50 protein-coding genes and 1 pseudogene (2 of these 51 cut by a window edge) are annotated in these 57509 nt (G+C 70.8%); 28 read left to right on the forward strand and 23 right to left on the reverse strand.

What is annotated here, in order from left to right; all coding sequences use genetic code 11:
• Positions 1-1499, forward strand: partial view of a COR domain-containing protein gene (locus M1L60_RS00250; protein WP_253235158.1) — the 3' portion only. It extends 1531 nt beyond the left edge of the window; the window shows 1499 of its 3030 coding nt (coding positions 1532-3030); its start codon lies off the left edge, out of view; it ends in the stop codon at positions 1497-1499.
• Positions 1500-1539: 40 nt separating this feature from the next.
• On the opposite strand, the gene M1L60_RS00255 is transcribed toward M1L60_RS00250, so the two are convergent.
• On the reverse strand, positions 1540-3240 hold the full coding sequence (locus M1L60_RS00255) for an alpha/beta hydrolase (protein ID WP_253235159.1): 1701 nt from the start codon (positions 3238-3240) through the stop codon (positions 1540-1542).
• Between the two features lie 153 nt (positions 3241-3393).
• On the opposite strand from M1L60_RS00255, the gene M1L60_RS00260 reads away from it, so the two are divergent.
• The 5 genes from M1L60_RS00260 (at position 3394) to M1L60_RS00280 (ending at position 9370) form a co-directional block, all read left to right on the forward strand.
• The gene (locus M1L60_RS00260) at positions 3394-5100 is read left to right on the forward strand and encodes a hypothetical protein (RefSeq protein WP_253235160.1); all 1707 of its coding nucleotides are present in this window, start codon (positions 3394-3396) and stop codon (positions 5098-5100) included.
• A gap of 73 nt (positions 5101-5173) precedes the next feature.
• The gene (locus M1L60_RS00265) at positions 5174-7252 is read left to right on the forward strand and encodes a galactose oxidase-like domain-containing protein (RefSeq protein WP_253235161.1); all 2079 of its coding nucleotides are present in this window, start codon (positions 5174-5176) and stop codon (positions 7250-7252) included.
• A 65-nt stretch (positions 7253-7317) separates the two neighbouring features.
• On the forward strand, positions 7318-7572 hold the full coding sequence (locus tag M1L60_RS00270; protein WP_253235162.1) for a hypothetical protein: 255 nt from the start codon (positions 7318-7320) through the stop codon (positions 7570-7572).
• Positions 7572-8717 carry a sensor histidine kinase gene (locus M1L60_RS47515; protein WP_274622858.1) on the forward strand — a complete coding sequence of 382 codons (1146 nt, stop codon included), beginning with the start codon at positions 7572-7574 and terminating at the stop codon, positions 8715-8717. Before M1L60_RS00270 ends, M1L60_RS47515 begins: the two co-directional genes overlap by 1 nt.
• Positions 8714-9370: a response regulator transcription factor gene (locus tag M1L60_RS00280; protein ID WP_253235163.1), complete on the forward strand. Its 657-nt coding sequence runs from the start codon at positions 8714-8716 to the stop codon at positions 9368-9370. The genes M1L60_RS47515 and M1L60_RS00280 overlap by 4 nt, the downstream gene beginning before the upstream one ends.
• Here M1L60_RS00280 and M1L60_RS00285 read toward each other — a convergent pair.
• From M1L60_RS00285 to M1L60_RS00330, 10 genes are all read right to left on the reverse strand, one after another.
• Positions 9367-10200 (reverse strand): helix-turn-helix transcriptional regulator, encoded by an 834-nt coding sequence (locus M1L60_RS00285; protein ID WP_253235164.1) that lies wholly within the window; start codon positions 10198-10200, stop codon positions 9367-9369. The genes M1L60_RS00280 and M1L60_RS00285 overlap by 4 nt on opposite strands.
• 54 nt (positions 10201-10254) lie before the next feature.
• Complete coding sequence (locus M1L60_RS00290) at positions 10255-11625, reverse strand: AMP-binding protein (RefSeq protein ID WP_308208402.1); 1371 nt, start codon at positions 11623-11625, stop codon at positions 10255-10257.
• A gap of 133 nt (positions 11626-11758) precedes the next feature.
• Positions 11759-13381, reverse strand: coding sequence for a DUF2334 domain-containing protein (locus M1L60_RS00295; RefSeq protein ID WP_253235166.1), 1623 nt, complete (start codon positions 13379-13381; stop codon positions 11759-11761).
• The gene (wecB, locus tag M1L60_RS00300) at positions 13381-14541 is read right to left on the reverse strand and encodes a non-hydrolyzing UDP-N-acetylglucosamine 2-epimerase (protein ID WP_253235167.1); all 1161 of its coding nucleotides are present in this window, start codon (positions 14539-14541) and stop codon (positions 13381-13383) included. Before wecB ends, M1L60_RS00295 begins: the two co-directional genes overlap by 1 nt.
• Positions 14542-14561: 20 nt before the next feature.
• Complete coding sequence (locus M1L60_RS00305; RefSeq protein WP_253235168.1) at positions 14562-15869, reverse strand: glycosyltransferase; 1308 nt, start codon at positions 15867-15869, stop codon at positions 14562-14564.
• A 359-nt stretch (positions 15870-16228) separates the two neighbouring features.
• Positions 16229-16498 (reverse strand): hypothetical protein, encoded by a 270-nt coding sequence (locus tag M1L60_RS00310; protein WP_253235169.1) that lies wholly within the window; start codon positions 16496-16498, stop codon positions 16229-16231.
• A gap of 60 nt (positions 16499-16558) precedes the next feature.
• Positions 16559-17347: a class I SAM-dependent methyltransferase gene (locus tag M1L60_RS00315; RefSeq protein ID WP_253235170.1), complete on the reverse strand. Its 789-nt coding sequence runs from the start codon at positions 17345-17347 to the stop codon at positions 16559-16561.
• Between the two features lie 5 nt (positions 17348-17352).
• The gene (locus tag M1L60_RS00320) at positions 17353-17736 is read right to left on the reverse strand and encodes a nuclear transport factor 2 family protein (RefSeq protein ID WP_253235171.1); all 384 of its coding nucleotides are present in this window, start codon (positions 17734-17736) and stop codon (positions 17353-17355) included.
• A 10-nt stretch (positions 17737-17746) separates the two neighbouring features.
• Positions 17747-18151 (reverse strand): DUF2255 family protein, encoded by a 405-nt coding sequence (locus M1L60_RS00325; protein WP_253235172.1) that lies wholly within the window; start codon positions 18149-18151, stop codon positions 17747-17749.
• Between the two features lie 7 nt (positions 18152-18158).
• Entirely contained in the window at positions 18159-18560 is a 402-nt protein-coding gene (locus M1L60_RS00330) for a VOC family protein (protein WP_253235173.1), read from the reverse strand.
• 45 nt (positions 18561-18605) lie between these two features.
• On the opposite strand from M1L60_RS00330, the gene M1L60_RS00335 reads away from it, so the two are divergent.
• Positions 18606-19142, forward strand: a complete 537-nt coding sequence (locus M1L60_RS00335; RefSeq protein WP_253235174.1) for a hypothetical protein — start codon at positions 18606-18608, stop codon at positions 19140-19142.
• A gap of 5 nt (positions 19143-19147) precedes the next feature.
• Positions 19148-19687 (forward strand): DUF6985 domain-containing protein, encoded by a 540-nt coding sequence (locus tag M1L60_RS00340; protein ID WP_253235175.1) that lies wholly within the window; start codon positions 19148-19150, stop codon positions 19685-19687.
• A 493-nt stretch (positions 19688-20180) separates the two neighbouring features.
• On the opposite strand, the gene M1L60_RS00345 is transcribed toward M1L60_RS00340, so the two are convergent.
• Both M1L60_RS00345 and M1L60_RS00350 read right to left on the reverse strand, forming a co-directional pair.
• Positions 20181-21323 carry an AAA family ATPase gene (locus M1L60_RS00345; protein WP_253235176.1) on the reverse strand — a complete coding sequence of 381 codons (1143 nt, stop codon included), beginning with the start codon at positions 21321-21323 and terminating at the stop codon, positions 20181-20183.
• Positions 21313-22095 carry an RNA ligase family protein gene (locus tag M1L60_RS00350; protein WP_253235177.1) on the reverse strand — a complete coding sequence of 261 codons (783 nt, stop codon included), beginning with the start codon at positions 22093-22095 and terminating at the stop codon, positions 21313-21315. Before M1L60_RS00350 ends, M1L60_RS00345 begins: the two co-directional genes overlap by 11 nt.
• Before the next feature lie 64 nt (positions 22096-22159).
• Here M1L60_RS00350 and M1L60_RS00355 point away from each other — a divergent pair, with 64 nt between their 5' ends.
• The 3 genes from M1L60_RS00355 to M1L60_RS00365 are packed head-to-tail and all read left to right on the forward strand — an operon-like array spanning position 22160 to position 26555.
• Complete coding sequence (locus tag M1L60_RS00355) at positions 22160-24469, forward strand: DUF6493 family protein (protein WP_253235178.1); 2310 nt, start codon at positions 22160-22162, stop codon at positions 24467-24469.
• On the forward strand, positions 24466-25629 hold the full coding sequence (locus M1L60_RS00360) for an SWIM zinc finger family protein (RefSeq protein ID WP_253235179.1): 1164 nt from the start codon (positions 24466-24468) through the stop codon (positions 25627-25629). Before M1L60_RS00355 ends, M1L60_RS00360 begins: the two co-directional genes overlap by 4 nt.
• Complete coding sequence (locus M1L60_RS00365) at positions 25626-26555, forward strand: hypothetical protein (protein ID WP_253235180.1); 930 nt, start codon at positions 25626-25628, stop codon at positions 26553-26555. Before M1L60_RS00360 ends, M1L60_RS00365 begins: the two co-directional genes overlap by 4 nt.
• Here the strand turns inward: M1L60_RS00365 and M1L60_RS48205 are convergent.
• Complete coding sequence (locus M1L60_RS48205; protein WP_369077200.1) at positions 26479-27192, reverse strand: GNAT family N-acetyltransferase; 714 nt, start codon at positions 27190-27192, stop codon at positions 26479-26481. The genes M1L60_RS00365 and M1L60_RS48205 overlap by 77 nt on opposite strands.
• A 16-nt stretch (positions 27193-27208) precedes the next feature.
• Between M1L60_RS48205 and M1L60_RS00370 the strand changes: the two genes are divergently transcribed.
• The gene (locus M1L60_RS00370) at positions 27209-27937 is read left to right on the forward strand and encodes a YdcF family protein (RefSeq protein ID WP_253235181.1); all 729 of its coding nucleotides are present in this window, start codon (positions 27209-27211) and stop codon (positions 27935-27937) included.
• Here M1L60_RS00370 and M1L60_RS00375 read toward each other — a convergent pair.
• Positions 27862-29097 (reverse strand): fatty acid desaturase family protein, encoded by a 1236-nt coding sequence (locus M1L60_RS00375; RefSeq protein WP_253235182.1) that lies wholly within the window; start codon positions 29095-29097, stop codon positions 27862-27864. The genes M1L60_RS00370 and M1L60_RS00375 overlap by 76 nt on opposite strands.
• 12 nt (positions 29098-29109) lie before the next feature.
• Positions 29110-30180, reverse strand: coding sequence for a ferredoxin reductase (locus M1L60_RS00380; protein WP_253235183.1), 1071 nt, complete (start codon positions 30178-30180; stop codon positions 29110-29112).
• 111 nt (positions 30181-30291) lie between these two features.
• Between M1L60_RS00380 and M1L60_RS00385 the strand changes: the two genes are divergently transcribed.
• The 12 genes from M1L60_RS00385 to M1L60_RS00440 all read left to right on the forward strand — a co-directional run bounded on the left by M1L60_RS00385 (position 30292) and on the right by M1L60_RS00440 (position 44947).
• Positions 30292-31488 carry a PucR family transcriptional regulator gene (locus tag M1L60_RS00385; protein WP_253235184.1) on the forward strand — a complete coding sequence of 399 codons (1197 nt, stop codon included), beginning with the start codon at positions 30292-30294 and terminating at the stop codon, positions 31486-31488.
• Between the two features lie 93 nt (positions 31489-31581).
• A complete protein-coding gene (locus M1L60_RS00390; protein ID WP_253235185.1) occupies positions 31582-32490 on the forward strand; it encodes an ABC transporter ATP-binding protein in 909 nt (302 codons plus the stop codon).
• Positions 32487-33287 carry an ABC-2 transporter permease family protein gene (locus tag M1L60_RS00395; protein ID WP_253235186.1) on the forward strand — a complete coding sequence of 267 codons (801 nt, stop codon included), beginning with the start codon at positions 32487-32489 and terminating at the stop codon, positions 33285-33287. Before M1L60_RS00390 ends, M1L60_RS00395 begins: the two co-directional genes overlap by 4 nt.
• 368 nt (positions 33288-33655) lie before the next feature.
• Positions 33656-35092, forward strand: coding sequence for a hypothetical protein (locus M1L60_RS00400; protein WP_253235187.1), 1437 nt, complete (start codon positions 33656-33658; stop codon positions 35090-35092).
• Positions 35076-35780 carry a response regulator transcription factor gene (locus M1L60_RS00405; protein ID WP_253235188.1) on the forward strand — a complete coding sequence of 235 codons (705 nt, stop codon included), beginning with the start codon at positions 35076-35078 and terminating at the stop codon, positions 35778-35780. Before M1L60_RS00400 ends, M1L60_RS00405 begins: the two co-directional genes overlap by 17 nt.
• A complete protein-coding gene (locus M1L60_RS00410) occupies positions 35777-37210 on the forward strand; it encodes a sensor histidine kinase (protein WP_253235189.1) in 1434 nt (477 codons plus the stop codon). The genes M1L60_RS00405 and M1L60_RS00410 overlap by 4 nt, the downstream gene beginning before the upstream one ends.
• Before the next feature lie 197 nt (positions 37211-37407).
• The gene (locus tag M1L60_RS00415) at positions 37408-38397 is read left to right on the forward strand and encodes a hypothetical protein (protein WP_253235190.1); all 990 of its coding nucleotides are present in this window, start codon (positions 37408-37410) and stop codon (positions 38395-38397) included.
• Positions 38398-38458: 61 nt separating this feature from the next.
• Complete coding sequence (locus M1L60_RS00420) at positions 38459-39730, forward strand: hypothetical protein (RefSeq protein ID WP_253235191.1); 1272 nt, start codon at positions 38459-38461, stop codon at positions 39728-39730.
• A gap of 385 nt (positions 39731-40115) precedes the next feature.
• Positions 40116-40481, forward strand: a complete 366-nt coding sequence (locus tag M1L60_RS00425; RefSeq protein WP_253235192.1) for a histidine kinase — start codon at positions 40116-40118, stop codon at positions 40479-40481.
• A gap of 339 nt (positions 40482-40820) precedes the next feature.
• Entirely contained in the window at positions 40821-41567 is a 747-nt protein-coding gene (locus M1L60_RS00430) for an alpha/beta fold hydrolase (protein ID WP_253235193.1), read from the forward strand.
• Between the two features lie 72 nt (positions 41568-41639).
• Positions 41640-41858 carry a DivIVA domain-containing protein gene (locus tag M1L60_RS00435; protein ID WP_253235194.1) on the forward strand — a complete coding sequence of 73 codons (219 nt, stop codon included), beginning with the start codon at positions 41640-41642 and terminating at the stop codon, positions 41856-41858.
• Positions 41859-41986: 128 nt separating this feature from the next.
• Positions 41987-44947, forward strand: coding sequence for a tetratricopeptide repeat protein (locus tag M1L60_RS00440; protein ID WP_253235195.1), 2961 nt, complete (start codon positions 41987-41989; stop codon positions 44945-44947).
• 8 nt (positions 44948-44955) lie between these two features.
• On the opposite strand, the gene M1L60_RS00445 is transcribed toward M1L60_RS00440, so the two are convergent.
• Positions 44956-45465, reverse strand: coding sequence for a winged helix-turn-helix transcriptional regulator (locus M1L60_RS00445; protein WP_253235196.1), 510 nt, complete (start codon positions 45463-45465; stop codon positions 44956-44958).
• A gap of 100 nt (positions 45466-45565) precedes the next feature.
• On the opposite strand from M1L60_RS00445, the gene M1L60_RS00450 reads away from it, so the two are divergent.
• Positions 45566-46162 carry a dihydrofolate reductase family protein gene (locus tag M1L60_RS00450; protein WP_253235197.1) on the forward strand — a complete coding sequence of 199 codons (597 nt, stop codon included), beginning with the start codon at positions 45566-45568 and terminating at the stop codon, positions 46160-46162.
• A 2-nt stretch (positions 46163-46164) separates the two neighbouring features.
• Complete coding sequence (locus M1L60_RS00455) at positions 46165-46899, forward strand: Type 1 glutamine amidotransferase-like domain-containing protein (RefSeq protein WP_253235198.1); 735 nt, start codon at positions 46165-46167, stop codon at positions 46897-46899.
• Between the two features lie 654 nt (positions 46900-47553).
• Here M1L60_RS00455 and M1L60_RS00460 read toward each other — a convergent pair.
• The 3 genes from M1L60_RS00460 to M1L60_RS00470 form a co-directional block, all read right to left on the reverse strand.
• A complete protein-coding gene (locus tag M1L60_RS00460) occupies positions 47554-47814 on the reverse strand; it encodes a hypothetical protein (protein ID WP_253235199.1) in 261 nt (86 codons plus the stop codon).
• 242 nt (positions 47815-48056) lie between these two features.
• On the reverse strand, positions 48057-50354 hold the full coding sequence (locus M1L60_RS00465) for a glycoside hydrolase family 9 protein (protein ID WP_253235200.1): 2298 nt from the start codon (positions 50352-50354) through the stop codon (positions 48057-48059).
• Between the two features lie 27 nt (positions 50355-50381).
• Positions 50382-52946: a tetratricopeptide repeat protein gene (locus M1L60_RS00470; protein WP_253235201.1), complete on the reverse strand. Its 2565-nt coding sequence runs from the start codon at positions 52944-52946 to the stop codon at positions 50382-50384.
• A gap of 444 nt (positions 52947-53390) precedes the next feature.
• Here M1L60_RS00470 and M1L60_RS00475 point away from each other — a divergent pair, with 444 nt between their 5' ends.
• On the forward strand, positions 53391-53939 hold the full coding sequence (locus M1L60_RS00475) for an NfeD C-terminal domain-containing protein (RefSeq protein ID WP_253235202.1): 549 nt from the start codon (positions 53391-53393) through the stop codon (positions 53937-53939).
• Positions 53940-55445 (forward strand): flotillin family protein, encoded by a 1506-nt coding sequence (locus M1L60_RS00480; protein ID WP_253235203.1) that lies wholly within the window; start codon positions 53940-53942, stop codon positions 55443-55445.
• A 7-nt stretch (positions 55446-55452) separates the two neighbouring features.
• Here M1L60_RS00480 and M1L60_RS00485 read toward each other — a convergent pair whose 3' ends face one another.
• The 3 genes and pseudogenes from M1L60_RS00485 to M1L60_RS00495 form a co-directional block, all read right to left on the reverse strand.
• Positions 55453-56418, reverse strand: a complete 966-nt coding sequence (locus M1L60_RS00485; protein ID WP_253235204.1) for a D-2-hydroxyacid dehydrogenase family protein — start codon at positions 56416-56418, stop codon at positions 55453-55455.
• A gap of 4 nt (positions 56419-56422) precedes the next feature.
• Complete coding sequence (locus M1L60_RS00490; RefSeq protein WP_253235484.1) at positions 56423-57274, reverse strand: sulfurtransferase; 852 nt, start codon at positions 57272-57274, stop codon at positions 56423-56425.
• A pseudogene (locus M1L60_RS00495) lies at positions 57272-57509 on the reverse strand (aldose epimerase family protein) (its annotated part continues 779 nt past the right edge of the window); the annotation flags it as partial. The pseudogene M1L60_RS00495 and the gene M1L60_RS00490, both read right to left, overlap by 3 nt.

A 57509-nucleotide genomic window follows, 5' to 3' on the forward strand; every position in this document is an offset into this window, starting at 1 on the left:
TCGGCACCGCCCTGCCCAAGACCTGGCAGGACGTGCGGCTGGCGTTGGAGGGTGACACCCGCGAATACATCAGCTCCACCGAGTTCTTCCGCATCTGTGAAGAACACGGCTTCGCCCGCGAAGCCGACATGAAACAGCTCGGCGGCTTCCTGCATGACCTCGGCATCTGCCTGTACTTCCAGGAAGACCCGCTGCTGAGCCGCACGGTCGTACTCAAGCCGGAGTGGGGCACGGCGGCGGTCTACCGCGTGCTGGACGATCCGCAGATCGTGGCCAACCAGGGTGTCTTCGGCCCGGAAGACCTCGAGCGGGTGTGGCACGAGCCGATCTACGAGCCGGTACGCGACGAACTGGTGCGCCTCATGGCCAAGTTCTCCCTCTGCTTCCAGGTGCCCACCTCCGACCGGTTCGTGGCGCCGCAGCTGCTCTCCCAGGTCCGCCCGGCCTACCCCTGGGATGACCGGGGAGGATTGACCCTCCGCTACGAGTACGACGTCATGCCGAAGGGGGTCGTGCGCCGGCTCATCGTCGACCTGCACGACCTGATCGAGGACAAAGCGGTCTGGCGCAACGGGGTGGTGCTCCGCTACGAGTCGGGACGAGCCGAGGTGATCGAGGATTACCGGCGCCGCCGGCTCCAGATCCGCCTCGGCGCCCGCAATACCCGGGTCATGATCTCGATCGTGGATCGGGCCCTCAATCTCATTCACCGGTCTTATCCGGACCTGCGCTTCGAGCGACTGCGTCCGTGCAACTGTGACGTGTGCCGGGTGGCCGAGGAGCCGACCATGTTCAGCGTGCGCGAGCTCGAAGATTTCGCCCGGGCCGGCGATCCGATTCAGTGCCGGTCCAGTCACCGGCTCGTCGACGCGGCGGTCCTGCTCAGTGAGTTGTGGCAGCCGGAGGACGCCGGCGGCCCGCGCCGCAAGGCCGGACCGGGCGAGGTCTTCGTCTCGTACAAGTGGGGCGGTGATGCCGACGAGTTGGTGGACGAGATGCAGGGCAAGCTCGCCGCACGCGGCTTGGTGGTCACCCGTGACCGCAACGAGATGCGCTATCGCGATCCGATCCAGCAGTTCATGCGGCGGCTCGGGGCCGGTCAGGCTGTGGTCGTCGTACTCGACGACGCCTACCTGCGCTCGAAGAACTGCATGTTCGAGCTGACCGAGGTGGCCGACCGCGAGAACTTCGTACAGTCGGTGTTCCCGATCCTCATGCCCGACGCGAACATCTTCGATCCGATGGGCCGGCTCGAGTACGTGCGCTACTGGGAAGAGAAGAGGGCCGGACTCGACGAGGCGATGCGCCTGGTCGGCCAGGAAAACCTGCAGGGCATCCGGGAGGAGCTCGACCTCTACGAGACAATTCGCAACGCGATCGCCCGGATCACCGACGTCCTCGCCGACATGAACGTCTTCACCGCGGCCAGGCATGCCGGCAGTGGCTTCGCCGAGCTGTACGAGGCCTTGGAGACCAAGGTCGGGGAACGTCCGGAATAGGCGGCATGCCTCCGCAGTGAGCGGAGGCATGCGCGCGAGGTCACGGCCAGACGTACGGGGACTTGGTGGGCTTGGGCTCCTTCGGCTGGCGGTACGGATGGGCCCGGAACTGCTCCGCGTGCAGGCCGAACGAACGGTCCAGCTTCGGCATCCAGTAGGCGTCGTCATGGCGGCCCGGGCCGAGTTGGTAGTCGTGCTTGACGCCCTTCGAGGCCAGCAGCGTGCTCATCTGCTGGGCCGCCACGCCGAAGCGGTAGTCGTCGGAGTCGCCGCCGTCGAAGTAGTAGCGGTGGCGGTTCAGGTCGGCCACGCTGGTGGCCGCGACCAGGGTCAGCGGGCGCAGGCCGGCGTTGGCGGCCTGTTCGGCCGGGGTGCCGACCAGCGGGCCGAAGCTGAGCGCACCCATGTGGCTGGCGATCGAGCTGAACACGTCCGGGTTCTTCAGGGCCAGCGTGAACGCGCCCTGCCCGCCCATCGACACGCCGCTGATGCCGCGGTGCTCACGGTCGGCGATCGTGCGGTAGTTGCGGTCGACCAGGGGCACGATCTCGTCGACGATCATCGAGCGGAAGTTGCCGGCCGACGTGTCGACGTACCAGCCGCTGTCGCCGTCCGGGAAGACCACGATGCTCTCTTCGAAGGGCAGGCGGTCGAGCACAGCGTCGATCTTGCGCGATTCCCATTCGATGTTGCTGCCGTTGAAACCGTTCAGCATGTAGACCACGGGGAAGCGCTTGGCCTGCGTCCGCGTGTAGCTCTTGGGCAGATAGACGTTGAACTGCACGCGCCGCTTCATCGCCGCCGAGTCGTATTCGTCCCGGAAGAACCGCGCGTGGTCGCCCAGCTCGACCCCCTTCCGCGGGTCGATGTAGAGCAGCTCACGGGCCGGCGCGAGCGTGCCCCACTGCCGGATCGTGTCGACCACCAGCCGGCCCTGGCTGTCCACGAAGACCTCGGCCTGAGTGTCGGTGAGCGGCGCCTTCAGCTCAGCCAGCCGCCGGGCCGCGGTGTCGCCCTGGTGGAAGAAGCCGTCGGCCAGCGTCTTGGCGTACCCGCGCCGGTCACCGGCGGCAACAGCCCGGTGCTGTTTGTTCAGCACGGCACAGACCAGAGCCAATTGCGTACGGTTGGCCGCCGTCCCGGTGATGCCGGCCAACGCGCGCAACCGCGCCTTCGAGAACAGCCCGACCGGTCCCTGATGGAACCCGCCGCCGCCCGTCCCGTCGTACGCCCGCACCGCGATCACATTCGTGCCGCCCCAGCGCAGCAGTCCGTCGGCCGGGTAGTACTCCCGCGGCACCTCCCACGTCGAGTCGAAGGTGGGCGGGAACCCGCCGGTCCGCCCGATCTCGGTGCCGTTGAGGAACGTCTGGTCGGCGTCGTCGATCTTGCCGAGGGCCGCCACCACGGCCGAGTCGGTGACGCCGGCCGGTCGTACCGGAAGGGTGAAGGTCTTGCGATACCAGGCGTAACCGTCGTACGAGGCGAGGTCCTCGACCGCACCCCAGTTGTCGGGCACGCTCCAGTCGCGCCAGCCCGTGTCCACGAACGACGGGTCGGACCAGGCCGGGTCGTCGCCGGTGGTGAACTTCCACCCGCCGCCGGCCAGGTCGACTCCGAAGTCGACCGACCCGGTGGTGGCGCAGTTCCCGGTGGCCGCGGCCGGGGCGGCGGGGGCGACCGCCGAGGCGAGCAGAACTATGACGGCGGCGAACAGCGCCCGCCGAGCCTTCATCGACATGACCGCTCCTGTTTCAGTCTGATGTCCACGCAGTGACGGGTCGATTCTGTGCACGTGCACACCGCAGGTCAACAGCCTGATCCATTTCGGTCGGTCGCAGGTCTCCACTGTCGATGGTGATCACATCGACGCAGGTGACATAATCCGCGCTCGATGACCACGCAGATTCACGTTCTTGATCACGCAGCCCCGCGTACGGGGTCCGGTCCGAGCCGCTCCCGTCTGCGGCCGGTCGGCTGGATCGCCGCCGCTCTGGCCGCGGTCGCCGCCATCGGCATGAGCCTGTGGTCCGCGCTCAACAACGACGTCACCTACGCGTTGGGCGGCATCGCCACCGCCGGCCGGGGCGGGGTGAGCGTGTGGGACGTGTTCATCGCCCGCCCGGTCGCCTACCGCCTGCTCATGGCCTTCCTCGACGCGCTGGTGCCCGACGGCGCCTCGCTGTCCACGGCCCACCTGATCACCCACCTCGGCGCCGATCTGCTGGTCGCCGGGGTCGCGGTCGTCGTGTTCCTCGGCCTGCGGCGCAGCCTCAACGCCCGGGCCGGGGCCCTGGTCGCCGCGGCCACCGGCCTGGCCCTGATCGTCTCGCCGCCCTGGCACTTCCTCGAGCCGGACTGGGTCGCCGCCCTGGTCGCCGCGCTCGCCGTCGGGGCCGCCCTGGCCCCGCGCCGGCTCTGGCTCGGGGCGCTGCTCGGCGGTTTCGCCGCGTTCCTGGCCATCGCCGTCAAGCTGGCTACCTTCCCGCTCTCCGCGCTGGCCCTGCTGCTGGTGTTCGCGCTCGACCGCCGCCGGGCGGCCTGGGCCGCGGGCACGATGCTCGGCCTGACCGTGATCTGGTACTTCGCGACCCGGCACTTCCTGCCCTGGGAGACGCTGTGGCTGGCCGACCAGGCCAACCTGGTCGCGAACTCGCCCATCCACCACGGCATCCGCTGGCACGACATCCACCGTCTGCTGGTCGGCCTGGGTGACGTCACCGTGCTGAGCCCGGTCGTGGCCGTGGCCCCGGCCGCCGCCGCGGCGCTGGTCCGGCGGGTCGAGCCGGGTCGTCCACGGTGGATCGCCACGGCGATCGCGGTGGCCGCGGCCGGCCCGGCCCTGGCCTCCGCGTACGGCCAGGGCGAGTTCTTCATGTACCACTTCGCCGCCGTGCCGGTGCTCGCGGCCGGCGTGTGGGCCACCGCGTTCGCGCTCTGTCCGGCGGCCCGGATGCCCCTGCTGGTGAGCACAGCGGTAGTCGCGGTGGCCAGCTTCGTGTTGCTCCGCCGCCCGCCGGAGTGGCGGCACGACAACGTCACGGCGGTGACCCTCGCCTTCGCGGCGGCGGCCGTCCTCGCGGCCGTCGTGACATGGCGCAACCACGGGCGGGCGGCCCGCCCGGCCCCGACCGCCGCGGGCGTGTTCGCGCTGATCGCAGCGACCGTGCTGGCCACGCTGCCCAACGCCCCGCTGGCCTTCAGCGGTTACAACTACGCGTTGGGTGTCGAGCGTCCGAACGGCACCGGTTACGCCGCGCTCCGCGAGCGGATCGGCCCCGACACGCCGGTGATCTACCTTTCGTTCGGCTCGATCAACTATCTGCTGGGCAATCCGACGCAGTGCCGCTACCCGTCGCCGCAATGGCTGCAGCGCGGCACCTATGTGCGGCCGGTGCGCTCGACCCGGAGTTACGCCGACAACTTCCGCTGCCTGACCGACGACCGGCAGGCGCGCTATCTCGTATGGCAGCCCAGCTGGTTCTCACAGACGAAGTCGAGCGCCGAAGTGCGAACTGTCCTTTATAACCGGTTCGATTGCTCCCTGCCGGCCCGCATCCCGGCCCCGAAAGGGTTAGTGGTCTGCCCCGCTCGCACATAGCCATTGAGGAACGTCTTAGTAAAGAGTTAGTTTCTTGCCAACGTCTTATCGATGTCGGTGAGAGGGCTGTGGTATGCGCAGACGTCGTTCGCTCAGCGCGGCCGGGCTTCTCTGCGCGCTGCTGGTGCTGACCACAACGACGACGACCCCGGCCGCCGCCGAGCACGTTCATGCCGATGCCCATGCCCATGCCCATGCTCATGACCACGAGCACATGGCCCAGGATCTGGCCGGCACGCCGATGCGGGTCATCGAGGAGCGGACGGCCGCGAGCGCGGCCCGGATCGAGCGAACTACCGGCGTACGCCCGGGAACGGCGACCACGAAGCGGGCCGCCGCCGATCCGGGGCAGGCCGGATCGTGGAGCGCGGTGGTCGACACCCCCGTCGTCCCGGTCTTCGCGGCGGTGCTGCCCAACGGCAAGGTGCTCATGTGGGACTCGGTCGGCGACGAGCCGACCGAGAACTACCCCGACCACAGCTTCACCCGGGCCATGGTCTGGAACCCGGCCGACGACACGTACCGGCGGGTCGATCTGCAGGGTTCCAACATCTTCTGCGCCGGGTTCGCCCACCTGGGCAACGGCAACATCCTGATCGCCGGCGGGAACGCCAACGCGGAGCTGGACGGCACGGTCCACACGTACGTCTTCGATTGGCGCAACGAGACGTGGACCCGCGGCCAGGACATGGCGGCCGCCCGCTGGTACCCGTCGGTGGCCGAGACCGCCAACGGCGAGGGCGTCATCGTCGGCGGTGGCCCGGCGACGGCCGAGGTCTACGGGACGAACGGCGCCATCCGGCCCCTGACCGGCTTCACCAAGTACGACGCCCGGCTCTACCCCTTCCTGGCCTCGCGCCCGGACACCCAGGTCGGCCTGTTCGGCCCGTACGGCACCGGCTACACGATCACCACCTCGGGCAACGGCGTCATCACCGCGACCGGCACGCGCGACGGCATCACCCGCGACTACGGCAGCTTCGCGACGTACGACATCGGCAAGTCCGTCGTCGTCGGGGGTGGCAGCCTCACCGAGTACGGCGTCCCGAAGGTCCCGACCCGCACCGCCGTCGTGCTGAACAGCAACAACAGCCTGTTCCCGGTCATCACGCCGACCGGCTCGATGGCCACCGGCCGGCGCCAGCACAACGCGACCCTGCTGGCCGACGGTTCGGTGCTGACCACCGGCGGCATGACCAGCACCGCCACCTCGGCCCTGGTCGACCTGGACAACGCGGCCACGGCGGCCGAACTGTGGGAGCCGGCGACCGGTCAGTGGAGGGTCCTGAGCAACGCGAGCCGCATCCGGCAGTACCACTCCATGGCCGCCCTGCTGCCCGACGGCCGGGTCATGACCGGTGGCGGCGGCATCTGCCTGGCCTGCCTGGACGTCGGTTATCTGGAGAAGAACGTCGAGTACTTCACCCCGCCCTACCTCTACAAGAAGGACGGCAGCGGCGACCTCGCACCCCGCCCGGCCATCACCACCGCTCCCGCCGGCGTGGGCGTCGGCGCGACGTTCACGGTCTCGTCGCCCCAGGCGGCCGGTATTCGCAAGGTCGCGCTGGTCGGCCTGGCCGATGTCACGCACAGCGTCGACCAGGGCCAGCGCTACATCCCGCTCAAGTTCACGACCTCGGGCACCACGCTCACCGTCGCCGGCCCCCCGAACGGTGGCGTGGCTCCCCCCGGGTACTACATGCTCTTCGTCGTGGACGCCGACGGTGTTCCCTCGATCGCCAAAATGGTTCAGGTGGCCAAGGGCCCCAACCCGGTCATGAGCCAGGTCAAGAACAACACCGGCCGCTGCCTCGACGTGCCCACCTCGTCGCTGCTGCCCAAGACCTACCTGCAGACCTTCACCTGCAACAGCTCGAAGGCGCAGGCCCTGAGCCGGCTGCCCGACGACAAGACGCTGCGGGTGCTCGGCAACTGCGTCGACGTGCCCTGGAGCCGGTTCAACCCGGCCCAGAAGGTCTGGGTCTACAGCTGCAGCCGCTCGGCCGCCCAGACCTGGCAGTTCGGCGCCGACGGCACGATCCGCCCGACGTCCAACACCAAGGTCTGCCTGGCCGCGGCGTCCGCGGCCGAGCGGGCGGCCGTCGCCCTGGCCACGTGCAGCGGCGCCGCCCTGCAGAAGTGGACCTGGTAGCTCCACCCCGATCTCCACCCTCCGACGGTGCCGGTCCACCCGGGGTCGTTCGTAGCGTTCAGGGCATGAACGAGCGCAACTCTCGAACCAGGGATGTCGTCGAAACCACCAGTTACCTGCTGAGCGGCAACCGGCGCAGCAAAGCCGGTCGGGTCGCGGGCGCGGTGCTGGGAAAGGTGATCGAGCAGGAGGGTGGAAAGGTGACCGGACGCGTAGTTGTGGCGATTCTTGTCGTGCTCGCGGTGGTGGGAGTGGCCTTCGTGGCTTACCGTCTGCTCGTGCTCGATCTGATCTTGACCGTGATCCGGGAACAGAACTGATGCTGCGCCGGCTGGGTCGTCAGGGTCTTCGGCTGATCCGGGCCGACGATCCCGAGACGGGCTGGCTGGTGCGCGTCGTGCTGACCGGGCTGCTGATCTGGTCGCTGGTCTTCTATCCGGGGGTCGAGAACACCTTCGTACGCCCGGCGTTGCTGGTCAGCTTCGCCTGCTGGGTCTTCTGGATGGTGGCCGACCAGCGCTTCCCGGTGCCGGCCCGGGCGGCGCTGGCGGCGGCCGCGCTGGTGCCGGCCACGGTGACCGCGCTGCCCCACAACGGCGCCGCGCACCTGTTCCTCTATGGCTCGCTGTTCACCTTTGTGCTGCTGCCCCGCATGCCGCTGTGGGCGATCCTGGGACTGACCGGCGGGCTCGTCGTCGTGCTGCTGGCCGGTCTGGCCCTGGCCGGGCACGGGCCGACCGCGCTGTTCACCCAGCCGGCCCTGATCCTGCTGGTGGTGCTGTTCAGCCTGCACCGCCGCGAGCACCGGTTGCGGGCCGAGCAGACCGTCGAACTGCTCGAACAGACTTCCCGTACGCAGCAGGCCCAGGCCCGGGCGGCCGCGCTCGACGAACGGGCCCGCATCGCGCGCGAGCTGCACGACGTGCTGGCCCACTCGCTGGGCGCTCTGGGCGTGCAGCTCGAAGTGGCCGAGGCCCAGCTCACCGAGCGCGGCGACGTGACCGCGGCCGCGGAACGGGTGCGGCGGGCCCGGCGCCTGGCCGCCGACGGGCTGACCGAGGCCCGGTCGGCCGTGGCCGCGCTGCGGGCCGACGTGCCACCGCTGGCCCGGGCCCTGGCCGACCTGATCGCCGTGCACCGCGAGAACTTCGCGGCCGAGGTAACGCTGACGATCGACGGCACCCCGCGCACCCTGCCGCCCGGGGCCGAGGTGTCCCTGGTGCGGACGACCCGGGAGGCCCTCACCAACGCGGCCCGGCACGCTCCCGGCGCGCCGGTGTCGATCACGCTCCGATTCCGCCCCGACGCGGCTCAGCTGGTCGTGACCAACCCGGCCGCGTCCGCCCCCGGCGGGAACGGGTACGGCCTGATCGGCGCCCGGGAGCGGCTGGCGCTGGTCGATGGCACGCTGGAGGCGGGCGTCACCGACGGCGTCTGGCGAGTCACCGCGGAGGTGCCCGGATGAACGACGGCCCGTTGCGGGTGCTCGTCGTGGACGACCAGCAGCTGGTTCGCGAGGGTCTGACCGCCCTGCTCGAGCTGACCGACGGGGTCGAGGTGGTCGGGTCGGCCGGTGACGGCGCCCGGGCCCTCGAACTGATCGCCGGCGACCAGCCCGACGTCGTGCTGATGGACCTGCGGATGCCGGTACTGGACGGGGTGACCGCGACCGCGCAGATCCGCGACCGGTTCCCCGGCGTGGCCGTCGTCGTGCTGACCACGTACGCCGACGACGAGTCGATCGCCGGCGCGCTGGCCGCGGGCGCCCGCGGTTATCTGACCAAGGACGCGGGCCGGGCCGAGATCGGCCTGGCCCTGCGCGCGGCGGCCGGCGGGCAGTCGTTGTTCGACCCGGCCGTGGCGGCCCGGCTGGCCGAGGCCATGACCCGCCCGGCCCCGCCGCCGCGCCGCGACGAGCTGCCCGACGGCCTGACCCAGCGCGAGGCCGAGGTGCTCGGCCAGATCGCCGCCGGACGCACCAACGGCGAGATCGCCGCGGCCCTCTTCGTGGCCGAGGCCACGGTCAAGACGCACATCAACAACGCGTTCGCCAAGATCGGCGCCCGCAACCGCACCGAGGCGGCCGGTTATGCCGTGAAGCACGGGCTGACCGGCTAACGCGCGACGCTGACGACCGGGAGCAGCTGGAGTTTCTCGTAGCTCTCGGTCCCCGGCACGGCCGTGTAGACCAGCAGCGAGTGCCCCTGCTCGGGGTCGACCAGGGCCTGACAGGTCAACTCGAGATCGCCCAGCTCGGGGTGCACGAGACGTTTGACGTCCTGGTAGCGGACGCCGACCTCGTGCTCGTTCCAGACGGCCCGGAACTCCTCGTTGCTGTCGAGCAGCAACTGCTTGAGGTGGGCCGCGTACGACTTCGGCCCGCGCAGCGTCGCTATCTTGCGCAGCCCGGAGGCGAAGACGCGGGAGTGCAACAGCGCGTCGTCGGGGTGATAGCGGGCGCGGGTGGCCGGGTCGGTGAACCACCGGTAGCCGATGCTGCGGGCCGGCCCGGTGTAGCGGGTGAGGTCACCGGTGAGGGCCAGGCCGAGCTCGTTCTGCCGCAGCGTCTCGCCGAGCTCGGTGACGATCTCGGCCGGGGTGTCGGTCAGCCGGTCGAAGATGCGCAGCAGGCCCGGACTGATGTGTTCGCTGGTCCCGCCCCGGGCCGGCGGACGGTGCCCGGCCAGGCCGAACAGGTGGTCGCGCTCGTCGAGCGAGAGGTGCAGCCCCTGGGCCAGCGAGGCGATCATCTGTTCCGAGGGGTGCGGGCCGCGTTCCCGTTCGAGCCGGCTGTAATAGTCGGCCGAGATGTGGCAGATCGTGGCCACCTCTTCGCGGCGCAGGCCGGCCGTGCGGCGTCGCTGCCCGCGCGGCAGGCCGACATCTTCGGGCTGCAGCGATTCGCGACGGCGGCGCAGGAACTCGGCCAGCCCGGCTCGATCGATCACCTCACCGTTCTACCAAGCAGCGCGCGGGCTCAGCCACGGATCGCCGATCCCAGGCTACGGTCCGGGGGTCAGGCGCGAGCGCAGGTCGGCCTTCAGGATCTTGCCGACCTTGGACCGCGGCAGGTCGTCCCAGATCTCGATCTGCTTCGGCGTCTTCACGCTGCCGATGCGTTCCTTGACGAACTCCGCCATCTCGGCCTTGTCGACCGTGGCCCCGACGCGCAGCTGGATGACCGCCGTGACCCGCTCGCCCCATTTGTCGTCGGGAAGGCCGATCACCGCGCAGTCCTGAACCGCCGGATGCTGCATGAGGGCCTGCTCGACCTCGGTCGAATACACGTTGAAGCCTCCGGTGATGACCATGTCCTTGGCCCGGTCCACGATGTAGAGATAGTTGTCGTCGTCGAGGTAGCCGATGTCCCCGGTGTGATGCCAGCCGTGGGCCGAGGCGGCTGCCGTCGCCTGCGGATCGCGGTGGTACCCACGCATCACCAGCGAGCCCCGGACCACGATCTCGCCGGTGCCGCCGCGGGTCAGCAGCTCACCGTCCGGGCCCATGACGGCCACGGTGACCAGCGGCGACGGCCGGCCGGCGGAGGCCAGCCGGGACAACGCGATGGCGCCACCGGGCAGGTAGTGGTCGGCCGGGGCCATTGTCGAGATCATCATCGGCGCCTCGGTCTGCCCGAACAGTTGCGCCATCACCGGTCCGATCCGGCGCAGCGCTTCCTCCAGCCGGGTCGCGGACATCGGGGCCGCGCCGTACCAGAAGCACCGCAGCGAGGACAGGTCCCGCTCGTCGAGCCTGGGGTGGGCCAGCACCATGTAGATCAGCGTCGGCGGCAGGAAGGTGTGGGTCACCCGGTGCTGCTCGATGAGCGTGAGGAAAGCCGCCACATCGGGCTGGCGCATGATGACGATCTCGCCCCCCTTGGCCAGCACCGGGAAGCACAGCACCCCGGCGGCGTGGGTGAGCGGGGCCAGCGCGAGATAGACCGGCCGGTCCGGCCACGCGTAGCTCATCAGCGTGATCGCGGTCATCGCCTCGAGGTTGGCCCCGGTCAGCTCGACGCCCTTGGGCCGCCCGGTGGTGCCGCCGGTGCCGACGATCATGGCCAGGTCGTCGGCCGCCGGCCGATCGACGACCTCGGCGGCGCCGCCGAGGAACTCGGCCCACTCCGTCTCCAGGCAGATCGTCGTACGCAGGGAAGGAAGTTGATCTCTGATCTTGGCCACGAGCGGCGCGAAGACCTCCTGGTAGATCAGCGTCGTGCAGCCGAACAGGTCGAGCAGCTCCCGGTTCTCCGACGCCTCGTTGCGCGGGTTGATCGGGCACCACACCGCACCGGCCCGGCTGATCCCGAACACGCAGGTGAACGCCGTCGGGGGGGTGGGGGGGGGGCCCCCCCCCCCCCCCACCCCCACCCCCCCCCCCCCCCCGCGCCCCCCCCGGGGGGGGGGGCCGGGGGGGGCCCCCCCCCCCCCCCCCCCCCCCCCCCCCCCCCCCCCCCCCCGGGCCGCGGGCCCCCCCCCCGCCCCCGCTTCGTGGGGGTGAGGGTCAGTTGGTGAGCATCGAGTTCGCCGAGACGAAGGTGTAGCCCTGGGCCTTGATGCCGGTGACGACCTGCTTGAGGTAGTCGGTGCCGAGGTACGGGTGGTAGAAGAAGCTGGCCACGCCGTCGCGGACGACCAGGTTGCGCTTGGCTGCTCCGAGCAGGTCGGACGGCAGGCGGGCCGGGTGGTTGTTGAAGGCGTCGGGCTCCACGTTGCCGATGTTCTCGGGGACGATGGCCGAGCCGTAGACGTCCCTCACCGCGTACGGGAAGAACTGGCCGAACTGGCGGGAGTAGTCGAACTTGGCGCCGGTGAGGACGCCGGGGAAGTAGAGGCCGCGGTCGTAGCGCTTGCCGAACAGCGTGTTGGCCACCTGGTAGTCGACGGCGCTGGCGGCGTAGTGCGGGAACTCGAAAATCGTCGGGGTGCCGAGGCCGGCCGCGGTGAAGACGAGGCCCGAGGCGACCATGCGGCTGGTGGCCCAGGCGGCCGAGTCGCCGGGGACGGGGCCGTCGTAGATGACGCTGTCGTTGGCGTCGACGTGGGCCGCGTAGAACTCGAAGTCGTTGGCGCTGACGCCGTCGTACGGGTTGGCGATGGTGCCGTACTGGTGGGTGTAGCCGTGCATGAGCAACGTGCCGCCCTTGCCCTGCATGTACTTGAGCGCGGCCACCACCTTCGGCTTGCTCAGCAGCGTGTAGTCCTGGGCCTTGCCGCCGTTGTTGACGCCCTTGGGGTCGCGGTAGCGCGGGTAGACGGCCACCGTGAACGGCACCTTCTCCGACGACAGGTAGTCGGCGACGGCCTTCAGCTCGGCCGGGTCGCTGTCGGGGCCGACGTCCTCGATGCGAACCAGACCGCGGTGCCGATCCACATTGGTGAAGCCGAGCGAGTCGAACAGCAGGTCGGCGAACGCCAGGTAGCGGTCGTCGTGGGTGACGTACGCGAACGGGATCTCGCCGACGTAGGTGAAGTTGCCCGACCGTACGGCCCACGGGAACGTCGTGCCGTCGGGGCGCTTGGCCGTGGCCAGCGTGGTCACCTTGGCCGGGTCGCTGATCGACAGGTTCATGATGCCGGACTTGTTGACCGTGTCGCGGGTCAGCGTCTGGCCCTTGTAGCTGACCTCGGCCACGTCGGCCAGGTCGAACGTGCCGCTGGTGAAGCCGTGCTCGGCCGCGAAGTTGCCAGAAGCGGTGAGCTGCCAGATGTTGTCGTACAGCCAGGTGACCGGCTTGGCCGTGGCGGTGACGTCGGTCAGGAACGCGGCCGGCAGCGGCTCGTCGTAGGTCGACCCGACGTAGATGACCGCGGTGTAGGCGTTGAGGTCGCCCGCCTTGTAGGAGCCGACCGGCGCCGCCGTCCAGGAGCCGAAGTGCGAGCTGAGGTTGGCCGTCTGGGTCGCGTAGACCTCGCCCATCCAGCCGTAGGCGCCCGTGGTGTCGTACAGAACCAGGGTCTTCGCCGTGCCCCCGCCGGGGGCGGCCTTGCCGGACTTGGCGGCGGGCAGCGCGCTCACGGCGGCGGCCGGTTTGATCGCGGCTTCGGCCTGGACCGAGCTCAGGGCGAACGCGCCCAGGGTGACGGCGGCAGCGGCGACGGAGATCAGGGGCTTCGAGAATCGCATCAGCGGGACACTCCAACCATGGCTTCGGGAGAGGTGGTGAGACCGAGGAGAGCAGCGGTGGCCTGGGCGGTGCGGTGGGCGGCGCGGCCGTCGCCGTAGGGGTTGCCGTTGACCGTCATGGCGTCGCGGCGGGCGGGGTCGTCGAGCAGGGCGGACGCCTCGTCGACGATGAGCTGGGTGTCCGAGCCGACCAGCTTGGCGCAGCCGGCGTCGATCGACTCGACCCGCTCGGTGACGTCGCGCAGCACCAGCGCGGGGACGCCGAACGAGGGCGCCTCCTCCTGGATGCCGCCGGAGTCGGTGAGCACGAGGTACGCCTCGGAGAGCAGGCGGGACAGGTCCGCGTAGGGGACGGGGTCGGTGACGGTGACCCGCTCGAGCCCGGCCAGACCGGCTTCCACCTGGGCCCGTACGGCGGGGTTGGGGTGGCTCGGAAGGATGACGTCGATGTCGGGGTACTTGGCGACGAGCGTGCGCACCGCGGCCAGGATGCGGTCGAGCGGGTGACCCCACGACTCGCGGCGGTGGGCGGTGACGAGCACGAGCCGGTTCTTCGACCCCTGCCGGGCCGCGGCGATTTTCGGGTCCGAGAAAGGCAGCTTGCGCCCGGCCACGGCCAGGGTGGCGTCGACGACGGTGTTACCGGTGACCATGACGTCCGTCGCCGGCACGTTCTCGTCGAGCAGGTTCATCGCCGCGAGGGGGGTCGGCGCCAGGTGCAGCGACGCGACCTGGGCCACCAGCTTGCGGTTGGCCTCCTCCGGGAACGGCGAGTCCAGGTCGCCCGAGCGAAGACCCGCTTCCAGGTGTACGACCGGAATCCGGCGCCAGAAGGCGGCCAGGGCGCCCGCCAGACTGGTCGTGGTGTCGCCCTGCACGATGACGGCGGCCGGCGGGCGGACGTCCCACAGCGCGTCGAGCTGCCGCACCATCTCGGTCATCAGCTCGGCCTGGCTGCCGGTGCTGCGCTCGATCGTCAGCGTGACGTCGGCGGTGAGGTCGAACGCGGCCAGGGCCTGGGTGACCATCGCCGGGTGCTGACCGCTGGCCAGCAGCACCGGCTCGACCAGACCTTGCTCACGCATGGCGATCGCGACCGGGGCCAGCTTGACGGCTTCGGGGCGGGTGCCGCCGATCAGGTGCACTTCGGGGAGCGACATCTCGGATCTCCTGGGGGGTCTCAGGCCGCGAGGGCGAGAGCGGAGGTGGGGAGCGGTTCTTCGGCCAGGCGCTCGGTCTTGGCCCAGGCCTGGCGGCCGGTGGCCTGCCGGCCGATGGCCCGGTAGGTGGCGACGAGGCCGAGGAGCAGGAACGCGGGGTAGGCCACGGCGGCCAGCAGCAGCCGGGGGAGGGTCTCGTCGTGCAGGCGGTAGCGGTGCACCAGGGCCCAGACGAATCCGGGGAACCAGGTGATGCCGAGCCAGACCGCGCCGCCCGCGGCCAGGTCGGACCAGCCGGGCGTGCTCATCGCGACCAGGCCGGCCAGGACGACGGTGACCAGGGCGTTGATCCACGGCGAGAACAGGTAGTGCAGCACCTCGGCCAGCGAGGTCAGGCCGATCCGCTTCGAGGTGACCAGCTGCCGCAGGTATCGGGCGCACTGCAGGTTGCCCTGGGCCCAGCGGGTGCGCTGGCGGGTGAGCCGGCGGACGTCGACCACGGCCTGCTGGGTGACCGCGGCCCGTGAGGTGTAGCGGATGCCGATGCCGTCCAGGTGCATGCGCAGGCCCAGTTCGAGGTCCTCGACCAGGCAGGCCGACCACGGCGCGTCGCCGAGCGCCAGCAGCGCCGAGAGCCGGGTGAACTGCCCGTTGCCGCCGAGCCCGACCGTGTCGAGCCGGTCGCGCAGGCTCTGGCAGGCGTTGACGATGGTCGCGAACTCCAGGTCCTGGACCGCGCCGAGCAGCTTGTTGCGGTTACGGATGCGGACCTGCACCTGCACCGCGCCGATCGCCGTGTCCCGCAGCATCCGGGACACCTCGAGCAGGATGTTGGGGCTGCCCTGGCCGTCGCCGTCGATGATGCCGAGGACGACCTTGTCCGGGCTGACGCCGGCCTGTGCGGTCTGCTCGGCGATGTAGCGGTAGGCGGCGTTGAGCGCCTCACCCTTGCCCTTGCGGGCGTCGGGCAGTTCGCGCCGCATCACGTGCAGGCGGGGGTGGTCGATGGCGGCCAGCACGTCCGGGGTGCGGTCGTCCGAGCCGTCGTCGACGACCAGGACCCGGGCCAGCGTGTTGCCGGGCCCGGTGAGCCCGAGGGCGGCCCGGACGGTGTTGCCGACCACGACCTCTTCGTTGAGCGCCGGCACGATGATCCAGAAGTGCTCCGGGGTGCCGTCGCCGTTGGCCAGCGACTTCGTGACGACGTCCCGCCGGCGTGACGCGACGTAGCGGACCGCGATCGTCACCAGGGCGACGGTCGAGATCGGCCAGGACAGCATGAGCGCGTAGCCGGCGACGAGGATCAACCCGCCGTGTGCTCCGAACATCGCAACCTCCGCCTAGTCACCCTTGGTGATGTCGCCCGACGCGGTTACCCGTGTTTATCGGACGCATTAGGACAATAGGAAGCTACGCAGCGTGAAACAAGGCCGTTGACCGGGCCGACGACGCGATATGGCCAAAGGGTTGAACTCAGACATCTCAGACTGCACGTACGAGGGCGAAACAGGGCACGAATCGGGCCATTGCCGTTATTCCGGCGGCTTCACCGATGTCACGCTTCGTAATGTCGCCGTACAGGCTGAGTGCGGCGCGCTCGGTGACGCAACGTGGTGAGAGGCGTCAGGCGCAGAGTGGCGGCCGGCCCCGGCCGCGGGTGTGGTCACCGCTGAACCGGGGCCGCCGTTCAGGAATTGCGGATCAAGTCGTCGATGGCGTACTGCGAGTAACCGACAAGCTCGGTCCACCAGGCCGACTGGCGGCCGGCGGCAGCGAACTCCGTGTGCCACCGATAGCGGAGGTCCGGGGCCTCGACGGTGAGCGGGACCCACAGCGGGCCGGTGCGGTCGGCGGCCGTGTACGAGAGCCGCAGCCAGTCATCGGAGCGGACCCGGGCGTACCGTTCGCGCTCGCTCCAGGCCGCGGGCACGCCCAATAACAATCGTCTGCGATCCATCGTCTTCTCCCCGTGTGTCGCCGCACTTCAGTGCGGCCCGCCATTGAAACACACGGATGGCTACCGCTCGGCGACCACGACCATGCGGTGGTGGTCGGCCCGCAGCGGCGCGCCGTCCTCGCCGTACGCGGTGACGGCCGTGAATCCGGCGGCCGTGAGCCAGTCACGCAGCTCGGGGAAGCCGAACAGCCGCTTGAGGAAGCTCAACGTGCGGGCTTGCCCGTCGCGCACCACGGTCCGCTCCACCTCGAACCGCCCGGTCAACGGGTCGAGGTGATGCCGGTCGACCAGCATGTCCCCGTTGGCGCGCCGGGCCGTGACCCGCGACGGCGTGTACGAGGAGAGAAACCTGACCTGGTTGTCGAGATCCATGGCCAGCCGCCCGCCGGGCCGCAGCACCCGCCCGATCTCGTCGAGCACGCCCCGATTGCCGTCGTCGTCGAAGTAGCCGAACGCGGTGGTCCAGTTGACGACCCGGTCGAAGCGCCCGTCCCAGTCCGGCAGCGCCCGCATGTCCCCGGCGACGTAGTCGACCTCGACCTTCCGGGCGACCGCGTCGGCCCGGGCCCGGTCGAGAAAGACCGTCGACGAGTCGAGGCCCGTGACCTGGCACCCGCGGGCGGCCAGCTCGTTGGCCAGCGCCCCGTGCCCACAGCACAGGTCGAGCACGGCCATCCCGGGCTCCAGCCCGAGCAACCCCCGCACGAGGTCGGCCGCCAACGTGGCCCCGGTGTAGGCCGTACCCACGACGGGCCCGTGCGAGGGCGCGCCACCACTCTCGGGCCCGACGAAGAAGTGCAGATAGTCCTCGTCGTACATCGACGCCGCGTCGAACAGATCCCCCGTCACGCCGGCTACCACCGTTCCACGAGGTGGTCGCGGCCCGGGGGTGGTTCGTAGGGTTCGGGCCAGTAGTCCGTGATTCGGGTTATCCGGCTGTGGTTGTCGAGGTCGAGCCAGGCGCATGCCTCTTGCTCGCCGGCGCCGACTCGCACGTCGAGCCACAGGGCGGCGGCCCGGCCGTCGGCCAGCACGCGACGGACGCGCAAGTGCCAGTCGCCTGGGTAGTTGGAGTTGAACTCCAGGAAAGCGGGTCGGCCGTGGATGCGTTCGCGAGTTTGCGGCATTTCGTAGACCACGTCTTCGGCGAGCAGGGTCGTGAGCCTCGGCCAGTCGCGGTGCTCGAGGCTTTCGACGTACGCCAATGCGGTTTGCCGGGTCTCGGCGGTGTCGTCCATGGCACGGACGTTACTCAGTGGCACCGACAGAATCGGCCGGGCTCAGTCGCAGCGTGGTGGCCGCGGCGGACGAGTTCACCATCTGCTCGATCGATGTGCTGCCGTAACGGCCGTATTTGGCGTGGTAGGCGGCGTCAATCGCGGCGCGAAGGTTGTCCGGCCCGGCTCCGACATCGTCGACGAGCACGGTGGTCTGCAGGCCGGGGACGCGGATGCCGGCTCGCCGGGACTTCAGCACGTGGCCGAACCAGCCGGTCTCGCGGCGGTGCCAGGTGCGGACGAAAGCCTGATCGCCGACGCTCACGACCCAGATCGGCACCCAGCGTCGCAAGGTCCCGTCCGTACGCTCGGGAGCGATCTCCAGTTCGTCCGCCGCCTCGATCAGCCGCAGAGCGTCGGGTGCCCAACCGGTCACGACAGGCTCAGCCGACGAGCAGGCAGAAGGGGTGGCCCTCGGGGTCGGCCAGGACGTAGAGCGGCTCCTCGTGGTCGGCCGTGCGGTCGTACAACAGGCTCGCGCCCAGTTCTTCGGCGCGCTTGCGGTGGCGTTCCAGGTCGTCGACCGTGGGGACGCGGAAGTCGAGGTGCATCTGTTTGGGGACGTCGTGAGTGGGCCAGGTCGGCCTGTCCAGCGTGGGCACCCACTGGAACGCGAGCACCCGGCGCCCCTGATCGTCGACCAGCACCAGCCAGTCCTCGCCGTCCTCGGGGGTCTCGTCGCCGGGGCGGTACTGCACCCCGAGCAGCTGGCGATAGAACTCGGCCAGGCCGCGGACGTCGAGGGCGTCGAGCGCGGTGTGCATCAGTTCCGGGTAACCAGGCATCGCCCCATACCATCACGTCCGGCCGGGGTAGGGCACCATGACCCCGTGACGGATCTCTTCGACGCCGACGTTCCGGTGCACTACGGCTACATCAATGTGCTCGCCGACGAGGACGACCAGGCCGACCTGATGGACACCCGCGCCGGTCAGCTCAACGGGTTGGTCGGCGCGGCCGTTCCGGGGCAACTCTCGCTGGTCACCGGCCTGCACACCGGTGACGTACCGCTGGTGGTCCGTTGGCACGACGCCGAACCGGCCGTCGGCGCGGACTGGGAGGACGTGGTCGAGGTGTCCTTCGAACCACCGGGCCCGGACCTTCTGGTGGCCGCGTTCGAGGATTCGTTCGCGCTACGCCTCCCGGTCGTCCGGAGCCTGCGGGCGCGGCTGTCGGCGAGCGGGATGGACGCCGGCCATGACGCGGACACCACGCCGGACGACGGGACGAGCCCCGACCGCTACCTGCTGGAGTTGTGGCCGGCTGCCCCCGCGGCCGACGCGGTCGTCCGGCAGACCAGTGACATCGCCGCCTACTGGCACCGGGAAGCCCGGAAGAGCGCGGGCCCGAACGCGGCGAAGGGGTGATCAGGGTGACGGCAGCACAGATTCCTGGGCTGGGCACGGTGGTGAAGGACGATGAGCTCGGCTGGTACGTCAGCGAGCCCATGCCGGTGGCGGTGCTGGACGGGACCGTTTGCCAGTTCCACGTCGACGGCTACGACGACGATCCCGCACCGGAAGAGTTTCACGCGGCGATCCGTACGTTTCTCGCCCTCGACCGGTCGGCCCTGGTGGCCGCCGCGCCCTCGATCTTCGCGTACTACCGGGACGTCATGGAGTTGGTCGAGGCCGACGAGGACGACGTCGAGATCAGCGGCCCGGACGACGTCCTGAACCACATCACGTTCGGGCGCGAGCCTTCGGTCGAGCGGGACTCGTACGGCGACCGGCACGTCTACGTGTCGGTCGAGTGCGAGTGCGCCTGGGAACCCGAGCACGGCCTGCAGATCGTCTTCCGTGACGGCGCGGCCGTGACCAAGGTCGGCCCGTACGACAGCCACCTCACCAACGCCGCCGCCTACGACGACCCCGGGCTCGACGGTGTGGTGTACAAGGCGCACGCCCGTTAGGCATCCCGCGGCCCGGCGATGCGCTCCATGACCCGCAACGGCAGGCGTGGGTTGGCCGCGGCGCCCTGGTCACCAGCGCCCGCAGGCGGGGAAAGGGGTCCTCGGCCAGGCGGGCGAAGGGATAACCGGCGAGGGCCGGGTGGTCCGGCAACCAGTGGTGGGTGATGGCCATGTGGCGGGCGTAGACCCAGAGCACGGTCTGCGGCGGTGCCGACTCCTGGCGCTCCACCAGGAGCATGCGAAGCACCTCGTCCGGGTCCTCGACCAACCGGCCGCGCCGTTCGGAGTCGAGGTGGGCCGACTCGGCCAGCGCCTTACGCACCTCGACATCGGGATGGGAAACGAGCACCTCGAACTGTTCATCGGTCCATTCGCGGCGCTGGGTCAGGCTCCACAGCGTCCGCCAGTGGGCTCCGGTCACCACATGACGCAGCAGGCCTGCGGGGACTGCGGGATTGCGGGCCAGACCGTCAACAGCAGTCAGTGTTCCTCCTCAGCCGACCGAATCGGAGCCTAGCTGAACGGCGTGGGCCTCGGTCACGTCCGCTGCTTCCCATTTGCCGATCAGCCGGTCGATGACTGCCTCCGGTACCGGCGCCGGACGGGCCGCGTTCTGGCGGCGCAGGGTGGTCGGCGGCACCTCGAGGGCCACGATCTCGACCCGCGCGTGATAGGCCGCGCCCAATTCGATGCACAGGTCCCGATGCTGCCGCGAAATGTTGGTCGCGTTCCACACGAAGCTGCGCCGCGCCCGCAAATGCTCCCGCGCTTCTTCGTGGGCCGCCGCCGACACCGCCCGCTGACCGTCCGTCGGCTTGATGCGCAGGCGGCCCCGGATAGCGTCCAAGCTGATCACCGGCCGATCCGGCAGATGCGCGGCCGCCCACGTGTCCTTCCCCGCGCCCGGGAGCCCCGACAGCACGGTCATCGTCAGCCGTGTGTCGTCGTAGGCCGCATATCGCGGATCCCTTCCCTCCGTACGGAAATATTGGAATCTCGCGTGGTCGGAGGCGAACGCCCAGGGCTCGTCGAGCACGCCCAGGTCCGCGCAGAATTCGCGGAACAACCCGATGTTCTCGAGCACCTCGTCCCGGTCGCCGCAGATCCGGCCGGTGATATCGGCGTCGCCCAACATGGCCAGATCGCGATTCCGGGCCACCAAGCTCACCCGCAGCACTATTCGCTCCAGATCGGGCCGCTCCAACGCCCAGAACGGCACCTGATGGTGCCGCACGAGCGCCGCCACATGCTCACGCCAAGCGCGCGGGGCCCCCATTTCCCACAAGATTTTGCGTACGGTGAGATCGCCCCGACGGGAATGGCCGTGCGCCGTGATCCGGCCGTCGTCGTCGGTTCGCGTGCACTCCGGTTTGGCCACGTCGTGCAGCAGCACGGTCGCGAACATCCGCACCCGGTCGGCGGCCGGCAACTCCCGCCACGCGGGCTGGGCCACCAGCGCCTCGGCCGCCATCCGGGTGTGCGTGGCCACGTCGCCCTCGCCATGATGCACCGCGTCCTGGGGCACCCCACGCAGCCGCCGGATCCAGTCGAACTCGTCCTCGATCCGCGCCCACGGCACCATCCACGTCGGACCATCGGGGCACAGGTCGGCGAAGATCCTCCAGTCAGATCGCATACATCACCGCCGGGTCCGCGAGCCCGTTGGGCACGATCGGCCGGTCCGCCCAGTGCGAGCCGGAGTCCAGGACGGCCTGCGAGAACCCGGCCCGCACCCATTTGTAACGCCCGACCACCCGGCCGCCCGACTCGTCCTTGACGTACAGGCCTTCCATCTCGTCGCCGGAGTCGGTCTCGGCGACGGCCCGGTCGGGGTCGGTGCCCGCCTTCGTCGCGGCCGCCCGGAGCGCTTGCCGCCACCCCGAGGTGCGTACGGTCGACGGCGCGACCAACCCGGTCAACTCCCCGAGCGTCGCGAAAGTGCCCGCCCGCAGCACCGGAACGCTCACCACGGTCGTGCCGGCCAGCAGCGCGTGCCGGGACGGCGTGTCCAGGAACGTGCCGTCCGCACGGTCCAGGACGTCGAACTCGCAGAAGTAGTGCGGCAGCGCGTCGTAGAAGACTGTGTGTTTGGCATACAACCACTCGCCGTACAGCACGTAACGCGAGCCCAGCACGGGTCGCAGGATAGGCGCGACCAGGTTCGCCCACGACTTGAACGGCGCGAACTGCCGCTCGCGCGGACCGCCGCCCAGGTAGTGCCCGCGCGACTGCAGGCGCAGCTCGCCGTCGCCGGTGAAGCTGATGGCCGAGTTGGCCCCGTCCAGTTTCTCCTCGACGACCAGATGCCGGCCCGCCAGCTCGGTGAACGGCGTCTGCGACAGATCCTCGTCGCCCGGCTGCAGGCGTGAGCCGGCCAGGTGGGGCGTCCGCGGATACTTCCTGATCATGTGCTGTTTGTACCGGCCCGTGGCCGCCCGGACCACCGAATAAGGGGTCCGGCACAATTCGATCATGGCTTCTGTCGACGAGATCGTGGCCGCGCTGGCCGACGTCCCGGCCACGGAACGGGTGGGCTGGCGGTTCGCGGATCAGCTGAGCTGGTTGACGGAGCCGGTCCAGCCGCCCGAGCAACCGGTTCCGGACTGGTTCGTGCGCGGCGTCGAGCGGTTGGTCGGCTGGCTGGCGACGACGTGGCCGCAGCGGCCGCTGTTCCACCCGATCCGGGCCCTGGACCGGGCCGGGATCGTCACGCCGCCCCACGACGACGCCTACATCCTGGCCCTGGTGTCGGCGCTGGGCGACCGGGGTGACGCGGCGTACCGGCTCGACGCGATCCGCGGCGACGACGAGCTGCGGGACGAGTTGATCTGGCGCGTGTTCGAGGTCGAGGGCGGCGGCGAGGTCAGCCTGACCAACGTCGACAAGTTCAGCACGCCCGGCAGCAAGTGGGCGGACGCGTTCCGGACGCTGGTCACGGAGGGCACCCTGCCCCGCGACCGCGTGCTGACCAGTTGCCTGGCCGCGCTGGGCCGCGACTTCAGCGCGTACCGGGCGGGGTTCTTCTCCCAGCTGTACGACTCCCTGGCGCCGACGCCGGCCGAGCTCACGGCCATGCGACCCAGGTTGCTGCGGCTGCTCGCCTCGACGGTTCCGGCCACGGTCGGTTTCGCGACCCGGCACCTGGCCACGATCGAGCTCGACGACGACGCGTTCCTCGACGCGTGCCCGCCCGCGCTGGTGGTGCCGGCCAAGAACACCCCGCTGACGATCCTGCGGCTGGTCACCGCGACCGCTTCCCGGCGTCCCGAGCGGGCGGCCGAGGTGGCGGCGGTCGCGCTCGAACACCGGCACCGCGACGTCCAGATGGCCGCCCTCACGTTGCTGCGCGATCTGGGCGCGGGCGAGCTCGTGGCCGGCCGCCTCGACCTGCTCGAGCCGTCAGTGGCCCAGCAGGCGGGCGCGTGGTTCGGCCTGACCCGCGACGAGGAACAGCCGCTGCCGTCGGCACTGCCGCCGAGCCGACCCGCCGACCGTACGCCCGGGGAACGCGCCGCCGCCCTGCTGGCCGGCGAGACCGACCCGTGGGAGATCGAGCAGTTCCTGGCCGAGGTCGCCGCCGGCCGCGCGACTCAGGAGTTGCGCCGGCCGGCCCGCCGCGTGCTGGAACACCACGGCCAGATGCGCCACGTCGTCGCCGCGCTGCTGCTGGACGAGAAGCCCGAGCTGCACCACGCCGACTTCCTGGCCGCCCGGATCGACGAGATCCAGCGCCGTCCCGGCCCGTGCACGCTGCTCGCCACGCCGACCGACCGGGCCGGCTGGCTGGACCCGGCCGAATTCGTACGCCGCCTGACCGCCACCGGCGAACCGATGCGCTACGACCTGATCGCCGCCATGCTCCGATTGCATCCCGACGGCCGCGCCGATGCCTTGCGGGCTGCTCCCAACCTGCCGCCCGCTGTTCGGTACGCCCTGGGCGGCGAACCGGCCGAGATCGACGATCACGCGCTCTGGGTCGCGGCCGCCCGCACCCGGGCCCCGCTGGACGACGACGCGCATCTGATCGCGGCCGGGCTGACCGGGGCCGGCGAGGGCCACGCCGCCCGGCTCACCCTGCGGCTGACCGCGGATCCCCACCGTTACCAGGACGGCACGACGTGGCGCACGTTCGTCAACTGGGAGCCGCACATCGACGTCGAACCCCGGGGCGTCCGCCACCCCGACCGGCCGACCGTGCCCACTGAGTACGGCCCGGACTGGGATGTCATCCGCTGGCAGGCGCAGATCTGGCCGCACGACGCGGAAACGTTCCTGGCCCCCGAGATCAGCCCGATGATGTTTGCCGCGCACGGCGAGAGCGACGGCCGCGCTCCGGCCCGCCTCGACGCGATGCTGGTCCACCCCGGCCGGTTGGGTCCGATGGCCGCGGCCGTGCTGGCCGCGGCGCTCACTGCCCACGACGGGGCCACCCGCCTGCAGGCCGCCGAGGCACTGACCACACTGGTCCCGCACCGGATCCCGGTGGCCACGATGGCCGACGCGATGGTGTTGCTGGCCGGGCACGCCACCGCCACGCGGTGGGCGTCGGCGCTGCGCAACACCTCGAACCCGCACACCGTGATCGCCGTCCTCAACACCCTGCTACCCCAGCTTCCGTACGATCATCGCGGCCTGCACGCCCTCGTCGGGGCGCTCCTGGAGGAAAGCTTGCGGATCTCCGCCGTACCCCCGGAAGCTCTTTGCTCCTGGCTACGGGGCTTCACCGGTTCGTCGAAGGCCGCGCGCACCGCCCGCGAACTGCTGAAGCCGGCCTCGGAATGACGGTCGAGCAGCTGTACCGCTACCGGCACGCCTCGGCGGTCGACGGTGCGGGCGTGCGCCTGGCCACCTCCGGCGGCCCGGCCGAGCACCCGTACTTCTTCGACGGCCTGATCGAGCGCCCGCCGATCGTCGCCGCCGGCCTGCTCACGGTGGCCCGGATCGCCCGCACCCGCTTCTACACCCCGCCCGGCATGGCCGCCGCGATCCTGCGCGCCGCCGACCCGCTCGTCACCAGCGACGGCACCCACCTGCGATTCGAGAGCCTCTCGGCCGACTGCGGCGTGTACGCCCGCCTCGACGTGCTGCCCGACGGCCTCGACCGCGCACCCCGGGCCCGCGGCACCACCAACGTCGACTTCAACGACCCGATGCGCAGCGCCCTGGCCGGCCTCGCCGGTCCCGACCCGATGCACCTGGCCGTCGGTGACGACGAGGTACGGGTCCGCACGCTGGATGCCGAGGCCGTCGAACGCCGCGTCCCGCTGCCCGAACGCTGGGTGCGCAGCCTGGCCGAGCTGAACCCGATCGCCCGCGCGATGCAGCCCGGCGCGGTGTACCCGGCCGCCCACCTGCGCCGTCTGCTGCAGACCCGGTCGCGCAGCACCGCCGTTCTGCACGTGACCCCGGCCCCGGGCGGACCGCGGCTGGCCACGCGCCCCGCCGCCGGCAGCGTGGCCGTGGCCGGCCTCGACCGGCTGCGCGTGTTCGAGCCCTTGCTGCGCCACGCAACGGCGGTCCACACATACGGCCTGAACACCTCCAGCGCCTGGCTGCTCCAGATGCCCACGGCCCGCCTGACGGTGCTGCTCAGCCCCGCCGTCAGCCGAGGCTTTTCGGGCGAGGGTGGCCTGCTCGACGGGGCGGACGGCGACACCAGCGGCTACGACCTGGCCGACGGGACGTCCTTCGGCCGCGTGCTCCCCCTCGCCGCGGCCCTGATCTACGCCGACCAGCCCCGCCGGCGCGACGCCCGCGCACTGGTCGAGGCGGGCGCCGTCGAGCCGGGCCCGGACGACACCGCAACCGTCCGCAGCGGCGGCACCGCGTACGTCGTCCGCCGCACCCCCGACGGCGACCGCTGCACCTGCACCTGGTTCGCCACCCACGGCCTGGGCCGAGGCCCGTGCAAACACATCCTCGCGGCTCGGAGCTCACTGTGACCGACGACCTGACGACCGAACTCGACCGGCTCCGCCCCCTGGTCGGAGTCAAGCACTCCAGCCTGGTGTGGCAGCTCGCCGACCGAGGGCCGGCGATCGTCCCGCAACTGCAGCGGATCCGGCGCGAGGGCCCCGGCCGGGTGCGCGCGACCGCCCTCGAGATCCTGGTCAACATCGTCGGCGAGGCCGGTCTGCACCCGGCCGACCTGGCCGCGGCGGAACGACTGGTGCGGATCAAGGCGGGCTCGGAGCATTTCCTGAACGTGAGCCTGTGCTGGGACGCCTGGATCAGTGTCCGGGGCGGCGATCAGCAGGCGATCATGGACTCGCTCGGGCTGACCCCGGTCCGGCCGGCCACGTTCGATCTGGCCACCACCGTCGTCTCCGACCACTTGGACGATCCCGGCGGTCTCGTCTTCGTCACCCCCGAGATGAACGGGTGGACCGTCGTCGCGGGCGCATGGTGCTCTCCCGACGTGACGACCGGCGGCCCCGAACGGGGCGAGCAGGTGCGTCTGCGGGTCGAGAAGCTCAGCCGGGAGCACGGCGAGGCCCACGCCTTCGCGATCACCGAGTACGGCGACGACTCGACCTGGTTGATCGCCGAGCACGGCCGGACCGTCCGGCGCTACAGCGACCCCTCACCCGGCCTGTCCCTCGGGACGCCGCTGCCGATCGAGCGCCGCCTCCTCGACGCCCTGGGCGTATCGCTGAACCCCGAGGACATGCACGACAATGAGGAGCTGGACGAGTTCCTCGCGGAGTTCGTGGGCCGATGCACCGCCCGCACGGTGGCAGCCGAGCTGAGCATCGACATCGTCGGCGGCCTGAACCGCGACGAGTCCGTCATCACCGGAACCGGGATGCTGGCCCGGATTCCCGGCTCCACAGCCACCAGCATCCCGCCCGGCCGGTACCGGATCTGACGACGCAGGCGTTACGGTGGTAGATCCGCTCCCCATGTCTCACTGGAGCTGCAGTTGCACACCTGGTTCGCCACCACGGCCGGAGCCGGGGCTCTTGCCAACACATCCTGGCGGCACCGCTGCCGCGCCATCGGCGCCCGTCCTGCATTCTCCGTTGGGCAGCGCCTTGCCCGGCGCGGACGGGCGGGAACCGATTGTCGACCACGAGGAGTTGGAGGCCGGGGTCTCGGCGAGGGTAAGTGCCCACCTCGCTGAAGTTCAAAGATCGCAGTTCCGCGCGCATCGGGAGATTGTCCGGGCTTACAGTGCACCGGACGCGCGAGGCTCCCAGTTGCTCGGCACCGTGAAGTAGCCGCAACGTCAGCTGGTGACCGAGACCGCGGCGCCGGTATGGCCTGTCCACGGCCAGGTTGAGGGCCCACACCAGGTCCGGGTCGGTGGACATCGAAGCCAGCGCGTAACCCACCACTTGTGAATCTGTGCGGCCCTTGGGGGCTACCACGATGAAGAGCTCACCAGCCACATCAATGAACTGACGGAAGGTATGGAAGGTGTAGGGGGTGGCGAAGGATGCCTGCTCGATCTCGAGGCAGCGGTTCAGGTCGTCGGGGTGAGCGGCGCGGAAAGTAAAGGTCATGGCTTACGGTCGGAGAGTGGTCGCGGAGCAGGTCAATGTGCTGGTGGACTTTTGCGCGATGCGCGATGTCGACGTCTTGAGTGGGGGACTGGCTGACGTCGTCGTGTTGTTCGGGGGCAGCATTTTGGCCGGTGGGGATGTGCTGGCGCGGGCGCTCGAAGTGGGGGCGGCGCCGCGGGCGGTGATCGTCGGTGGGCAGGGGCATTCGACCGATGCGCTGCGGGCGGCCATGCGCCAGCGGATGGGTTGGGATGACGTCGACGGGCTGAGCGAGGCCTCGCTGTTCGCGCGTTATCTGCGGGAGCGCCACGGCCTCGACGTCGATCGGCTCGGGCACGGGTCGACCAATTGCGGGAGCAACGTACGGGAAGCTCTGGATCTGCTCGAAGACCTGCCGCACGAGCGCGTGCTCATCATTCAGGACGCCACGATGCAGCGGCGCATGGATGCCGGGTTTCGTTTGCTGGCGCCGGACATGACGGTTGTCAACTTTGCCGCTCATCGGACGCATGTCGGCGATGATCCGCCGCCGGGGATGTGGGCGCCCGAGCGCTACCGGTCGATGCTGATGGGGGAGATTCCGCGGCTGGCCGACGGCCCGGAGGGGTACGGGCCGTCGGGGCGCGGGTTCATCGCCCGGGTCGAGGTGCCGGACGAGGTGATGCGGGCCTACTCGGCGCTGAGGGCGACCGGCGCCGGCGTACCCAGAGCGGCCGATCCGAGGTGGGCCGACGCAGGCACCTGAGGCTGGGCGCGACGCCAGCGGGTCGAGACGGCGGGTGCCTTCTTCTCCACGGGGCGGCGGATCGCGGCCTCGCCCCGGTTGGGCAGCGCGAGGCGGAACACCTTGTACCAGGCCGATGCGACCTGCTTCGGCAGCGGCCCGCTCACGTACGAAAGCCCGTACCGCTGGAAGAGGTCCTGGATCTTGGGGGCGATCTCTTTGTAGCGGTTGCTCGGCATGTCCGGGAACAGGTGGTGCTCGATCTGGTGGGACAGGTTGCCGGTCATCAGGTGCATGGCCTTGCTGCCGCTGATGTTGGCCGAGCCGAGCATCTGGCGCAGGTACCACTCGCCACGCGTCTCGCCCTCGATCGACGTCTTCTCGAACGTCTCGACGCCGGTCGGGAAGTGGCCGCACATGATGACCGAGTGGCTCCACAGGTTGCGGACCAGGTTGGCCGTGGCGTTGGCCGCGATCGTGTGCAGGAACGACGGGCCGGACAGGGCCGGGTGCACCACGTAGTCCTTCAGCACCTGCTTGCCGATCTTGCGGCGGACGGCCTTGAGCGCGGCCTTGAACTTCGGGTTCTGCCGGCGTTCCTTGGTGGCCAGGTTGCGGCCGAGTTCCAGGTCGTACGCGGCGATGCCGTACTCGAAGAAGCAGGCGTTGAGGAAGTTGTAGAACGGCTGCCCGAGGTGGGCCGGGTGCCACTTCTGGTCCTCGTCGACGCGCATGATGCCGTAGCCGAGGTCGTTGTCGCGGCCGACCACGTTCGTGTAGGTGTGGTGCAGCTCGTTGTGCGAGTGCTTCCACTGCTCGGCCGGGGAGGCGTGGTCCCACTCCCACTTGGTCGAGTGGATCTTCGGGTCGCGCATCCAGTCCCACTGGCCGTGCAGGATGTTGTGGCCGACCTCCATGTTCTCGAGGATCTTGGCCACCGACAGGCCGGCCGTGCCGATCAGCCAGGCCGGCGGGAACAGCGAGAACAGCAGCACCCCGCGGCTGCCGAGTTCGAGCCCGCGCTGCCACGCGATCACCCGCCGGATGTACGCGGCGTCCTTCTCACCCCGGCTGGCCATGACCTCGTCGCGGATCGCGTCGAGCTCGATGCCGATCTGTTCGATGTCCTCGTGCGTGAGGTGGGCGATCGGGTTGGACTTCTTGCGCTGGATCGTCGTCATGCAGGTTCCTCTTTACGCGTCGATCGTGCAGGGGCCGGCGGCGGCCGAGATACAGGTCTGGACGGGGATGTTGTCGCCCGGTTCGGCGACGGTGAGCTGGCCGTCGCGCAGGTCGCGCACGGCGCCCTCACGCAGCGGCAGCACGCAGCTGAAGCAGATGCCCATCCGGCAGCCGGACGGCATGAGCACGCCCGCGGCCTCACCGGAGTCGAGCAGCGGCTCGGAGCCGTCGGTCTCGACGACCGTGCCCGAGCCGGCGAAGGTGATCGTGCCGCCCCCGCCGCTGTTGATCAGGGTGGGCCGGAACCGCTCGGTGCTGAGCAGGTGGGTGGCCTCGGCGTCGGCCCAGTGGGTCTCGAGGTCGTCCAGCATCTCGTTGGGCCCGCAGGCCCACGTCCGGCGCTCGAACAGGTCGGGCACGAGCTCGTCGAGGTCGGCCGGTTTGAGCCGCCCGTCGGCGCGGGTGTGCCGCTCGATCAGCCGGATCCGGCCCTCGGCGGCCAGGGCGCGCAGCTCGTCGCCGAAGACGACGGCCTCGCGGGTGCCCGCCGAGTGCACGACCACGACGTCGGACAGCTCGTGCAGCGCGCTGCGGAGCATGCCCATGACCGGGGTGATGCCGCTGCCCGCGGTGACGAACAGGGCCTTGGCCGGTCGGGGGTGGCACAACTGGAACTCACCCGTCGGCACGTCGAGGTGCACGATCGTGCCGCGCTTGGTCCTGCGTACGAGGTGAGTGCTCACGACGCCGTCCGGGACCGCGTTGACCGTGATGGTGAACCGGCCGTCGCGGCGCGAGGGCGGACTGGTCACCGAGTAGGAGCGCCACAGGCGTACGCCGCCGACGTCCACGCCGACCCGCACGTACTGGCCGGGCCGGTGCGACTGCCAGCCCCGGCCGGGGCGGAGCACCAGCGTGACGCTGTTCTCGGTCTCCGGGCGGACGGCGTCGATCTTGGCCCGGAGCACTTGGGCGTTGCGGAGCGGAGCGATCACGTCGAGATAGTCGGCGGGCACCACCGGCGTCGTGATCAGCTCGATGACACGCCAGGCGCCGGACCGAAGGTTGCGGATAACAGCCACGTAACAAGAGTCCTACGTCTTGGGAGTAGATTCCTGACCAAGCGAAGTGAAAGTGACCGTATTATTTGTTCACGGGGGACAAGGCACGGTACTTAAACGGGAGAAATTGGTGTGACGGAGCCCCTACCCGATGTAAGAACTTTTCGGCTCTCGCCCGAGGTGGTCGAACCCCTGCGGGAACAGCTCCGGCGCGTCGCGTTGTCAACCATCGATGCCATCACGGCCGAGGTGCCCGCGTACGCCGACCCGTTCGCGGGCGAGCTCGGCCCGAAGATCGAGCGCGCCGTCATGGCTGCGCTGGGTACCTTCCTCAAGCTGGTCTCGCGGGCCGCCGGCCCCGACCCGCAGTCACCCCTGGGGCCGGCCCTCGAGGGTGCGTACGCCCTGGGTCGCGGCGAGGCCCGCAACGGGCGCAGCCTCGACGCGCTGCTGGCCGCCTATCGGGTCGGCGCGCGCGTCTCGTGGCACGAGATGGCCGCGATCAGCCTCGGCGCCGGTCAGCCCGCGGCCAACATCGCCTACTTCGCCGAGCTGGTCTTCGCGTACATCGACCAGCTGTCGGCGGCCAGCGTGGCCGGGCACGCCGACGAACTGGCCTCCTCGGGCCGGGCCCGGCTGCGTCACCTGGAGCAACTCACCCAGGCCCTGCTGGCCGGCGAACCCGAGCACACGCTGGTGGCGGCGGCCCGCCGCGCCGACTGGTCGCCGCCGCGCACGCTGACCGCCGTGCTCGTGCCCGAACATGCTGCGCGCACGGTGGTCGACCTGCTCGATCGCCGTACGCTCGAACTCAACGAGGCCGGGCCCGGCGCCCCCGATTTCGCGGTGCTGCTGGTGCCGGACGCTTCCCGGGAGGCGCTGCTCGGCCTGCTGCGCGGCCAGCGCGCCGTGGTCGGCCCGCCCCGGCCGTGGCTGCTGGTCCAGGCGTCGTACGACCGGGCCGTCCGCACCCTGCGGATGCCGGGCCGCCTCGTGCGCACGGTCGTCGACACCGAGGAGCACCTGGTGCCGCTGGTGCTCACGGCCGACGCGCCGGCGCTGGCCGACCTGCGGGCCCGCGTGCTGGCGCCGCTGGCCGACGCGCCGGAGGACTCCGCGGCCAAGCTGGTCGACACGCTGCGCAGCTGGCTGCGCCACCAGGGCCGCCGCGAGGAGGTGGCGGCCGAGCTGTTCGTCCACCCGCAGACCGTCCGCTATCGGATGACCCGCCTACGTGAACTTTACGGCGACCGGCTGCGCGACCCGGAGTGGATATCCGCTTTGACCATCGCCCTGGCCGTGCCCGATCCCGCAGAGTTCTCTGTGTGATCCCGGCCGGTTCGCCGCTGGGCCGCGCCGACTCACAGAGTTCTCTAAGAAGTCCTGCGGAACCGGTCAGCCGGGGCGGCCAGCATTCGCCGCATGACCGCAATCGACGTACGGGGACTGACCAAGAGATACGGCCCGGAGACGGTGGTGGACGACCTGTCCTTCACCGTCGAGCCCGGCCAGGTGACCGGCTTCCTGGGCCCGAACGGGGCCGGCAAGAGCACCACCATGCGCATGATCATCGGGTTGGCGGCTCCCGACCGCGGGACGGTGACGATCGGCGGCCGGCGCTATCAGGACCTGCCGGTGCCGCTGGCCGAGGTGGGCGCGCTGCTCGACGCCGGGGCCGTGCACGGCGGCCGTACGGCCCATGACCACCTGCTCGCGCTGGCCGTGAGCAACGGCCTGCCGAAGCAGCGGGTGGGCGAGGTGCTGGCCCGCACCGGCCTCGAAGGGGTGGCCCGGCGACGGGCCGGCGGGTTCTCGCTGGGCATGCGCCAGCGCCTGGGCATCGCCGCCACGCTGCTGGGCGACCCGAGGGTGCTGATCTTCGACGAGCCGATCAACGGCCTCGACCCCGAAGGCATCCGATGGGTACGCGACCTGATGCGCTCGTTGGCCGCCGAGGGCCGGGCCGTGCTCGTCTCGAGTCACCTGATGAGCGAAATGGCCCAGACCGCCGACCACCTGATCGTCATCGGGCGCGGCCGCCTGATCGCCGACACCGCGGTCAGCGAACTGACCCGCACCAACGGCGAAAGCACTGTCCTGGTCCGTGCCCCCGCATCATTCGCTCCCCAGCTGGTCGCAGCCGGAGCAACAGTGCGCGAGGGCCTTGAATCCACCCTGCTGGTGTCCGGCCTGACCGCCGCCGACATCGGCCAGTTGGCGTCCTACCACGGGGTAGCCCTGAGCGAACTGACCCCACAGCGCCCCTCCCTGGAAGACGCCTTCATGGAACTGACCCGCGACAGCCTCGAATTCCAGGGAGCAGCGGCATGACCACGAGTGTCGTCGAACCGAAGGTCGGCTTCGGCCGGACCCTGCACGCCGAGTGGATCAAGCTGCGCAGTCTGCGGTCCACCTGGTACACGCTGGCCTGCTTGTTCGCGGTCGGCCTCGGCATCACCGCGCTGGCCGCCAACGGGGCCGGCCAGGCGTGGGACACCGCCACCGAAGCGGACCGGCTGGCCTGGGACCCGACGGGCCGCAGCCTGATGGCCTACATCGTGGCCCAGCTGATCGTCGGCGTGCTCGGCATCCTCGTGGTGACCTCCGAGTACGCCACCGGCCTGATGGGCACCACGCTGACCGCCACCCCACGCCGCACGCGCGTGCTGGCCGCCAAGGTAGTGCTGGCGACAGCAATCGCAGCAGTCGCCGGAGAACTGCTGATGTTCGGCTCGTTCCTGACCGGTCAGTCGTTGATGACCGGCCAGGGCGTGCCCACAGCCTCGCTGAGTGATCCCGGCGTGTTCTCCGCGGTCACCGCCGGCGGCCTCTACCTGGCCGCGATCGCCCTGCTGGCCATCGGACTGGGCGTCATCATGCGCGCCACCGCCGGCGCCCTGGCCACCCTCGTCGGCATCGTCTTCCTGGTCCCCGCCATGGCCGGACTCTTCCCCTCCTGGATGACCGGCTTGTTCAACTACTGGCCCACGCTGGGCGGCTCAGCAGCACTGACGACGGTCCCCAGCCCCGACTACCCCCACCCCTGGCTCAACCTGGCCGGCATGGGCGTGGGCATCGCCGCCGTACTGGCCGCTGCCTTCACCCTCTTCCGCCGCCGCGACATCTGACCCCGTCGACAATCGATCAGCGAGTGAATCCGATGGCTGAACGTCTATCGACAGCCCACCAGCTCCCCGGGACGCGGCGGCCCTCAGAGGTGCAGCGGCGGCCAGGGTCGTCACGCGTGTGGTGGATCTGGGGATCGCGGTGGCTGCCAAGAGCGCCGTGGTTCTCAGGAACGCCATGGCTTCGTGCGGCGCGGTGGCTGCCGGGGGTGCCGTGGTTCTCAGGGGCGCCGTGGCTCTGTGCGGCGCGGTGGCTGCCGGGGGCACAGGTAATCGCAGGTGCGCAGGCGGTTCCAGCGGCGGCGGGGCCCCGGTCTCGAGGCCGCGAAGTGAGCGCGGGAGCTGTCGCCGGCCTGGTATCGGTGCTGGTCATGGCGGGCACTGCGGCAGTTGCGCTGCTCCTACTGGGTGGTGCCCAGGCGGGTCGGCTCGATCGGCTGACGGCGGCGGTGGTGGCGATGGCGGCCGGCGCACCCGCGCAGGTCGCCGCGACACCGTCCGGTGGGCTGCCGATCGCCTTGCACGGCCGGATCGACCTGGTGCCCCTGGGGATCAGCGTCGTGGGCGCGGTCATTTTCGGGATCCTGCTGGTGCGGCGCGGCCGCGAAGGACTGCTCTGGCGAGGCTCCTCAGGGGCTGTTGTCTTCACCGCGGCCATGGGCGCGACCGCATGGTTCGCCCGTGGACGTTTGACCCTGCCCTTCGGCGGCACACCGGCTGCTGACGCGGCCTCCGGTTGTCCTCCCGGCAGTGAACAGTTCGGCGGCCTCACAGGCGGTGGGCTGTTCGGCGGTGGGCTGCTCGGAGGGCGAGCTGGTGGTGGATTCCCGATGGGCGACCTCGGTGGTGGGCTGTCTGGAGTGGTCCCCGGTGGTGGTTTGCCGAGTGGGCTCAGCGGTCGGCTGCTGGGTGGGATTGGTAATGGGGGAGTGGCCGATGGGGGCGCACTCGATGCCGGGTTCGCGGTGGGTGTCTGGCCGTCGGTGGGCAAGGCGGCGGTCGGGACTCTTCTGGTCGTCGGGTTGTGCTGGCTTGTTCTGCGGTTTCCGGCCCTTGCTGGTGGGCTCCGGGGTCTGCGGTGGCCGGTCGCCGGGTTGACGGTCGTGGGTCTGGTCGTCGCGTGGGGGATCGGTGGGCCGGCCGCGGCCGGAGCCGGGCTACTTGGGTTGCCGTTCGTGTTGCTGGCCGGGCTGCCGTGGGATGTGCACACCGGTGGCTTGCTGTCCTGCGTCCTGGAGGGGCCAGCGGGATTGCCGACCGGCGGCTCGATGAGCGTCTGGCCGCCGGCAGCGAATGCGCTGGTCGGGGCGCTTCTGGTCGGAGTCCTGCTGGTGGGGCTGGCTGCCGCGGCAACGCTTGGTCGGCGACGTGTTGACATGTTGATTCACACGTCAATGCAGTCAACATGTGTATCAACACGTCAACATGAGGGTGAGGGCGTCGCGGTGACGGCATCCGCGGCCGCGGCAGCCCGTGTCGCTTCGGGCCGAGCCGATCGGACCGGCCGGGAAACACCCCGACGGCATCCCGAGCAGCCGAGGTGGCGTGCCCAGGGGCTTTGGCCACGCACGTTGGTGCGCGCGGCCTGGACAGGGGTGGCCGGGGGCGTACTGCTGCTTGCTCTGGCCCTGGTGGGCCGGGTGTCGGTCGGTCTCAGCGCGCAGGCGTTCATTCTGACAGTGCCGCTCCTCGACGTGCGCGTCGCGGCCGATCCGTGGGTTGCGGTGGGGACCGGGGTGGTCGCGGCCGCGGTCGGCAGTCTGATCGCCGACGCGTTCGTAAGCTGGCGCCATGACGCCTCGCGATGAACGCCTGCTCGTGGTGGACGACGAGGCCACCGTACGGGAACTGCTGTCGGCTACTTTGCGGTTCGCCGGCTTCAAAGTGAGCTCGGCCGGCACCGCAACCGAGGCCATCGCGGCCGCCACCGCCGAGCCGCCCGATCTGGTGCTGCTCGACGTCATGCTGCCCGACATGGACGGCTTCGAGGTCGTGCGGCGGCTGCGCGAGCAACGGACGCAAGGTCGCAGCGGGCCCGTCCCCGTGCTCTTCCTGACCGCGCGCGACCGCCAGGCCGACAAAGTCACGGGCCTGTCGCTGGGCGCCGACGACTACGTGACCAAACCCTTCGACCTCGAGGAGCTGATCGCCCGCATCCACGCGATCCTGCGCCGCACCAACGGTTCCCACGCGGATGTGCTCACCGCGGGCCCGCTCACGCTCGACACCGAGGGACATCAGGTGACCCGTCACGGCCGGCCCGTCCGGGTGTCGCCCACCGAGTTCCGGCTGCTGCGCTATCTGATGGAGAACGCGGGCCGTGTCGTGACCAAGGTTCAGATCCTGGAACGCGTGTGGCACTACGACTTCGGGGGCGACGCCAGCATCGTCGACACGTACATCTCGTACCTGCGCCGCAAGGTCGACGCCGAGGAGCCCAAGCTGATCCAGACCGTCCACGGCGTCGGCTACGTGCTGCGGGAGCCCCGGTCATGAGCCTGCGGGTACGACTGCTGCTCATCACCACCGCCCTGCTGCTGGCGGGGCTGGGCCTGGTCGGCACGGTGGTCTCCGACCGGCTCGAGCACTACCAGCTCGACCGCCTCGACACCCAGCTGAGCTCGCTCACGTCGCTGATCTCGCGGCTGCCCACCAGCGGGCCGCGCCCGGCCGGCCCGGCGGCCACGTCGGGTGTGCTGGACCCCGCCCTCGACCTGATCGGCGCCCCCTACCTCGTGTATCTGGCCGCCGACGGCACAGTCGCCGAGGGCGTCCTCTCGTCCCGGCTCGACCGGTCGACCCTGCCCACCCCGGCCGAGCTGCGCACGATCCCCACCGACGGGACCGGCGTGTTCCGGCCCGCCGCCGACGGCTCGGACCGCTGGCGGGCCGTCGCCCAGCACACCGCGGGCTGGAACGGCAAGGTGATCGCGGCCGCGCCGATGGCCGAGGCCGACGCCACGGTGGCCCAGCTGCGGGTCACCAGCCTGGCCAGCGGGGGAGTGCTGCTCGTGGTGCTGACCGGGCTGGGCTGGTTCGCGCTCGGGCGGGGCCTGCGGCCGTTGCGCCGCATCGAGCACACCGCCGCCGCGATCGCCGCGGGCGACCTGACCCGGCGTGTGCCCGATCTGGCCGGGCCGGGCACCGAGATCGGGCACCTGGCGGGCTCGCTCAACACGATGCTGGGGCAGCTCGAACGGGCCTTCGCCGACCGCGCCGCCTCGGAGGCGCGGATGCGGACGTTCGTCTCCGATGTCAGCCACGAGTTGCGTACGCCATTGTTCGTCATCAAGGGGTCGACCGACCTGCACCGGATGGGCGGGCTGGCCACCGCGTCCGATGTGGACGAGACGATGCGCCGGATCGAGCGCGAGGCGACCCGCCTGACCGCGCTCACCGAGGACCTGTTGCTGCTGGCCCAGCTCGACGACGCGCCCGAGGGTCAGCTCGACCGCACCCCGATGGACCTGCGCACGCTGGCCACCGACGCCCGGCACGACCTGCACGCGCTCGACCCGGCGCGCCCGGCCGAGCTGACCGGCCCCGGTGGTGACGGCCCGCCCGGCCCGGCCCCGGTCGACGCCGACGAGGCCCGTCTGCGCCAGGTCGTCGCCAACCTGGTCGGCAACGCGGTCGCCCACACCCCGCCCGGCACGCCGGTGCGCATCGGGGTGGGCACAGTGGGCGGCCGAGCCGTCCTCGAGGTGGCCGACCACGGCCCCGGCCTGACGACCGAGCAGGCGGCCAAGGTCTTCGACCGCTTCTACCGTACGGACCGATCCCGCACCCGGTCCGCCGGCGCCAACGCCGGCCTGGGCCTGTCGATCGCCCGCTCCCTGGCCCGCGCCCACGGCGGCGACGTCGAGCTGGAAACCGCCGCGGGCCAAGGCGCCTGCTTCCGGCTGGTCCTGCCCGCGACGCCGTAAATCGGCCGCGGCGGCCGAGGCGTACGCGCAGCACCCGGCGCTGCTGCGCCGGCGGGAGCTCGAGACGCTGGGCGCGCTCGGCACCAACGCGGCGGCGCGGCTCTACATCGGCTTCGACAGGCACAGCGATCTCGGCCGGAGTAAGGCGCCTCGACAGTACGGTTGACGTTATATCTCGTCGGCCGTACTGTCGTCGCGTGCCCGAACCGACGTCTCCTGTCCCGACCGCGCCGGCGGCCCGTCGCTGGTTGTCCGGTCTGCTGCTGGCGGCCTTTCCGGCCCGGCTGCGACGCAAGCACGGCTCCGAGCTCATCGTCACGATGGTCGAGCTGGCCGGTCCCGGTGGCCGTCCGACGACGGGTGACCGGGCGCGGCTCGTGCTCGACGGCTTGTGGGAGCGTTTCCGGCCGCCCACCAAGCGCCCGTTCGCGGTGCTGGCCGCCGTCCTGGCCCTGCTGGTCGGGGGCGCGCTCGGCGCCGCGGGCGGTTCCTGGCTGGGCACGTTCGGCTACGCGACCCTGCCCGACGCCGCGGCGCTCGGTCAGCGTGCGCTGCCGCAGGTGGAACACGCCTCAGGCTCAGGCAATTATCTGTACGCCCAGGGTCCGCTCGTGCCGGGGGCCGACCTGGAACAGATCCGGCAGCGGCTCGCCGCCGACAGCTGGCAGACCCGGCCGATCAAGAACGGGCACTTCCTGGCCGAGAGCGAGGGCGTGCAGGTCGACGTCCACATCTACCCCGACGTGAACCTCATCGACCTGGCCGGCTGGCCCGCGCGCCCCGGCTCGTACGTGCCGCTGACCTTGACCGGGTTGCTGCTGGGCCTGGCCGGTGGCTGGCTGGTCGGCGTGGCGCTGGCCCACCGCGTGCACACAGCGCGAAAGCCGGGGCGCAGCATCGCCCTCGCCACGACCGGGCTGGTGCTGATCATCCCGTCGGCAGTCGGGTTCGTCGCGTCGCTGGTGCGCTATCTGACCGTGGCCGAGCCGCTCGGCACGGGCGAGCTGGTGCACTTCCACGGCTTCGCCTTCGGGCCGACGATCGACCTGCTCCGGGCGTACGACATGGGGGAGGGTTGGTATCTCACCCCGAGCGACTTTCAACAACTTCCGTTGTACGGGTTCGTGCTGATCGCGGTGGCCGCCGTGCTGGCCCGGCCCCGCCGCGAGTTCGAGGCCGTCGCTTGACGCGGGGTGGCGCGGGATTCGTAGGCTGTCGCGCGATGTGTAGCCGCAACGGAGGTGGAGCGTGAAGGTACGGGTCCGCGGGCTGGTCCTGGCCCTGTTCATCGCGCTCGCCGGGGCGTACGTCGGCGCCTTCGCGGCCGAGCGGATCGCGGTGGAACACGTGCCGCCGCTGCCGTCCGGGGCCGAGGCGCAGAGCCTGTCCGCCACCGCCTTCCCCGGCCTGCGGGTGTTCGGCGGGGGAGACGCGCCGGCGATCGAGCCGTTCGGCGACGGCGAGGGCGTCAAGTACGGCTCGGTCGCCTACTGGGTCAAGCACACCGAGGACACCCGGGACGTCGCGACCTACGCCGCCGGCGTGCGTGATCGGCTGGCCGCGGCCGGCTGGCAGATCCATGACTTCGCCGTGGCCGACCCCGAATCCCTGGTCGACGGGGGCGTCGAGTATCAGGCCGGGTTCCGCGCCACCAAGCCCGGACTCAACCTCTACTTCTCCGACTATTACTGGACGGGCCGTCCGTCCTACGACTCGCCCGGCGCGGCCGCCTTCGACCTGTGGCGGACGCCGCCGCCGTGGTCGGGCACCGCCGGTTGGGCCGGCGCGGCGGTCGGGGCGCTGGTGGCGCTGCTGCTGACCTGGTGGGTCGCTCGGCACGCGGGCCAGGCACGCCCGTTCGCCGCCGTCGCCGCGGTGGCCGCTGTCGTCTTCCTGCTGCCGAGCACGTTGCGGCCGGGCGAAGAGGTGCCCGGGGACAGCCCGTGGTGGGGCGGCTTCTACAACCTCGGGTATGGCCCGGCTCTGCTGTCGGCCCTGCTCGTCGGGTTGATCCTGGTGGTGACGGTGGCGCAGACCCGGCCGGTGCGGGCCGCCCTGGGCTTCGGCGCGACGGCCGTACGGCGGTGGCCCAAGACGGCGGTGGCGGGCCTCGTGCTCGTGGCGCTCGCGTTCGTGCTGCCCGGTGCGCTGCGGCAGACCGGCGTGACCGGCCCCGACTGCCGGCCGGCCGGGTTGCCGGCCGAGGCGTCCGCGGCCGAGACCCGTACGAGCAAGCACGTGAAGATCTTCGTCGACAACGCCGCCACCGAGCAGGAGCGGGCGTTGATCGACGCGGCCATCTTCCGCAGCCGCTCGGGCAGCCTGGGTGAGCTGATCTGGCAGCCCGACTCGGCCGGCTTCCGCGACACCTACTGCGCCGGCGGTCCCGTGCCGGCCGAAGCCGTGGCGGCCCTGCCGTACTACTTCGACGTCGAGCTGGCCAACCCGGCCTACCTGCCCGCCCTCACCGAAGAGGTCAACGGGCTGGCCGGCGTGCTGGCCGTGCACCGCACCCCGTGACCTGGCTGATCCTGTAGCAAAAAGGCGGGAGGCGCGCCGGGCAACCGCGGGTTTCCAGCCGAACCGCTGCCGGTTCCGCGCCGTCGGGCCGGGCCGGGATGGGCCTTCGGCGATCGAGATCAAGCCGTTTGACGCTGTGCGGAATGTCCACAATCGCCCATTCTTTACTCAGCTCCGGATGACGGCGTCGCACCCTTTCGGACGAAGGAACAATGCCGGGAAACCGGGTCCGCTGTGCGAGGCAGGCCCGACGCCCCGGCCCGACGCCGGCATCCGGAGCCTTCTTGTTCCTCGCCTGACGCGGGCAGGCGGGGTGAGGTTTCCCCACCCGCTTTCTGCGGCCTGCCGGATGGTCCCGCCCCGCCCGGGGGAGAAGCATGGGCGCATGACGTCTCCACTGCTGGTGGGCCTGCGGACGGTGGTGGCCGGGCGCGACGAGATGCTCGAGGTGGTGGCCCACCACATGTCCATGATCGCCGTCCGGGCCGAGACCGCGCCGTACCGGTCGAGCGACGACCTCGACGCCCGCAACTCCGAGTTCGTGGCGATCGCCGGGGCCTCGCGGGCTGCCCTGCACGACATGCGCCGCCTGCTCGGCGTGCTCCGCAGTGACTCGGTCGACGCCGATCCCGCCCCGGCCCCGGGCCTGGCCGACCTCCCGGCCCTGGTGGACACCGCGACGACATCGACCGCGTCGTCGAGCACTCGCCACCCGCCGTCACGATCCGCTCCGGGTCGTGACGGCGGATGATCTCGAGCGCGCGGCCCGGCTGGGCCGGCACGACCTCGCGGGCCTCGACCCCGTGCTGTTCGGCCAGGCCGGTGTCGTCCATGGCCACGGGCACGGCCTCGGTCGGGCCGTCGTGGGGCGGAAGCACAGCTCGCAGCACCTCCGCGCCGACGGCGTAGCCGCGGCGGGCCACGTCGAACGGAAACTCCGGGGCCAGTTCGCGCCCGCTGGAGGTCGCCGCTCCCTGCCACTGCGGCCACACCGGCCGCAGGCTTCCGCCGGTCATGAGAACCTCCGAGTGACGTTGACGACAGGTTGGATTTCAGGGATCGCCCGTCAAACCTCTGGTAAACAACGGGTATGGCGTTCGAGTGGTCGACGGTGGGCACCGTCGTGATCAACGGTGTCCGGCTCGGCTACCGCGAGTGCGGCGACACGGCCGGGGTGCCCGCCGTGCTGCTGCACGGCACCGGCAGCAGCGCCGACACCTGGGACCGGCTGGCGCCCCAACTGGTCGGGGCGGGGCACCGGGTGATCGCCATCGACCTGCGTGGACACGCCGCCAGCGACCGCACGTCCGACTACCGCCTGGCCAGCCTGCGCGACGACGTGCTCGGGCTGATCGACCACTTCGACCTCAGCGACGTCGTGCTCATCGGGCACTCGGTGGGGGCGTACGCGGCGCTGGCCGCGGCCCAGCACTCGCCGCACCTGATCACCCGCCTGGTGCTGGAAGACCTGGCGGCCCCGCCGCGGTGGGGTGGCGTGTTGCGGCTGATGGCTGCCGCGGGCTCCGGTCTGCCCGGCCGTTCCGGGCACGCGCTGGCCGTCATGGGCGCCATCGTCAGCCAGTTGGTGCGACCCGACCCGGAGTGGTGGGCGCGGCTGGGCGGTGTGCGGCAGCCGACGCTGGTCTTATCCGGCGGCCCGACCAGCTGCATCCCGCCGCGTCGGCTGGCCGAGATGACGGCGGCCATCCCCGGCGCCCGGCTGGCCACGATTCCTGTTGGCCACCGGGTGCACAGCCTGGCCCCCGAGGCTTTCCACGCCGAGGTCATGGCCTTCCTGAACGCAAGCGTGCCCGCGCGATGGCTCGCACCCTCGTGATCTACAAGGACGACGGCCTGCGGGTGTTTGCGGGTCCGGCCGGATTGCTGTCCGGCCGATACGATTCGTTCCATGGCTGCGCCGTTCATGATTGCTCTCCGCGGTTACGACATGGGCCAGGTCGATGCGGTCCTGCGGCAGGCCGATGACGCTCTGGCCTCGGGCAGCGCGACCCTCCGAGCCGCGGCCAGGTCCGCCCTGCAGAGCGTCGAATTCAGGGAGCGCTTCCGCGGCTACGCCCGGATCGAGGTCGACCGAGCGATCGAGGAGCGCCTCCAGCAGCTCGCATAGGCGATCTTGCGCCCTTCGGGGGCCGTTCGGGCAGTCGTAGTCGCGATGGCGTCACTGGTGTTGTCGCCACGGAGGAATCCCCAGTAGACCGTGAGGGACAGCTACCGTCCGCTCACACCTGGTGGTTCATGACCTCGCCGCACAGCGACCCGGCCACGCTGCCGGATCCGGCCCCGGCCCGCAGCCTCGACGACCTCACCACCCTGCTGCGCGCCTTGAAGGCCTGGGCCGGCAACCCGTCGTACGAGCTGATCACGGAACGGGTGAACAGCGAGCGCCCGGCCAAGAGGGCCACGGTCAGCGACTGCTTCCGCAGCGGCCGCCGGCGCGTGGACAACGACCTGTTCATCGCCGTGGTGCGCGCGCTGCGGCCCGACCGCGGCTACGTAGCCCAGTGGCGCCAGGCTCTGCGCGTGGTCGCCGGCGAGACGCGGGCCGCGGCCCAGGTGCGTACGCAGGATGCCCTGCCTGCCGACCCACCCGAGTTCACCGGACGCGCAGCCGAGCTGTCCCAGCTGCGCCGCGACCCGGCCGGCCTGGCCACGATCGAGGGCATGGCCGGCGTCGGTAAGACACAACTGGCCGTCCACGCCGCCCACCTGCTCGCGGCCGACCACCCGTACGACCATGTCCTGTTCGTCGACCTGCGTGGCTTCCACATCGACCCGGCGCAACCACCGGCCGACCCCTCCGCGGTTCTCGACAGCCTCCTGCAGCTGCTCGGCCTACCGGCCCGTCGGATCCCGCACGACCTGACAGCTCGAGCCGCCGCCTTCCGGGACCACTTGGCCCACCGCCGGGCGCTGATAGTCCTCGACAACGCCGCCGACGACCAACAGGTACGCCCGCTGCTACCCGACGCCCCGGGCGTCCGCACCCTGGTCACGAGCCGCCGCAGCCTGGCCACCCTGGCCGCGTCCACCCGCCTCACCTTGAGCGTGTTCACCCCCGACGAAGCCCGAGCCTTCCTGTCCCAAGCCGGCAACCCGCTCCCCGGCGACTCGCATACGGCTGCCCTGGAACCGGACGGCTCGCAGGTCAGAAGCCCGAGACTCGACGGCGGGCACGCGGCAGATCTGAGAGTTGACGGGTCGCAAGTGGCGAGCTCCGGACCGGACCTCCCGCACGCGGGAACCCGAAGCCCAAACGAGCAGCGCGCGGCACGCCCGATCGCCGACGACTCGCACGGGGCCAGGCTGGACTCGGACGGCTCGTACCCGGGAAGCTTGGACCCCGACGATGCCACAGCCCTCGCTCGTATCGCTGAGCACTGTGGGTATTTGCCTCTGGCGCTCGGGCTGGTGTCGAGCCACGTGCGGGCGCGGCCCGGCTGGACGCTGTTCGATCACGCCGACCGCCTCGATCAGAAGCGTCGCGACCGCCGGCTCGAGACCGGGGTCGAGCTCGCGCTGCGCCTGTCGTACCAGGGGCTGCCGCCCGACCGGCAACGGCTGCTGCGGCTGGTCGCGCTGCATCCGGGCCAGGACCTCGACCCGTACGCGGCGGCCGCCCTGGCCGAGGCCGAGCCGCACGACGTAGCCGCGCACCTGCGGAGCCTTGCCGACGACCACCTGCTGCTCACGCGCCGCCCCGGCCGGTACGGCTTCCACGACCTCGTCCACGCGTACGCGCTGGAGGCCGGCGCCGACGAGGACAGCCCGTCCGAACGCCGGGCCGCTCGCACCCGGCTGTTCGACTACTTCGTGGCGACCGCGGCCGCCGCCATGGACAGCCTGCACCCGGCCGAGAAACAGCGCCGCCCCAAGGTCCCCGAGATCGCTCACGCCCAGCCCGCCCTGAGCACCCCCGAACAGGCCCGAATCTGGCTCGACACCGAGCGCTCCGAGCTGACCGCGGTCGCCGCGACATCCGGCTGGCCTGAACAAACGCTGCGCCTCTCCGGCACGCTGTTCCGCTACCTGGACGGCGGCCACTACAGCGACGCGCTGACCATTCACGGCCACGCCCAGGCCGCCGCCGAGGCGCTCGAGGACCTGGCCGCCCAGGCCCAGGCGGTACTCGGCTACGGCACCACCCACAGCCGGCTCGGCCGCTACGACGAGGCCGGCGAGTATCTGAGGCGTTCGCTCGACCTGTTCCTGCGGGCCGGCGACCTGCTCGGCCAGGCCCGCGCCCTGGCCAACCTGGGCAACGTCGACGCGCGATTGGCCCACTACGCATCCGCCGCCGACTATTACGCAGGCGCGATGCGCACGTTCCGCGACGCCGGCGACCCGGCCGGCGAAGCGCGAGCCCTGGGCAACCTGGGCTCAGTCGAAGAAAGACTGGGCCGGTACGACGCCGCAGCCGAACACCTGTCCTCGGCCGTAGCCCTGTCCCAGTCCCTCGGCGACCGCACCGGACAAGCGCAAAACCTCGACAACCTGGGCTCAGTCGAAACAGCTCGCGGCCACCCCCACACCGCCACCGCCCACCACGAACGCTCGCTGACCCTGTTCCAATCCTTGGGCAACGAATCCGGCGAAGCCTGGGCGCTCTACGGCCTCGGAGCCGCCCAAACCCAGCTCGGCCGAACAACCCCGGCAACCAATTATTTGGTACGAGCCTTGGCCCTCTTCCAAAAAGCCGGCGACCGCGACGGCGAGTCCTGGACACACAACGGCCTGGCCGAAGCCACCCTCACCACCACCGACCGGCTCTCACCCGACGCACCCACCCCACCCGGCGGCTCGGGTGATGCCACGCTGACTTCGACCGCCGAGGTCCCGCGTGACGCGCCCATCCTGCCCGGCGGCTCGGGTGATGCCACGCTGACTTCGACCGACCATGCCTCACGCCAAGCGCACACCCCGCCCGCCGGTGACGGTCTTTTGATGAGTGACGGTGCGACTGATGGCGTTGGTCATCGTGGGGCGGACGCGGTGCGTGGCCGGGTGTCCGAAGCCGTCGCTCACTATCGGGCGGCCTTGTTGTTGGCTGAGGAAGTCGGGGCTCGGGATCAGCAGGCGCGTGCTCATCGCGGTCTGGCCCGTGTGCTGGGGCCGACCGCCGAGGGACGCGACCACGAGGAGCGCGCACGGGCGCTCATGGCCGAACTGGGACTGCCTGTGCCCGATCTGCCGCAGTAGGGCTGCTGTTACGCCGAGCGCGGGGTGGTTTTGGCCAGTTCGGCGAAGTAGGCGTCGGTCAGTTGCTGTAGCACCGAGGGGGTTCCTGGTGGGCGGGGGAGGCCCAGATGTTGCTCGCGCAGCTCGTCCATGAAGTCGTCCCACAGAGGCTGGCCGCCGCGTTCGAGTAGTTCGGCTCGGATGGCCAACTCGGGGGTGACCGGGAGGTGCCGGCGGCCCCATGCGCCGAGGTGGGCCAGGACCGGCACGAGTTGGATGGCGGGCTCGGTGAGGCTGAGCCGGATGCGCTGCTTGTGCGACGGGTCGGGCGCGAAAGTGATCATGCCGAGGGCGGTCAGCCGCGAGAGCCGGTCGGCCAGGATGTTGGACGCGATGCCCTCTTCCGACTCGGTGAGCAGGGCCCGGAAGTGACGGCGGTTGCCGAACATCATGTCGCGGATGATCAGCAGCGACCACTTGTCCCCGAGCACCTCGAGCGACAGGTTGATCGGACACCCCGATCGATTATCGACAGCCACTTTCAAACATCCTTCCGTCCAACCGCTTGCAGCCTACAACCGGTTGGTCCTACTGTGCTAACCAGTTGCAGACAGCAACCGGTTAAACAGGGAGGCCGCCGTGCCGTACATCACCGCTGACCTGGCCATCTCAGTCGACGGCTACTCCGCGGGTGTGAACCAGCGGCTCGACAGCCCGTTCGGCGACGGCCCGGTCGACCAGCTGCACCGGTGGATGTTCGAGACGCCCGATGAGAACAGCGAAGAACTGGCCGCGATCACCGCCGCCGACGCCTTCATCATGGGCCGCAACATGTTCAGTCCCGGCCGTGGCGCCTGGGATCCGGAGTGGCGTGGCTGGTGGGGCGAGGATCCTCCGTACCACAAACCGGTCTTCGTTCTGACTCATCACGAGCGTGACGATCTGCCTATGCAGGGCGGCACGACGTTCCACTTCGTCACCGGGGGCGTCGAAGAGGCGTTGAAGCGCGCGGTCGAGACGACCTCCGACGGCACCATCGCGATTGCCGGCGGCGCCACCACGATCAACCAGTTCCTGGCGGCCGGCCTGATCGACGAGCTCCGCCTGCACATCGCCCCGGTGACCGTCGGCGCCGGCCCGCGTCTCTTCGACGGCGTCGCGCCCCAGACGCTGCGGCAGGTCTCGTCACGCAGCGCGTCCCTGGTCACACACATCACGTACAAGTTCGAGGGCTGACCATGAAAGCGCTGCTGACCTCGGCCGGAATCAAGAACCGCACCATCGAGAACGCGCTGGTCGACCTGCTCGGCAAGCCGATCGCCGAGTCCGATGCGCTGATCATTCCGACCGCGATCTACCCGTTCCCCGGCGGTCCGGCCCTGGCCTACCGGGCGGTGAGCGGCCAGGGTCGTTTCCGCCTGGCCGAACTGGGCTGGAAGTCGCTGGGCATCCTCGAACTCACGGCGCTATCGACTATCGATGAGCAAGCCTGGGTGCCGACAGTCCGCGAGGCTGACGCCCTGCTGTTCTGGGGCGGCGACCCGATGTTCCTGGCCGGCTGGATGCACCGCTCCGGTTTGGCCGACCTGCTGCCGACACTGAGTTCCGATTCCGTGTACGTGGGGGTGAGCGCCGGGGCTATGGCCGCCGCGCCCACGTTCGTCGAGACCTACACCGAACCCCCACGCGGCGTCGACCGTCCTTCGAAGTCCGAGCAGGTCGTCTTCGCCACCCCCGACGGCGACGTCGACCGACTCCTGGTCACCGCCCAGGGCGTAGGCCTGGTCGACTTCGCCGTGATCCCGCACCTGGACCACCCCGACCACCCCGACGCCTCTCTCGCCAACGCCGAGAAGTGGGCCGCCCACATCCCGCACCCCACCTACGCCATCGACGACAACTCCGCCGTAGTCGTCAACAACGGCAAACCCCAGGTCGTCTCCGAGGGCCACTGGAAGTTGTTCCACTCCTGACCACACCCACCTCCACCGACACCCGGGCGGCCGCGGCGAACACCCGCAGATCACCGCCGCTCCGCCGACTCGCAGTCCCGGCAGCTTGAGTCAACGGGCGCGCCCGCCGGTCCGGCACACTGCGTCCGTTCGCGGCTGGGTCATGCTGGCGCGGCGGGCCGCTGGGCCCGGTTGGTGCGGCGGTTCGCCGGCCCGGCTCGCCGGCTCGGCGTGGTGGGTCGCTGAGGGCTGGATCGGGTTGGTGCGGCGGTTCGCTGCAGGCCGGCTCGTAGGTCAGGAAAGGAAATTGCTGGCCGGGGGGATTGTTTCCGCCGTGGTGGCGGCTGCACGGGCGGGCTTTGGTGTTCCGGGAAAGCCGGCATGTGCCCACCGGGGCTTGATTCATATGGTCGGGCCGGCCGTCGACGGCGCGACGACGACGTGCGCTCTTCGCCGAACCTGGACCGGCGGGGCTGAATCCGCCGCAGTCTGCCGCTCGCTGGGCAGAGCCCGACGGCGCTCCGGCGTGGTGAGCCGCTTCGGCCTCCGACCTCCGGTCCGCCGGGCAATTCAATCACGGCTCCGGCTGCGGGGCCGCTGGGTTTGGTGGGGTTGAGTTGTGGGTGGCCGGCTCGGAACTTCGGCGTCGTGTCGGGTTCCGAGCCGGCCCGGTGGTTAGAGGGCCTGGTCGGCGGCCGGCGAGCCGGTGCCTGACTCGGGGCCGGAGGAGCCGTCCTTTTCTGGGCAGTCTCGGTCGGTGGCCACGGCGGGGCCGGTGTCGCTGTCCGGTGTTGCTGCGCGGCCGTTGTCGACGGTTACCTGGACTGCGGGGTCGGCCTGTTCCGGGCCGGCCGCCAAGGCTGTTCCGCCGAATCCCATGGCTACGGCGGCGGTGCCGCCCGCGATGGCGAGACCGACGACGGTTCTGGTTCGCATGCTCACTCCCGACTCTGTTAGTTGTCCGGCGAGACCCCGGACAACCTGGCTGTCCGTAAGACCCCGGACAAGCTGGCTGTCCGTGAGACCCCGGACAAGTTGGCTGTCCGTGAGACCCCGGACAAGTTGGCTGTCCGTGAGACCTGGACTAGCTGGGTTGTCCGCGATGCCCAGACAAGCTGGGTGTCACGTGAGATCCAGACAACCAATCAGTGCCGAAAAATGAGCGAAGCGAGCAGGCTTCATCCGCAGGCTGTGCCGTTGAGGGTGAACGAGGTCGGGCGTGGGTTGCTGCCGGTGTGGGTGGCGTTCAAGCCGAAACTGACCGTCGCGCCCGGGGCCAACCCGCCGTTCCAGGATGTGTTGGTGGCGGTGACCTGTGAGCCCGACTGGGTCACGCTGGCCGACCAGGCCTGAGTGACCTTCTGGCCCGCCGCGTACGGGAAAGTCAGCGCCCAGTTGGTCAGTGCTGTCGGGCCGTTGGTGATGGTGACCGTTGCGGTGAACCCGTTGCTCCAATCATTCGTCGCGTAGGCCACACGGCAGCCCGCAGGCTGCGTCGGCGTCGGCGTCGGCGTCGGCGTCGGCGTAGGTGTCGGCGTCGGCGTAGGTGTCGGTGACGGGGAGGGCGACGGCGACGGCGGCTCGGAAGTCCCCGGCTCCGCACCCCACACCCGGGTAGGACCGTCATACAAAGTCACACCCGTGTTGGGCCCTGCGGCGACCTGATAGGACGGATCGTTGGTCGGGTCCCACGTCCCGCCCTCGACCACGCCGATCTTCAGCTGGACCTCCATGCGATGCGCGGACTGTCCGGCCGGCGCGATCGAATACCCCGCACAATCCACCTCGACGTACCAGACGTTCCCCGAATACTGTTTCGCCGCCGTCGGCCCCGGGCAGCCCTGCGTATAGGGCGACGACACAGTCAAAGCCGCATCCCCGTCCCGCGTGAAGTAGTAACGGAACTTCCCGGCCGTCAACGCCCGCGCTGGAAACGCCGACTTGTTGTAGACGACCACCTTCACACCGGTCGACCGCGTCTCGTTCTGCATAACCGTCGTCTCGACCGACAGCTCCGGAATGTCCGGCACCACGGCAGCCGGGAAACCAGCGGCCGGCGCACCCCCGTATTCGCCGTAGAGCCGCGCCAACGCCGACGTGAAACCAGCGTTGTAATCGGTGGCGACTTCGTTCATCACGTAGTCGCCCCGGCTGTCGGTGTACTTGTCGTCCGGCGCCGACGGACCACCCACCAGCGCCCCGTAGAGCACATGCCGAGTCTCCACCGGCACCTGCTGGCTGTCCCACCACGACCCGTGTGCCGTCCGGTGGTGCGGGTTCTTCGGCGACCCGTTCCCGAACCCGATGACATAGCTGGCGTTCCGAGGATTGGCCCCCAGCGCGTAGTCGATCTGTTTCACCGCGAAGTCGTGATACCGCTGCTTCCGCGTGGCGTCCGCCAACCCGTCACTATGGACCAGCGCCACGAACGCAGTATTAGCCGCGTACCGCAACGCACCCCAGGTGTCGACCACGACCATTCCGCCCGGCGACGTGCGCACCTTTTCGCCGTTCACGCCGACCGTGAACCAGTCCAGCCAGCGGTTGGCGTCGTCCACGTATTTCTGCTTGCCGGTGAGCCGGGCCAGCAGCACGTAATTGCCGTACTGCTTGTTGTCCCACGAGATCGTCCACTTGTACATCTTGGTGTTCGTCTGGTTCTCGTTGCCCTGCGCGTCGTATCCCGCCTCGGCCTTGGCCAGGTACGACGCGTCCCCCGTGGCCCGGTGCAGCCAGATCGCACCCCACACGAGTTCGTCGGCATAGCCGCTCCACGACCGATAGAACGCCGTGGCGTCGGTGATGCACTCGTGGTAGCTCTTTCGCACGTTGTCGGCGAACGCATACAGCTGCTTGGCATGGGTCAAAAGCGTTTCCGCGTACGAAGGGTCAGTCGGCCGGAAGACCAGCGAACTCGCCGCCATGGCCGCTGCCGTCTCGGCCGCCAGTTCGGTCCCGCCGCACGACGCGTCGATTTTGTACGCGGGCCGGGCCATCGGCATCACTTCGGCCGGCCCCCACCATTTGTGGTCGTCGTCGCCCTTGCCCACCTGCCCATAGAGCACATTGGCCGACGGATGCGCCTTGATGAAGTAGTCATTAGGCACCCGCAGGTTGTTGAGCAGGTGGGTCAGCTGCCCCGAATCGGCGTAGGCGGCCCGGTTCTCGACCGCACCCCACGCCAGCATCGTGGTCGTGAACGCCATCGGCAGCCCGAACTTCACGTGGTCGCCGGCGTCGAACCAGCCTCCGGTCAGGTCGAGCCCGACATCCGCCCCGTCGCGCATCGCCGAGTCACCCCGCCACGACACCCGGTTCCAGGTCGGCTTTTTGCCCGACACCTGTGCCTCATAGAAGAACAGTGACTTCTGCAGCGCCTCCCCATAGCTGTAGGCAGGCGCGGCGGCGGCACCGGCCGGCGCCGCGAGCCCGACCAGAACAAGAACGAGGACGGCCAACACGGCGCGCAGTTTCATGGGCACCTCCGGTATTGACCCACATCGTTACATGGGAGCGCTCCCAGAGTCCAGGTGCTTTTCCATCTCGGCCGCCGCCGCGGTGTCGAACTCGGCGTAGAGGTCCCGGGCCCGGGAATAGTGTTCGCGCGCCGAGGCGGTCGCGCCCAGCGCCTGATGGGCTCGGCCGAGCCCGGCCAACGCCTCGGCCAACTGACCTCGTACGCCCAATTTCTCGGCCAGCGACTGGGCCGCCGTGAAATGAACGAGCGCGTCCGCCGGCCGGGCGGCAGCCAGTGTGGCCGCCCCGAGACCGTTGCGCACGTGGGTCTCGCCGTCCTGATCTCCGATCTCGCGGACGATGACCAGTGCCTGCTCGTGATAGTCGACCGCCTGCTCCGGCTGCTCGAGCCGGGTGTGCAGCAGGCCCAGGCTGTCCAGCACCGTCGCCTCGCCGGCCCGGCTGCCGACCCGCTGGAAGATGGCCAGCGCCTCCCGCAGGTGCTCGCCCGCGTCCTCGGGCCGGCCCGAGGTCAGCTCGACCGTGCCCAGCGTGTTCAGCACGAACGCCGTGCCGTGCTCGTTGCCGCTCGCGCGGGCCAGCGTGAGCGCGTCCCGGCAGTAGCCGATGGCCTCGACGAACCGGCCCGCCCGCTCCATCGCGATGCCGAGCACGTTCAGGGTCTGGGCCTCGGCCGACTGGTCGCCCACCGTCCGGACCAGCGCCAGGGCTCGTTCCCAATGGTCGATCGCCGTCTTGTAGTCCTCCGAGCGGTCGGCCAGCATGCCCAGGTTGTGCAGCGCCACCGCCTCCCAGAGCGGATCGCCGACCTGTCGGAACAGGTCGACGGCGTCGCGCATCAGGCCGGCTCCGCGCCCGGTCTCGCCGCGGCGCAGGTGGACGATGGCGATGCCGATCAGCGCGTGCCCCTGCCCGGCCAGGTCCCCGCTGTCGCGGGTGGCGTCGAGGGCGTGGCCGTGCACGGCCAGCGCGTCGTTGTTGTCGGCCCCCTGCAGGTAGCGGTAGAGCACGCGGGCCAGCCTGGTGGTGTGCCCGGGCCAGTCGTGGGCGGCGGTGTGCGCGGCCACGGCGACCAGCGTCGGCCGTTCGGTCTCGAGCCAGGCCGCGGCCGCCTCGGGGTCGGCCAGATCGGGCGCCGGCGTGTCCACGGGCTCGACCGGCGGGCGCCGGTGCGTCTCGGCCGGGTGCAACGCGTTCATCGCCGCCGCAGCCGCCACCAGGTAGTAGTCGAAGAGCCGGGTCAAAGCCTTCCGGCGTACGGGTGGAGGGTCTTGATCCTGGGCCCGGGTCACCGCGTAGGCGCGCACGAGGTCGTGGAACGTGTACCGCCCCGGCCCGGCCGGCTGCAGCAGGTGGTCGTGGCCGAGCCGGTCGAGCAGCGCCTGCGTGGCGGCCTGCCCGGTCCCGGCCAGCGCGGCCGCCGCGTACACGTCGAAGTCCTGTCCGGGATGCAGCGCGGCCAGCCGGAAGAGCCGCTGCTGGTCGTGGGGGAGTCCCTGGTACGACAGGTCGAGCGCGAGCTCCACGCCGGAGTCGAGCCGCCGCGCGCGGTGCCGCTCGTCGAGCCGGTCGGCGTGATCGGTCAGCGTCCAGCCCGTGGTGCCCAGGATGTGCCCGGCGATCAGGCTCAGCGCCAGCGGTAGGTGACCGGCGCGCCGCGCGATCCGGCCCGCCGCGCCGGGGTCGGTGCCGACGGGCAGGCCGGCCAGCGTGCTCGTGAGGAAGGCCAGCGCCTCGTCCGGAGTGAACGCGTCGACCGCGAGCTGGGTCGCCGGCTCCAGCTCGGCCAGGTTGCGGCGGCTCGTGACCAGGGTCGGGCAGCCCGCGACGCCGGGCAGCAGCGGGCGTACCTGATCGGCCGTGGCCGCGTTGTCGAGCACCACCAGCGTGCGGGACCCGGCGAGCCGGTCGCGGTAGGCGGCGGCGCGGGCCTCGAGACCGGGCGGGATCTGCTGACCCGGCACGCCGAGCAGACGCAGGAAACCGTCCAGCACCGCGCCCGGGTCGGCCGGTGGCTGCGCGCTGTCCGGGTGGAAGCCGCGCAGATTCACGAACAGAACCCGGTCGACTGCCTCTTCGCGCACCATCCGGTGCCCGGCGTGCACGGCCAGCTGCGTCTTGCCGACGCCGGCCATGCCCTCGATGGCCGAGATCACGACCGCGTCGCCCGCGCGCATCGCCGTACGCAATCGGTCGAGCTCTTCGGCCCGGCCGGTGAACGCGTCGAGATCGGGCGGCAGCGAATCCCACACCCGCACCTGGGCCACCGGGTCGGCCTCGCCGCCGACCACGCGCAGCGCCTGCGCCCACTGGTTCACATAGCCGACCTCGGGGTGCAGCGCCTCGACCACGGCGATGACCAGGTCGGGATTGAACCGGCGGCGCCCCGGCGCGAACACGTTGGCCACCGTCGACCGCCGGGCCAGCTCACTCGGCGGCCGCCCCGCCGCGGTCCAGGCGGCATTGACCCGGTCCTTGATCATTTCGTACGAGGGGTCGCCCGCCCACGCCTTGAGCAGGCGCAACCGCTCGACCAGCTCATCGGACGAGCCCGCCTGGGCCGGATCGGGCAACTCGGCGAACGAGGGCATCGCTCACTCCTCTTCTCGGCGATCGACGGCTCTCGAAACTAGGCCCAAGTTGACTGCCGTCCAAATTCGTCCAGACTTCGGACGCGCCGCCCCCGGAGGCCGGAGACTCGTTCGCAGAGCTTGCTCAACGACGAGCGACACTGGCCACGGGGGTCAAGGAACTCAGCGTCCTTGGCAGGCCAGTCACAGACGATCGGCCCCGGCGCCCTCTCAGGCCGCCGGGGCCGATCGACTTTTCCGTCGGGTCAGAGAACGCCGCCGCGACCGGGGCTGATGACGACATCGCCCCCCGTTCCCGGAGAGCGACGACCGCCGCCAGCGCGATCAGCGCGAGCACCCCGTGCAGCAACAGAGTCACGAGCCCAGGAAGACAATGTCCGGCAAATCCTCACTGGCCTCGATGCACTACCCTGACCTCGGTATTCGGGGTGGGGAGGCGGGCCGATGGCGACGGCGACCGTGGTTTTTCTGGTGATCGGCGCCGTCGGTGTGGTGGTGCTCGCGCTGGCCCTGCTCGGTGGCGAGCTGATGAGTTTTCTGCACTTCGGCGACGGGCCGGTCTCGCTCGAGGTGGTCGCCGGGTTCCTGGGGGCGTTCGGCTTCGCCGGGGCCATCGCGGCCGAGCTCCTGGGTGGTGACAGCGCCGGTCTGATCGCTGCGGCCTCCGCCGTCGGGCTCGTGGCCGCCGTACCCACCGCCTGGTTGGCCCTGCGCCTGTCGCGGGCTGCCCGGACCATGCCCACCGACGCCACCCCGACCCGGCAGGACCTGGTCGGCACGCTCGGCGTCATCGTCACCTCCGTGCCGGCCGGAACCGGCTACGGCGAGGTGCGCATCCGGCTCGGCGGGCAGCCGGTCAAGCTGTACGCCCGCGCCCAGCACGCCATCCCGGCCGGCGCTCAGGTCTTCGTGGTCGAGGCGCCGTCCGACACCAGCGTCGTCGTCGAGGAAACCCTCCGGGTCGACGAGACCCCTCACCCTGGAAAGGTCTAGATGTCCCCTCTGCTCATCGCCGTCGGCGGCGCCGTCCTTCTTGTCATCCTGGTCATCCTGTTCGTGCTGTCCCGGATCAAAGTGGCCGGCCCGAACGAGGCCTTCATCATCACCGGCCGCAAGGGCCGGACGACCCAGTCGGCCGACGGCACGAGCAGCACCGACCTGTCCGGTCAGAAGGTCGTCATGGGCGCCTCGGTGTTCGTGCTGCCGGTCGTCCAGAAGCTGCAGTCGCTCGACCTGTCCAGCCGCCGCATCGACGTCAGCATCCGGGGCGCGGTGTCCAAACAGGGCATCCGGGCCGAGCTGCACGGCGTGGCCATCGTCAAGGTGGGCGGCAACGAGGGCGCCATCCGCGCCGCCGCCCAGCGCTTCCTGCACCAGCAGGCCGAGATCGAGGAGTTCACCCGCGAGGTGCTCGCGGGCGCGCTGCGCTCGATCGTCGGCCGGCTCACGATCGAAGAGATCATCCGGGACCGGGCCGCGTTCGCCAGCGCGGTGGCCGAGGAGGCCGAGCACTCCATGACCAACCAGGGTCTGGTGCTCGACGCGTTCCAGCTGCAGGACATCGTGGCCGAGGGCTCGTACCTGCAGGACCTGGGACGCCCCGAGGCCGCGCGCGTCCTCAAGGACGCGGCGATCGCCGAGGCCCGGGCCCGCCAGCAGGCCGAGCAGGAACGTCTGCTGGCCGAGGAGGCCATCGCCGAGGCCCAGCGCAACCTGTCGCTCAAGCAGGCCGGCATCCAGGCCGAGATCGACGCGGCCAAGGCCAAGTCGGCCGCGGCCGGTCCGCTGGCGCAGGCCGAGCGCGACCAGGCCATCCTGGCCGAGCAGCAGAAGGTGGCCGAGCAGAACGCCGAGCTCAAGCAGCGTCAGCTCGACACCGAGGTCCGCAAGCCGGCCGACGCCCAGCGCTACAAGGTCGAGCAGGAGGCGGAGGCCGCCCGCGCCGCCGCCGTGCTCGGCGCCGACGCGCAGCGGCAGGCCACGATCGCCGCCGCGCAGGCCCAGGCCGAGCAGGCCCGCCTGACCGGTGAGGGCGAGCGGGCCCGCCGGGCCGCGCTGGCCGAGGCCAACGCGATCGAGGGCGCCAAGGAGGGCGAGGCCGAGCAGCGCCGTCGTACCGCGATCGCCGACGCGGTCGAACGCGAGGGCGCCGCCGAGGCCGCGGCCATCCTGGCCAAGGGCGGGGCCGAGGCCGAGGCGATGGCCCGCAAGGCCGAGGCGTTCGCCGCCTACGGCGAGGCTGCCGTGCTCGACCTGCTGGTCCGGGTGCTGCCCCAGGTCGTCGAGGCCGCCGCGGCCCCGATGGGCTCGATCGACAAGATGACCGTCATCTCCACCGACGGCGCCTCGTCGCTGACCAAGTCGGTCGCCAACAACGTGGCCCAGGGCCTGCAGCTGGGCACCGACCTGACCGGCATCGACCTGTCGGCCCTGCTCAGCAAGCTGGGCGCGGCCCAGGCCGCGAACGGCACGACCCCCGAGATCGAGAAGAAGGACTGACCGGCGGTCAGGCCGGCGGCGTCAGCACCCGTACTGGCGCGCCGGCCCGCCAGGCCGCGATGTCCTCGACGACCTGCTGGTACATGTGGCGCAGGGCGTTCTCGGTGACGTAGCCGAGGTGAGGCAGCAGCACTGTGCGGGGGGCGCCGCGCAGCGGGTTGCCGGCCGGCAGCGGCTCGACGTTGTAGACGTCCAGGCCGGCGCCGGCGATCGAGCCCGCGATCAGGGCGGCGACCAGCGCGGCCTCGTCCACGATCGGGCCCCGGGACGTGTTGACCAGCACCGCCGACGGCTTCATGGCGGCCAGCTCGGCCGGGCCGATCACGCCGGTGGTGCGTTCGCTCAGCTTGAGGTGCACGGTCACCACGTCGCTGGTCGCGAAGAACTCGTCGCGGGAGACCAGGGTCGCGCCGGCCTCGGCGGCCCGTTCGGCGGTGAGGTTCTCGCTCCAGGCGATCACGCGCATGTCGAAGGCCTGCCCGATCCGCGCGACCTGCGTACCCATCCGGCCCAGACCCAGGACGCCGAGGGTGCTGCCCGCGAGGTCGGTGCCGACGGTGGTCTGCCAGCGGCCGTCGCGCAGGGCCCTGTCCTCGGTGACGACGTGCCGGCGGCAGGCCAGGATCAGCGCCCAGGTGAGCTCGGCCGTGTTGGAGCTCTTGGTGGCCCCGTACATGACGGTGCCGGTGACCGTGACCCCGTGCCGCCCGGCCGCGACGAGGTCGATGGCCGCGTTGGCCATGCCGGTGGTGACCAGCAGGCGCAGCCGGGGCAGCCGCTCGAACACCTCGGCCGGGAACGCCGTGCGCTCCCGCATGGCCACCACGACCTCGGCCTCGCGCAGCGCGTCGGCCAGCGCGTCCTGGTCGCCGACGTGCTCGTGCAATACCTCGACGTCGGCCCCCGGCAACGAGCCGAAATCCCCGTACGCCCGAGCTACCCGCTGGTAGTCGTCCAGCACCACGATCTTCATGCTGTCACGGTAGTGGCCCGGTCCCGGCCGGCCGGTCCGGGTCGGACGACCACTGCGACCACGAGCCCGGGTACAGCGCCGCGTCGATGCCGACCACGGCCAGCGCGGCAATCTCGTGCGCGGCCGTCACCCCGGAACCGCAGTAGACGCCGACCGGTCCGGTCAGCCCGGCGAAGCGGGCCCGCAGCGCGTCGGTGGCCAGGAACCGGTCGCCGACCAGGTTGTCCGCGGTGGGCCGGCTGACCGCGCCCGGGATGTGCCCGGCCCGCGGGTCGATCGGCTCGACCTCGCCGCGGTAGCGCTCGGCGGCCCGGGCATCGATCAGCGTTCCCGTCCGGGCCAGCTCGGCTGCCTCGTCGGCGTCCAGGGTGGGGAGCCGGCCGGGCTCGAGGACGATGTCGCTCGCCGGGTGCGGCGGGGTCTCGCCGGTGGCCTGGGAATGGCCGTCGGCGGCCCAGGCGGCCAGTCCGCCGTCGAGGATCCGCACGTCGGTGACGCCCGCCCAGCGCAGCAGCCACCAGGCGCGGGCCGCGGCGAGGCCGCCACTGTTGTCGTAGACGACGACTCCGCCGCGGCGGGTCACGCCCCAGCGGCGTACGTCGGCCTGGAATTTCTCGAGGTCGGGCAGCGGGTGGCGGCCGGTGCCGGGAGCGACCGGACCGGCCAGTTCGGATTCGAGGTCGACATAGACGGCGCCCGGGATGTGGCCCGCGCGGTAGTGCTCGGCCCCGTGCGGGTCGCCCAGCGCCCACCGCACGTCGAGCACCACCGGCGCGTCCGGGCCGGCCAGCCGGTCGTGCAGCTCGGCCCCGTCGATCAGCACCTCGTCGCGCCGGTCGACGCCGAACTGCCACACCGTCGTCGAGCGGTAGGTCTCGCCCGGGCGCAGCACGGTCGACGGGAAGGCGGGCCGGTTCGGGGAGTCGGGGAAGTGCTGGGTCTCCAGGGCCAAGCCGTCGCCCTGGCGGTAGAGGCGCCCGCTCGTGCCGATCACCGTGCCGTCGAGGAAGTTGCCCGAATAGAACTGCAGGCCGGGCTCCGTGGTCGAGACGGTCAGGGTGCGGCCGCTGACCGGGTCGGTCACTTCGGCC

This window comes from Paractinoplanes aksuensis (genome assembly GCF_024137025.1).
In the GTDB taxonomy this organism is placed as follows: domain Bacteria; phylum Actinomycetota; class Actinomycetes; order Mycobacteriales; family Micromonosporaceae; genus Actinoplanes; species Actinoplanes aksuensis.

Bases quoted from the DNA above. Each gene is read 5' to 3' on its own strand.
- M1L60_RS00310 (WP_253235169.1), bottom strand. From the start codon at position 16,498: ATGGATCGCAGACGATTGTTATTGGGCGTGCCCGCGGCCTGGAGCGAG.
- M1L60_RS00465 (WP_253235200.1), bottom strand. From the start codon at position 50,354: ATGAAACTGCGCGCCGTGTTGGCCGTCCTCGTTCTTGTTCTGGTCGGG.
- M1L60_RS00360 (WP_253235179.1), top strand. From the start codon at position 24,466: ATGACGGTCGAGCAGCTGTACCGCTACCGGCACGCCTCGGCGGTCGAC.
- M1L60_RS00345 (WP_253235176.1), bottom strand. From the start codon at position 21,323: ATGCGATCTGACTGGAGGATCTTCGCCGACCTGTGCCCCGATGGTCCG.
- M1L60_RS00480 (WP_253235203.1), top strand. From the start codon at position 53,940: ATGTCCCCTCTGCTCATCGCCGTCGGCGGCGCCGTCCTTCTTGTCATC.
- M1L60_RS00460 (WP_253235199.1), bottom strand. From the start codon at position 47,814: ATGCGAACCAGAACCGTCGTCGGTCTCGCCATCGCGGGCGGCACCGCC.
- M1L60_RS00390 (WP_253235185.1), top strand. From the start codon at position 31,582: ATGACCGCAATCGACGTACGGGGACTGACCAAGAGATACGGCCCGGAG.
- M1L60_RS00425 (WP_253235192.1), top strand. From the start codon at position 40,116: ATGACGTCTCCACTGCTGGTGGGCCTGCGGACGGTGGTGGCCGGGCGC.
- M1L60_RS00435 (WP_253235194.1), top strand. From the start codon at position 41,640: ATGGCTGCGCCGTTCATGATTGCTCTCCGCGGTTACGACATGGGCCAG.
- M1L60_RS00260 (WP_253235160.1), top strand. From the start codon at position 3,394: ATGACCACGCAGATTCACGTTCTTGATCACGCAGCCCCGCGTACGGGG.
- M1L60_RS00470 (WP_253235201.1), bottom strand. From the start codon at position 52,946: ATGCCCTCGTTCGCCGAGTTGCCCGATCCGGCCCAGGCGGGCTCGTCC.
- M1L60_RS00410 (WP_253235189.1), top strand. From the start codon at position 35,777: ATGAGCCTGCGGGTACGACTGCTGCTCATCACCACCGCCCTGCTGCTG.
- M1L60_RS00375 (WP_253235182.1), bottom strand. From the start codon at position 29,097: ATGACGACGATCCAGCGCAAGAAGTCCAACCCGATCGCCCACCTCACG.
- M1L60_RS00265 (WP_253235161.1), top strand. From the start codon at position 5,174: ATGCGCAGACGTCGTTCGCTCAGCGCGGCCGGGCTTCTCTGCGCGCTG.
- M1L60_RS00455 (WP_253235198.1), top strand. From the start codon at position 46,165: ATGAAAGCGCTGCTGACCTCGGCCGGAATCAAGAACCGCACCATCGAG.
- M1L60_RS00405 (WP_253235188.1), top strand. From the start codon at position 35,076: ATGACGCCTCGCGATGAACGCCTGCTCGTGGTGGACGACGAGGCCACC.
- M1L60_RS00475 (WP_253235202.1), top strand. From the start codon at position 53,391: ATGGCGACGGCGACCGTGGTTTTTCTGGTGATCGGCGCCGTCGGTGTG.
- M1L60_RS00295 (WP_253235166.1), bottom strand. From the start codon at position 13,381: ATGCGATTCTCGAAGCCCCTGATCTCCGTCGCCGCTGCCGCCGTCACC.
- M1L60_RS00355 (WP_253235178.1), top strand. From the start codon at position 22,160: ATGGCTTCTGTCGACGAGATCGTGGCCGCGCTGGCCGACGTCCCGGCC.
- M1L60_RS48205 (WP_369077200.1), bottom strand. From the start codon at position 27,192: ATGACCTTTACTTTCCGCGCCGCTCACCCCGACGACCTGAACCGCTGC.
- M1L60_RS00270 (WP_253235162.1), top strand. From the start codon at position 7,318: ATGAACGAGCGCAACTCTCGAACCAGGGATGTCGTCGAAACCACCAGT.
- wecB (WP_253235167.1), bottom strand. From the start codon at position 14,541: ATGTCGCTCCCCGAAGTGCACCTGATCGGCGGCACCCGCCCCGAAGCC.
- M1L60_RS00330 (WP_253235173.1), bottom strand. From the start codon at position 18,560: ATGCCTGGTTACCCGGAACTGATGCACACCGCGCTCGACGCCCTCGAC.
- M1L60_RS00430 (WP_253235193.1), top strand. From the start codon at position 40,821: ATGGCGTTCGAGTGGTCGACGGTGGGCACCGTCGTGATCAACGGTGTC.
- M1L60_RS00350 (WP_253235177.1), bottom strand. From the start codon at position 22,095: ATGATCAGGAAGTATCCGCGGACGCCCCACCTGGCCGGCTCACGCCTG.
- M1L60_RS00440 (WP_253235195.1), top strand. From the start codon at position 41,987: ATGACCTCGCCGCACAGCGACCCGGCCACGCTGCCGGATCCGGCCCCG.
- M1L60_RS00255 (WP_253235159.1), bottom strand. From the start codon at position 3,240: ATGTCGATGAAGGCTCGGCGGGCGCTGTTCGCCGCCGTCATAGTTCTG.
- M1L60_RS00400 (WP_253235187.1), top strand. From the start codon at position 33,656: ATGGCGGGCACTGCGGCAGTTGCGCTGCTCCTACTGGGTGGTGCCCAG.
- M1L60_RS00395 (WP_253235186.1), top strand. From the start codon at position 32,487: ATGACCACGAGTGTCGTCGAACCGAAGGTCGGCTTCGGCCGGACCCTG.
- M1L60_RS00485 (WP_253235204.1), bottom strand. From the start codon at position 56,418: ATGAAGATCGTGGTGCTGGACGACTACCAGCGGGTAGCTCGGGCGTAC.
- M1L60_RS00305 (WP_253235168.1), bottom strand. From the start codon at position 15,869: ATGTTCGGAGCACACGGCGGGTTGATCCTCGTCGCCGGCTACGCGCTC.
- M1L60_RS00320 (WP_253235171.1), bottom strand. From the start codon at position 17,736: ATGGACGACACCGCCGAGACCCGGCAAACCGCATTGGCGTACGTCGAA.
- M1L60_RS47515 (WP_274622858.1), top strand. From the start codon at position 7,572: ATGCTGCGCCGGCTGGGTCGTCAGGGTCTTCGGCTGATCCGGGCCGAC.
- M1L60_RS00280 (WP_253235163.1), top strand. From the start codon at position 8,714: ATGAACGACGGCCCGTTGCGGGTGCTCGTCGTGGACGACCAGCAGCTG.